This is a genomic window from Pseudomonas sp. PDM26, from assembly GCF_019219185.1.
Classification (GTDB): domain Bacteria; phylum Pseudomonadota; class Gammaproteobacteria; order Pseudomonadales; family Pseudomonadaceae; genus Aquipseudomonas.
This window is the reverse complement of record NZ_JAHUWC010000011.1, coordinates 228,597-274,053: the sequence shown is the minus strand read 5'-3', so window position 1 is coordinate 274,053 and position 45,457 is coordinate 228,597. Positions and strand designations below refer to the sequence as shown.

Genomic DNA, 45,457 nt, shown 5'->3' with positions numbered 1-45,457 from the left:
AAACAGTGTTTGCCGAGATCGATACCGATCAACGCTGACTCGCTCATGATGATGGCCTCCGAAAACAAAACACCCTGCGAAAGCGTAGCCCTCGCAGGGTGTGGGGGTGACCATCTCATTAATGCCCCGCACATGGCGGGGCATTTTTTGTTCAACGGTTAAGCCTTACAGCCCGTCGAGCATCGCCTTGTTACGCACCGCACCCTTGTCGGCACTGGTCGCCAGCAGGGCGTAGGCTTTCAGTGCAGTGGTCACTTTACGCGGACGCACTTCCACCGGTTTCCAGCCTTTCTTGTCCTGCTCGACCCGGCGCGCAGCCAGTTCTGCGTCGCTGACCAACAGGTTGATCGAGCGGTTCGGAATGTCGATCAGCACCTTGTCGCCGTCCTGCACCAGGCCAATCGCGCCACCGGCAGCGGCTTCAGGCGAAGCGTGGCCGATGGACAGGCCCGAGGTGCCGCCGGAGAAACGGCCGTCGGTGAGCAGGGCGCAGGCTTTGCCCAGGCCTTTGGATTTCAGGTACGAAGTCGGGTAGAGCATTTCCTGCATGCCCGGGCCGCCTTTCGGGCCTTCGTAGCGAATGATGACGATGTCGCCTTCTTTCACTTCGTCAGCAAGGATGCCGCGCACGGCGCTGTCCTGGCTCTCGAAGATCTTGGCGTTGCCTTCGAACACATGGATCGACTCGTCGACGCCAGCGGTTTTCACCACGCAGCCATCCAGGGCGATGTTGCCGTAGAGCACGGCCAGGCCGCCTTCTTGCGAGTACGCGTGCTCGACACTGCGGATGCAGCCGTTTTCACGGTCGTCGTCCAGGGTTTCCCAGCGGGTCGACTGGCTGAACGCGGTTTGCGTCGGGATGCCTGCCGGACCGGCCTTGAAGAAGTGGTGCACCGCTTCGTCGGTGGTCTGGGTGATGTCCCACTTGGCGATGGCTTCTTCCATGCTGCGGCTGTGCACGGTCGGCAGCTGGGTGTGCAGCAAACCGCCACGGGCCAGCGAGCCGAGGATGCTGAAGATCCCGCCGGCGCGGTGCACGTCTTCCATGTGGTACTTCTGGATGTTCGGCGCGACCTTGCACAGTTGCGGCACCTGACGGGACAGACGGTCGATGTCGCGCAGGTCGAAATCGATCTCGGCTTCCTGGGCAGCGGCCAGCAAGTGCAGGATGGTGTTGGTGGAACCGCCCATGGCGATGTCCAGGGTCATGGCGTTCTCGAACGCCTGGAAGTTGGCGATGTTGCGCGGCAACACCGACTCATCGTTCTCGCCATAGTAACGCTTGCACAGCTCGACGATGGTGCGGCCGGCCTGCAGGAACAGCTGTTCGCGGTCGCTGTGGGTGGCCAGGGTCGAACCGTTGCCCGGCAATGCCAGGCCCAGGGCCTCGACCAGGCAGTTCATCGAGTTGGCGGTGAACATGCCGGAGCACGAACCGCAAGTCGGGCAGGCGCTGCGCTCGTACTCGGCGACTTTCTCGTCAGAAGCGCTGGAGTCGGCGGCGATCACCATGGCGTCGACCAGGTCGAGGCCGTGGGAGGCGAGTTTGGTCTTGCCGGCTTCCATCGGGCCGCCGGAGACGAAGATCACCGGGATGTTCAGGCGCAGGGACGCCATCAGCATGCCAGGGGTGATCTTGTCGCAGTTGGAAATGCACACGATCGCGTCGGCGCAGTGGGCGTTGACCATGTACTCGACGGAGTCGGCGATGATCTCGCGGCTCGGCAGCGAATAGAGCATGCCGTCATGGCCCATGGCGATGCCGTCATCGACAGCGATGGTGTTGAATTCCTTGGCCACGCCGCCAGCGCGTTCGATCTCGCGGGCGACCAGTTGCCCCAGGTCTTTGAGGTGCACGTGGCCCGGTACGAACTGGGTGAACGAGTTGGCAATGGCGATGATCGGCTTCTTGAAGTCGTCATCTTTCATCCCCGTGGCGCGCCACAGTGCGCGGGCACCGGCCATGTTGCGGCCGTGGGTGGATGTTTTCGAGCGGTAATCAGGCATGAAGCACTCCGGGCGGCTAATCAGGTATCAAAAGGGAAGTGAGCTTCTATTGACGTCTGGAACACTCAGAAATGGCCGCGTGTCCGGAAGTTGCCGATAACTTTGCGGGATCGCCGCGCGCTTCAGCTTGAGCTCATAAACCCGCCGGGGATGACTGGCGATGAATGTTCGCGATTCTACACGGCTGGCGGCTGGAGGGAATGGCTGCAAGCGTGGAGGCAGCATTCACAAGACGTGCGGACAGGCCTGCGGAACTTCATGGAACGATTTTCTGTAGGAGCGAGCTTGCTCGCGATGAACCTGAGGGGAACGCGTTCATCCAGGGTGAACGCGTTATCGTTGACGACCATCGCGAGCGAGCTCGCTCCTACAGGGAGATGTGTTCGATACATCCAGATCCACTGTCATGGCGACAAACCCGTTCGCCCCGCCTACCGTTTATCTTCCATTCGCCAAGGAGGACAACGGAATGTCCAACCCGAGCCATGGTCATCGCTTACGCACGGGTCGACAGTCAGAGTCTGGTCGTATCTATCTGCTGACTGCTGTCACACACGGACGGCAACAATTCTTTAAGGATTGGAGGATGGGTCGTTTGGTGGTGCACGAATTCAAAAGAGCTCAGGAGTCTGGCAATGCCACTTCGATAGCCTGGGTGGTCATGCCGGATCATTTTCACTGACTGGTTGAGTTGCACAACGGTGATTTACCGAAGTTGATGCAAACGACGAAGTCTCGAAGTGCTCGTGCCATTAACAAGGAGAGAGGTTGCCACGAGACGCTATGGCAAAAAGGCTATTTCGACCGGGCGCTACGCCGAGAGGAAGATCTGAAAGCCGCTGCCCGATACATTATTGCCAACCCATTGCGAGCCGGACTTGTTACCAGTGTTCGTGACTACTCACTATGGGATGCCATTTGGCTCTGATCTGTAGGAGCGAGCTTGCTCGCGATGAACCCGAGGGCAACGCATTCATACAGAATGAACGCGTTATCGTTGACGACCATCGCGAGCAAGCTCGCTCCTACAGTCAGCTTTCTGGTTAGCTATTCGGCAACAACCGGCAAGTAATGCTCTTGATATACCGCGTCTCTGCAATGGCCGGATGCACCGGGTGATCCGGGCCCTGGCCACCGCGTTCGAGCATCTGGATGTTACGATCCAGGTGACGGGCGCTGGTCAGCAGGATGTTCTGCAGGTCGTCTTCCGGCAGGTGCATCGAGCACGATGCGCTGACCAGGATGCCGTCCTTGGTGAGCAGGCGCATGGCTTGCTCGTTCAGGCGGCGGTAGGCGCCTTCGCCGTTTTTCATGTCTTTCTTGCGTTTGATGAACGCCGGCGGGTCGGCCACGATCACGTCGAAGCGCTCTTCGCTGGCTTTCAGTTCTTTGAGGGCTTCGAACACGTCGCCTTCGATGCAGGTCATTTTTTCGGCGAAGCCGTTCAGTGCGGCGTTGCGCTCGACACCGTCGAGGGCGAAGGCGGACGCATCGACGCAGAACACTTCACTGGCGCCGAACGCGGCAGCCTGTACGCCCCAGCCGCCGATGTAGCTGTAGAGGTCGAGCACGCGCTTGCCCTTGGCGTATGGCGCAAGGCGGGCGCGGTTCATACGGTGGTCGTAGAACCAGCCGGTTTTCTGACCCTGGATGACCGGCGCTTCGAACTTCACGCCGTTCTCTTCGAGGGCAACCCACTCCGGCACCAGGCCGAACACGGTTTCGACGTAGCGGGTGAGGCCTTCGGCGTCACGGGCAGCGGAGTCGTTCTTGAACAGGATGCCGCTTGGCTTGAGCACTTGGGTCAGCGCCGCGATCACGTCGTCTTTATGGGCTTCCATGGTCGCCGAAGCGATCTGCACCACCAGGATGTCGCCGAAACGGTCGACCACCAGGCCCGGCAGCAGGTCGGAGTCGCCGTAGACCAGGCGATAGAACGGCTTGTCGAACAGGCGATCGCGCAGGGACAGGGCCACGTTCAGGCGATGCACCAGCAGCGATTTGTCCAGCGGCAACTTGATGTCGCGCGACAGCACACGGGCGCAGATCAGGTTGTTCGGGCTCATGGCAACGATGCCCAGCGGCTTGCCGCCGGCGGCTTCGAGGATCGCCTGGTCGCCGGCCTTGAAACCGTGCAAAGGCGTAGCGGCTACATCAATTTCGTTGCTGTAGACCCACAAGTGACCGTTGCGCAGACGACGGTCGGCGTTGGCTTTGAGGCGCAGGCTAGGCAGGGACATGTCGTCGCTCCGGAAAAAAGAGCGGGAGTATAGCGTGTTGAGCCCCCGGATTGGCCTGCGAATGGACATGTGGCGAGGGTTGTCTTGCGATTTGGTATGTCGGATCCAACTTCATAAAGGTTAGAATCGGCGTCTGACACCAGAGTGTGCACAAATGTCCCAAGAGCTGACTTGCGAACAGATCCAACAAGCCCTGCAGGGCATCAGCGTACCGGCCCAACCGCAAATCATGGTGGATTTGCAGATGGAGCAGTACATGCCCGACCCGGATCTGGAAGTCATCGCCAAACTGATTTCCCAGGACCCGGGTCTTTCCGGTTCCCTGCTGAAGATCGTCAATTCGCCGTATTACGGCCTGAGCAACAAGATTGCCTCGATCCAGCGCGCGGTAAATCTGCTGGGCAGCCGCTCGGTCATCAACCTGATCAACGCGCAGTCGATCAAGGGCGAGATGAATGACGACACCATTGTCACCCTGAACCGTTTCTGGGACACCGCCCAGGACGTGGCGATGACCTGCCTGACCCTGGCCAAGCGCATCGGCGTTGAAAATGGCGACGAAGCATATGCCCTGGGCTTGTTCCACGACTGCGGAGTACCCTTGATGCTCCAGCGTTTTCCCGACTACATGGGCGTTCTGGAGCAGGCCTATGCCAGCGCCAGTGCCGAATGCCGGGTGGTGGATACGGAGAATCAGGTGTTCAATACCAACCACTCGGTGGTCGGGTATTACACGGCCAAGTCGTGGCGCCTGCCGGAGCACGTGAGCGCGGCGATCGCCAATCACCACAATGCCCTGGCGATCTTCAGCGATGAGTCGTCGCGCAATAGTTCGTTGAAGAACCTGCTGGCGATCCTGAAGATGGCCGAGCATATTTGTGCTTCTTATCGGGTGCTGGGCAACCAGACCGATGATCACGAGTGGAACAGCATCGCGCCGCTGGTGCTCGATTATGTCGGCCTCTCGGACTACGACTTCGAGACCCTCAAGCAGACGATCCGCGACCTCGGCACTCATCGCTGAGTGTCGGAACCTTCCAGGCCATGCGCCTGATCCGAGAGCATCATGCCTGAATTGCCAGAAGTCGAAACCACCCGTCGCGGCATCGCTCCGTACCTGGAAGGCCAGCGTGTCAGCCGGGTGATCGTGCGTGATCGTCGCTTGCGCTGGCCGATTCCCGAGGACCTCGATGTGCGCCTGTCCGGGCAGCGCATCGTTTTGGTGGAGCGGCGCGCCAAGTACCTGCTGATCAACGCCGAAGTCGGTACCTTGATCAGTCATTTGGGCATGTCAGGCAATTTGCGCCTGGTGGAGGCCGGGCTGCCGGCGGCCAAGCATGAGCATGTGGATATCGAACTGGAGTCGGGCCTGGCCCTGCGTTACACCGACCCGCGGCGCTTCGGCGCGATGCTCTGGAGCCTCGACCCGCTCAATCACCAATTGCTGATTCGCCTGGGGCCGGAACCGCTGACCGACCTGTTCGACGGCGAGCGCCTGTTCCAGCTGTCCCGTGGACGTTCGATGGCGGTCAAGCCATTCATCATGGATAACGCGGTGGTGGTGGGCGTCGGCAATATCTACGCGACCGAAGCGTTGTTCGCTGCCGGGATCGACCCTCGCCGCGAAGCCAGGAGCATTTCCCGTGCGCGTTACTTGAAGCTGGCCATCGAGATCAAGCGCATCCTGGCGGCTGCCATTGAGTGTGGCGGTACGACGCTGCGGGACTTTATCGGTGGCGACGGTCAGCCCGGCTATTTCCAGCAGGAACTGTTCGTGTACGGCCGTGGCGGTGAACATTGCAAGGTCTGTGGCACGGGCCTGCGGGAAGTGAAGCTCGGGCAGCGCGCCAGCGTTTTTTGCCCGCGTTGTCAGAGCTGATACGTCAAGCAAGATCAAAAGATCGTCCGAACGCGGCCCGAACCTTCGGCAGCTCCTACCGGGTTTTTGTGTACACCCGTAGGAGCTGCCGAAGGCTGCGATCTTTTAAGCTGATCAGGCCTTGCCGGTAATTTTCCGGTACTTCTCCATCAACTGCTCTTCAGTCTCCGGATGAGCTTCGTCCAGTGGAATGCAATCCACCGGGCAGACCTGCTGGCACTGCGGTTCATCGTAGTGGCCGACGCACTGGGTGCACAGGTTCGGGTCGATCACGTAGATCTCTTCGCCTTGGGAAATGGCGGCGTTCGGGCACTCGGGTTCGCAGACGTCGCAGTTGATGCAATCGTCGGTGATGATCAGGGACATGCTAACTCCAGCCAGGGCGGCAAGCCCGGGCGCAATAAACCAATGCGCATAATTGTGCCGCATTGGCGCCTGCGTTGCACGCAGGTGCGACGTACTGTAGGAGCCAGCCTGCTGGCGAAGAACCCGAGAACGCCGCGAGGTGTCAGGTTTCCCGCGTTATTGTTGACGTCCATCGTCGGAACGCCGCCCGGAGCCGGCTCGCTCCTACAGTTTGCGGGGGTTATTTCTTCTTGAAGCGCTCGGTCAGGGCGTCCGCCACCACAGGGTGGACGAACTTGGTGATATCGCCGCCCAGGGCTGCGATTTCACGGACCAGCGTCGAGGAAATGAACGAGTAACGCTCGGAAGGGGTCAGGAACAGGCTTTCCACGTCCGGCGCCAACTGGCGATTCATGTTGGCCAGCTGGAACTCGTATTCGAAGTCTGACACCGCGCGTAAACCACGCAGGAACACGTTGGCATTCTGCTCTTTGGCGAAGTGCGCGAGCAGCGTCGAGAAGCCGACGACTTCAACGTTCGGCAGATGTTTGGTGACCTCGCGCGCCAGTTCCACGCGCTGTTCCATTGGAAACAGCGGGTTTTTCTTGGGGCTCGCGGCAACGGCAATGATCACGTGGTCGAACAGGCGCGAGGCGCGTTCGACCAGATCGCCATGGCCCTTGGTAATAGGGTCGAAGGTACCTGGGTACAACACTCGGTTCATCGCGTCGTCCTGGCGGGAATCCGTTGGGGAGTCGGATGGTATCGCAGCCTTCCCGGTCGGCCAAGTCGCCTGTTGGGTAAGAAAGCACTATAGACGATGGGAATAATCGTCATTTTCATGGATTTTTTAAACGTTCGGCCAGGGATGTCGCCAGTTGCGCCGTCAGTCCGTAGACCGACAGCTGCGGATTGGCGCCAATGCTGGTGGGGAACAGCGAACCGTCGTGGATCGACAGATTGCCCAGTTGATGATGCCGGCCGAGGCTGTCGGTCACCGCGTTTGTCGGGTCTTCACCCATGGCGCAACCACCCATCACATGGGCACTGCCCAGGCGTGTGCGATACAACTCCAGGCTCAGGCCATCGATCAGCGTACGGGCTTGGGCGAGTGTCTTCACGTAACTGGCATCGGCGTGCATCGGCATAACGGCCTTGGCGCCACCGGCAAACTGAATTTCGGCCATGGTATGGAACGCCCGGCGCAATCCATCCCAGGCGTAAGGCGAAAGCTGATAATCCAGCACCGGTGTGTCATCGCTGCGCAATTCGACGCTGCCACCGGGGCTGTCCGGGTGAAAACCGTCTCGCAGTAACGCCAGCATGGCGTGGGTATGCGGCAGATTGGCCATGTGCTGCGAGTTTTCCTGGCCGAAACCACCGAGCAACGTCGTGGCCAGCGCCGGGTGCAGGGGCGGGACTTCCAGTTTGAAGGACATCTTGCCGGTGGTGCCGTCCTGCCATTGGAAATGGTCGGAGTAAATCGACTGCGGCGCGCCGTAGAACGGGTTGACCACTTCGTCGAACAGCGCGGCGGACATGTTCACCGGGTGCAGGAAGGTGCGTTTGCCCAGGCGTTTGTGCGGGTCGGGTGCCCCGGAGCGCATCAGCAAGGCCGGGCTGTTGATGCCGCCACCGGACAGCACGAAATGCCGCGCCTTGACCGTGATGGTGCGCCCGGTCGGTGCGACGCAGCGTTCATCCATCGCCGAACATTGCAGGCCGGTGACTTTGTCACCGCTGATGTTAAGTTTTTCGGCGCGGGCCAGGTAAAGCAGCTCGCCACCTTTTTCCAGGGTCGCCGGAATGGTCGTAACCATCATCGATTGCTTGGCGTTGGTCGGGCAGCCCATGCCGCAGTAGCCGAGGTTCCAGCAGCCGCGAACGTTGCGCGGGATGACATGCCATGAGTAATTCAGTGCTTCGCAGCCCTTGCGGATCACATCATTGTTGGCGTTGGGTGGCACCATCCACGGCGCGACGCCCAGGCGTTGCTCCATTTTTTCGAACCATGGCGCCATTTCCGCCGGGCTATGGCCCTTGACGTTGTGCTCTTTGGCCCAGTGTTCCAGGGTCGGTTCCGGAGTGCGGAAACTGGAGGTCCAGTTGATCAGCGTGGTGCCGCCCACCGCCCGGCCCTGGAGGATGGTGATCGCGCCGTCCTTGCTCATGCGGCCGATGCCTTCCTGATAAAGGCTGCTGTAGGCCTGGTCTTCGAGCAGCTTGAAGTCGCTGCTGGTCTTGAGTGGGCCTTCTTCGATCAGCAGCACTTTGTAGCCGGCCGCGCTGAGGATTTCGGCGGTGGTGCCGCCGCCGGCTCCGCTGCCGATGATCGCCACGTCCGCTTCGAGTGTCAGGTCCTGGGTCAGTTGCGAGCCGTTGTAGGTTTTCCAGCCTCGGGCCATGCCTTCGCGGAACGGATCGGGTACGGGCATCTTCGGGTTCTCTTTTTATTGTTGGAGTAGGCGGTGAAGCGGCTGACGCTATCGTCGGAACGCCGCCCGGAGCGAGCTCGCTCCCACAGGGTCGAGTCGTTCGCAAAAGGTGCGGTCACCTCAAACCTGTGGGGGGCGCCACGGTTTCAGACAGTTGGCGGCCCGGGATACCCGCAATGCGCCCACGATTCCTTGCGGCCGTACCAGGCCATCATCACCAGTTGCAGCAAAGAACTGTGTCCCATGCGCAACAGGCTCAACGAGCTGTTTTCCCAGCGATCGAGAAAGGCTCGGATGTCGTTGGCGCTGGCGTTTTCCCAGTTGCCCCAGACCCCGGTTAGCGGTCCACGGGTCACGGCCATGCCCAGCACATCGAACAGTTGCCGGGTCAACTTGAGCATTTCCGGTGACAAGTGAGCGAGGTTGTAATCAAGGCTTTTGAGTGTGTCCTCGACAGCCTCGGGCATTCGTTCGGAGGTTACGGCTCCCTCGAGCATGACTGGAATCAACGCCCGCAAAAACAGCAGGTCGCCGCTGCGTAACGTGACGAAGCCACTGGCTGGAACACTCGACGAGCAGCCGCTGAGGCTGGCGCCCAATCCGGCAGTGACGAGAAAGGCGCTGGCGCCGAGGCTGAATTTAAGTAGCCCGCGCCGTGACAGCGCGGGTGTATTGGAAAGGCTGGGGCTCATTATTGTTATTACCCGACGGTGAGATCGTTAGCGGATGAACAGCCTTTGGATCAGCTTCTGGATCGATTTGCCATACGGCGGGTAAATCAGTTTCGCCGCGTTGAAGCGCTGCTTGATCAGCACGCCCTTGGCCTTGCTGAAGGTCAGGAACCCTTCATGTCCATGATAATGACCCATGCCCGAGGCACCGATACCGCCGAACGGCATGTCGTCCTGGGCGACGTGCAGCAGCGTGTCGTTCAGGCACACGCCACCGGAATGGGTTTCGTGCAGAACGCGCTGTTGTTCGCGCTTGTCGTAACCAAAGTAATACAGCGCCAGTGGGCGAGGGCGCTGGTTGATGTAGGCAAATGCCTGGTCCAGATCCTTGTACGGCACGATCGGCAGCAGCGGTCCGAAAATCTCGTCCTGCATCACCGTCATCTCGTCAGTGACATTGAGCAGCAGGCTATGGCTCATGCGGCGGCCCTGGCCCTGGTCGAACAGCGGCATCAGCAACGCACCCTTGCTGGTGGCATCGCTGACGTAGCCGTTTAGGCGCGCCAGTTGTCGCCCATTGATGATTGCGGTGTAGTCCGGGTTGTCGGCCAGCGTCGGATAAAACCCGCGGACGGCTGTGCGATAGGCTTCGATGAAACCTCCGACGCGATCCTCCGGCACCAGTACGTAGTCAGGGGCCACGCAGGTCTGGCCGGCGTTCAGGGTCTTGCCGAAGGCGATGCGCTCGGCGGCGTCCTTGAGCGGCACGTCGCGGGAAACAATGGCCGGGGACTTGCCGCCCAGTTCCAGGGTTACCGGGGTCAGGTTTTCCGCGGCGGCGCGCATGACGTGTTTGCCGATGCTGGTGGCGCCGGTGAACAGCAGGTGATCGAACGGCAGGCGTGAAAACGCCACGCCCATATCAGCCTCGCCCAAGACCACGCAAACCAGGTCTTCGGGGAAGATTCGCGCCAGCAGTTGTTTCATCAGCAGGCCTGTCGCGGGGGTCGACTCACTGAGCTTGAGCATCACCCGATTGCCGGCCGACAGCGCGCCGACCAGCGGGCCGATGGCCAGGTACAGCGGGTAGTTCCACGGCACGATGACTCCGACCACGCCCAGCGGTTGGTAAACCACTTTGGCCGAAGCCGGCTGGAAAGCGGCGCCAACCTTGCGCCGCGACGCTTTCATCCAGCCCTTGAGGTGTTTGCTGGCGTAATGGATGCCGTGCAGGCTGGGCATCAGTTCGGCGAGCAGGGTTTCATCGGCGCTACGATGGCTGAAGTCCTGGCTGATCGCATCGATCAGGGCCTGGCGTTCATTGTTCAACAAATCCTTCAGCGCCTTGAGCCATTGTTGGCGCTGCGCGGCGGGTGGCATCGGGTTGGCGGCGTAGGCAGCACGCTGGGCGTCGAACAGGGCCTGAAGCTCTTCCAGCGGCTGCTGTAGTTTCTGCAGGTAGGAAATTTCAGCAGTCATGGTCGGCTCCGGATTTATTGTAATGAGGAACTTTTTAGAGTCTATGCTCTAAAAAGTCAAATAGCATCCTGTAACAGCTTTGTTTTATCCACTCGCGGATAGATCTAAGATGCCCCTCAACGCACTCTGAATTAAAGCTCAAGCCATGGCCCCACGGATCAAAACCAGCGAGCGCATCGTGCAGAACAGCCTGGAGCTGTTCAATCAACAGGGCGAGCGCAGCATCAGTACCAACCACATTGCTGCCCATATGGAAATTTCCCCGGGCAACCTGTACTACCACTTCCCTAACAAGCAGGCGATCATCGCTGTGCTGTTCAGCGAGTACGAAAGCCTGGTGGACAGCTTCCTGCACCCGCCCCAGGGCCGTGCTGCCACGGTGGAAGACAAACGCTTCTACCTCAAGGAGCTGCTGGCGGCGATGTGGCGTTACCGGTTTCTGCATCGCGATCTCGAACATTTGCTCGACAGCGATCCGGACCTGGCCGACCGCTATCGACGCTTTTCCCAGCGCTGCCTGATCCAGGGGGCGGCGATCTACGAAGGCTTCGTCGCCGCCGGCATTCTGAAGATGGACAAGGTGCAGATCGAATCCCTGACCCTCAATGCCTGGATTATCCTCACGTCCTGGGTGCGCTTCCTGTGCACCACGCGAGAGAATTCCAGCCACCTCAGCGAGCAGGCCATTAAACGCGGGGTGTATCAGGTGCTGGTGCTGGAGGCCGGGTTCGTCACGGATGAGGCCCGCGATGCGGTCAACGCCTTGTTCGAAGAGTTTTACGTGCCCCTGGCCCAGGCGCTTGAGGAAGTGTCGTAGGATCGAAGTCCGATAAAAATCACAGGAGCCCGTTATGCCTATTGCGCAACTGATCAGCCCGCAAGCACTGGACCTGAAAAAGGACCAGCCGGGGCTGGTGATTCTGGATTGTCGTTTTGCCCTCGAAGACCCGGATTACGGTCAGCGCAGCTATGCCGAAGGGCACATTGCCGGTTCAAGCTATGCCGACCTTGAGCGTGACCTGAGTGGCGCCGTGGTCAAGGGCGTGACCGGACGTCATCCGTTACCCGAACCCGCGCAACTGATCGAGCGCCTGCAAGCCTGGGGCATCAATGCCGATAGCGAAGTGGTTTTGTACGACGACGGCACGGGTGCCTATGCGGCGCGGGCCTGGTGGTTGCTGGCCTGGCTGGGCAAGCGCGATGGCGTATTCATCCTCGATGGCGGGCTCAAGGCCTGGCATGCGGCGGGGTTGCCGTTGAGCCTGGATACGCCGGCGATCACCCGTGGTTCCTTCACCGGCAGTCCTGACGTGGCGTTGCTGATCAGTGCCGAGCAGTTGCAAAAGCGCCTCGCCCGGCCGGAACTGACCCTGCTCGATGCCCGAGCACTGCCGCGTTTCAAGGGTGAAGTGGAGCCGATCGATCCGATTGCCGGGCATATTCCTGGCGCCCAGTGTGCGGCGTTTACCGACAACCTGGGCAGTGACGGGCGCTTCCTGCCGGCCGATCAGCTCAAGCAGCGTTTCGCCGCGAAACTGGGTGATCGCTCGCCGACCGATCTGGTGGCGTACTGCGGTTCCGGCGTGACGGCGTGCCACAACCTGTTTGCGTTGTGCCTGGCCGGTTATCCGTTGGGTTCGTTGTATGCCGGGTCATGGAGCGAATGGATCAACGAGCCTGCGCGGGGCATTGCCACTGGCGAATGAGCACTACACAACCTTGTGGGAGCAAGCCCGCTCCCACATTGAACACCGTCTTCATCAAAATCCGGGTAACTGCCGGGCTGTGCGATACGCCCCCGGCCCAACCCCATACACTTGCTTGAACTGCCGGCTCAGATGGCTCTGGTCGGCAAACCCCAGTTGCATCGCGACTTCCAGCGGCAGACAACCACTTTGCAGCAACGTCCGCGCCCGGGCGATGCGCTGTTGCATCAGCCAGGTGTGCGGCGGCATGCCGGTGGCACGGCGGAACACTCGGGCGAAATGGAATGGCGAGAGATTGACCGCCGCTGCCAGCGCCTCCAGTGAGGGCGGTGCTGCCAGTTGCGCCTGCAGCAATTCCTTGGCCAGGCTCACGGCCCGGTGTTCCTTGCCAGGTTTGCCGGCATCGGGCACCGCCGCATGACGCTGCAACAGCGACAGCACCAGTTCGCGCCAGACCGTTTGTTGCTGCAATGCCGTGGCGGGGCTTTCCAGCAGACGGTGGAGTTGGCAGAAGCCGTTCACCAGATCCTGATCGCGATACAGCGTGGCACCGAAGGCCGGCAAGTGGCGGGTCGGCAATTCGAGTTCGGCCAGCAGCGAGGTTATCTGTCCGCTGTCCGGATAAAACGCCCGGTAAAGCCAGCCATCCTCGGTACCTTTATGACCGGTGTGCAATTCATCGGGATTGATCAGCACCAGTGTGCCGCTGCCCGCCAAGTGTTCGGCACCGCGATAGCGATAACGCTGGGCACCGGCCATGATCATGCCGATCACATAGCCGTCATGCACATGGGGCGCGAAACGATGATCGATGTAGCGGGCGGACAATAACTCGACCCCGGCCAGTGGTGCGGTTTGCCAGAAATGAATCGACTCGCCCTGATCGCTGACCATGGCTTTACTCGCGAGCCACGGCGACCAGCCACTCGGGGATGCGCCGTTCCAGGTAATAACCCGGTTGCCTGAGCGTGCCGTCTACGAAACCGACGTGCCCGCCCTTGGCTTGCAGTTCAAGTTGCGTACAGGCGGACAATTCATCGACGTGCGGCAGGCTGTGGGGAAATACGAAGGGGTCGTCGGCCGCCTGAATCATCAGGGTCGGCGTGCGAATTTCGCCGAGGAAGTAGCGGCTCGATGCGCGACGATAGTAATCCTCGGCATCGACAAAGCCGTTCAGCGGTGCGGTAACCCGGCCATCGAAATCCCAGAACGTGCGCATGTTTTCCAGCGAGCCAAGCGCGGCCAATGCGGCCAGGCCATCCTCGCGTCCGTCATGCTGGAACTGCCGCTGTTTGTTCTTGATGTAGGCGAGCATCTCGCGCATGAAATGCGCCTGATAGACCTTTGAGAAACCCTGGTCGATACGGTCGGCGCACTGGTCCAGGCGGAACGGCACCGACACCGCCACGGCGCCCATCAAGTCGCTGTCGCTGCCGGTTTCGCCCAAATGCTTGAGCAGGATATTACCGCCCAGGGAGTACCCCACCGCATACAGTGGCGCGAGAGGCCGTTTGGCCCGCAAGTGCCTGATGGTTTCGGCCAGGTCTTCGCTGGCGCCGGAATGGTAGCTGCGCGGCAACAGGTTGGGTTCGCCCGAACAACCGCGCCAATTCAGCGCAACGCTGGCCCAGCCTCGGTCGCCCAAGGCTTTTTGCATGCCGGCGACATAAGGCGAATTCGAGGAGCCGGTGAGCCCGTGCAGCACGAGCACCAAGGGTGCGTCGGCGCTGTGCGGGCCATGCCAGTCGAGATCGAGAAAATCGCCGTCTTCAAGCCAAAGACGTTCGCGTTCGCGGTCGATGTGCACGGTTTTACGCCACAGAGGCCCCCACAAGGTTTGCAAGTGCGGATTGCCGATGCCAAAGGCGGGGGTAAAGGACAGCGGTGAGGCCGGTGCGGGGTGCGATTGCACAGTCATTCTCGGTGGAAGTGTTCATGAGTCTGCCCGAAGACGCGGCGCGGCAGCGCCGCGACCGCGTCATCATGGCTGTCTAACTTGCCACAATCTTGTCAGGTACGCGACACATGCTATTGGTCGCGCTTTCACTCGGAGCCGGCAGCGGTTGTTGATCTGTCTTCGGCCCCAGGATGACAACGCGCCATTGGTCGGCGAGGTAATGCCGGTTGAGTGCGCTTTTGATTGATACAAGGTTCAGCTTCAAGGCGGCTTGCGTGGCAAAGTCGAGGTCTAGCGGCAGATTGTGGGCGCCGATAGCGTGCAACTGTCTCAGGATCTGCGCATTGGTAGCGCTGTTCAACGGCGCGCTACCGGTCAGTTGCTGTTGGGTGTCTGCGAGTTCCTGTCGGGTCGGCCCTTGGGCGAGAAAGTCGGTGAACATCGTCTTGATATGGGCCAGCACGGCATCGGTCTGCTCTGGTCGGGTCTGCAATTCAATGGTCAACGATCCTTGTGCCTGAAGGGCTGAAAGGTCGGCTTCAACGTGGTAGGTCAGGCCTCGGCGTTCACGCAGTTCATTGCTCAGTCGGTGGGTGAAAATCCGCATGGCCATCTGTAGCGCGACGTAGTCCGGACTGTTTCGCAGGACACTTGGCTGGGCAAGGCGCAGGTAAGCCTGGGTCGATGGTCGCTCAACGCGCAGCAGACCTGGAGCGGCTGGACTTGTCACTGGCTGGATCGCGGCAGTGGCCGGCCCCAGGGGCAAGGCCGCGGATATCTGCGCACCAATGCGCTGGGCTTCTTCCTCGGTGAGGTCACCGACCAGTGTGATCTGGGCATTGCCCGCGGAATAAGCCTTGCGATGAAAGTCTTGCGCCTGGGTGCGGGTGATGGAGGCAAGCCCGGCCCGGGTTCCGTAGAAGGACTGAGCATAACCGTGGTCGGGAAACAGCTGGCCGAGATTGGCTTCTCGGGCTTGAGCGGCATGGGACTGATCTTCAAGGTCCAGAAAGTACTGCAGTTGGGATTTCAACTTAGGCAGGGACCCTTGCGGCAACAGCGGTTTGCCGAGTACTTGGGCAAACAGTTCCAGGGCTGGAGTGCGCCGCGATTCGTCACTCAGGCTTCGCAGGGAAAATAAGGTCCGGTCCTGGCTGATATCCATACCCATCCGGGCACCCAGATTATCGAACGTCGCCTGTATGGCATTGATGTCCTTGCCAGCCACACCCTCATTCAAAAGGCTGAAGGTCACCGCTGCCAGGCCGGGTTGATGCGGGGTGTGGGCGCTGCCGGCGGCAAAACTCACCAGGGCATCGAACATCGGCAGGCCAGGGGTGCGGATGAACAGGATCTTCGTTCCGCTGAGCGTTTTGTAGCCCTTGATCGACAGCGCGCGATGGATCGTCGGAGGCTGTGGTTCGTTGAGCGATTGCAGCACTGGTTTCTGGGGCGCCGTGGTTGCAACGGCAGGGGTCTGTGCACTCAACAGCATGCCGGCCAGGATCAATCCATTGATGAGGCCTTTGAGCTTATCCATTGTTTTTCTCCGGCAGGATTGTCGCGGTACTCAAGCGCTCACGCGTCAGGTACGTCTTTGCGACTTGTTGAATATCCAGGGGAGTGACCTTGTTCAGCTCATCCGTATCCTGATCGGCCAGCCGCCAGTCCAGGCCGATGGTTTCCAGCAGGCCCAAGGTGTTGGCCTGCCCTTCCAGATCATCCTGCGCATAAACCGAGTTTGCGATCAGGAGGTTTTTCGCGCGCGCCAGTTCTGCCGGTTCCGGTGCCTTGCTCTTCAGTGATTCGATCACTTGCCACAGACGGGCGCGGGCTTCGTCAGCGTCATTGAGCTTGTCCGGGTTGAGCTGGGTGCTGATGGTCAGCAACGAATCGCCGCGATTGAAGGCGTCGTACTCTGAGTCGGCCTCGGTGAATATCGTCTCGCTCAGTTGCAGTTGCTGTTTGATCCGTGCGCTATTAGACCCGGCCAGTAACCTATCGAGCAGGCGCAGGGCATGGGCGGTCCGACGATCCGGTGCCGTGGTCAGGCTGGGCGCATTGAAACTCATGATCAGGCGCGGGGACGCTATTGGTGCATACAGGGTCAGTGACCGTTCTCCGGCAGAAGCCAGCTCGATGGGTGTAGGCGCCACAGGTGTCGCTCGCCGCTCAAGGTGGCCGAAGTGCTGCTGTGCCAGGGCCTTGATCCGCTCAGGTGCAACATCGCCAACGACCACCAGCGTCGCATTGTCCGGCGAATACCAGGCCTGATACCACTGCTGCAATTGCACGGCGTTCATGCGTTGCAGATCGTGCATCCAGCCAATCGTCGGGGTGCGGTAGCCGCTGGCCGGGTGGGCGATGCTGTTCAGTCGTTCGTGAGCCAGCACGGTGACGTCATCGTCAACACGCATCCGACGCTCCTCCTGAATGACCTTAAGCTCCGGTGTGAAGTCCTGTGCATCCAGCTCGGCCGTACTCATCAGGTCGGCCAGTATTTCGAACGCGACGCCAGTGTGGCCGGAAGACAGGGTCTGGTAAAAAACCGTGAAGTCAGTGCCGGTGAATGCGTTTTGCCTGGCGCCAAGCTTATCCAGTATCGCCTCGAACTCTGCGGCGCAGGCCTTGCTGCTGCCTTTGTAGACCATATGTTCGAGGGCATGGGACAGGCCCGACTGGCCGGGTGGTTCATAGCTTGAGCCGACCTTGATCCAGAGTTGGGCGGTGACGATGGGGGAGCGATGGTCCTCGCGCACGACAACCTTGAGGCCGTTATCCAGTACGAAGTCTTGCGTCGCGGGGGGTGTCGCCGCGCTGGCCATGAGCGGCAGACAGGCGATAAAGGGCAGCACAAACGTGCTGCGGGAGATGTTCATCCGTGTTCATCCTCAGTGGTTTGCAGGTAATTGCGCAAGCCACTGTGGATGATCCGTAAGGATGTCAGGCGGTAACTATGTAATGCACCTCACAACCAGATCGGGGGCAGTCGTCTCGCCGAAACGTCAGGCGCTGCGCTGCCACAACGAGTAATACACGCGCCCGGATTTCTGCTCCCGGTGCAGGCGCCAGTTCTCCGGCAGGCCCAGGGTCGACGGCGCCGACTCGCTTTCGGTGTACACCCAAGCGTCTTCGGCCAGCCATTGGCGTTCTTCGAGCAACTTGCAAACGGCGGGCAGCAGGTTCTGGTTGAACGGCGGGTCGAGGAACACCAGGTCGTAGGCCGTCGCGGTCTGGGTTTCCAGGTAGCGCAGGGCATCGGCGGTCTGGACCTGGCCGTTGGTGCACCGCAATGTGCCCAGGTGCTCTTTCAGGCTGGACACCGCGATGCTGCTGGCGTCCAGCGCCTGACCCATGGCTGCGCCACGGGACAGGGCTTCGAGGAACAGCGCGCCACTGCCGGTGAACGGGTCGAGCACCTTGGCGCCCGGCACGTAAGGCGCGAGCCAGTTGAACAGGGTTTCACGCACGCGATCCGGCGTCGGGCGCAAGCCCGGGGCGTCGGGGAAGCTCAGCTTGCGGCTGCGCCATTCGCCGCCAATGATGCGCAGCTGGTTCACGCCGTTGTGGACGTTTTTGGCGGGTTTTTTTGGACTTGCCATTAATGCTCCGGAACCCCGAGCGGTTGCTCGGAAGGTTTGTCAGTAGGGGCCGGTAACGGCTTTTGCGGCACGGTCGGGCCAACGCTGACGATGACCATTTTGTCCGTGCCCAGGTGTTTGTTCATGGCGGCTTTGACCTGCTCGATGGTCAAGGCCTGGGACTGTTGCATGAAGTCTTCCAGGTGACTCAACGGCAGGTTGTAGAAGCCGATCGCGCCCAGTTGGCCGACGATATCGGCGTTGCTCGCGGTGGACAGCGGGAAACTGCCGGCCAGCTCGCGCTTGGCGTCGTCGAGCTCTTTTTCGGTCGGGCCGGTTTCAAGGTAGTCGGCCAGTACATCCTGCACCAGTTTCAGGGTGCCTTCGCTCATCTCGGCGCGGGTCTGCAGGTTGATCATGAACGGACCACGCGCCTGCATCGGCGTGAAGCCCGAATACACGCCGTAAGTCAGGCCACGCTTCTCGCGCACTTCGCTCATCAAGCGGGTGCCGAAGCCGCCGCCACCAAGAATCTGGTTGCCCATGGACAATGCCGCGTAGTCCGGGTCATCACGGTCGATGCCCAGTTGCGCGAGCATCAGGTTGGTCTGCTTGGACGGGAACTCGATATGGCCGACGCTGGCCTTGGGCTCGATCGGTTGCGCGATTTTCGGCAAGGCCGGGCCTTTGGGCAGGGCGCTGGACACCTGGGCGGCAATCGCTTCGGCTTGCGCGCGGGACAGGTCGCCGACCAGCGCGATCACCACGTTACCGGCCGCGTAGGCTTTCTCGTGAAAAGCACGCAGTTGGGCCACGGTGATCGCCGGGACGGTTTTCGCCGTGCCGTCGCTGGCGTGTGCGTACGGGTGATCACCGTACAAGCGGTTCATCAGTTCCAGGCTCGCCAGTTTGCCCGGGTTCTGTTTCTGGTATTCAAAACCGGCGAGCATCTGGTTCTTGATGCGGGCAAACGAGTCGGCGGGGAAGGTCGGTTTGCCGACGACTTCGGCGAACAGCTTCAGGGCCGACTCGCGCTTGTCCTTGTCACTGAGGCTGCGCAACGACGCGATGGCCATGTCCTTATAAGCGCCGTTGCCGAAATCGGCGCCCAGGCCTTCGAAGCCCTGGGCAATGGCACCGACGTCTTTGCCGGCCACGCCTTCGTTGAGCATGGCGTTGGTCAACACCGCCACACCCGGCGTATCGCCGTCCTGGCTACTGCCGGCGGCGAAGATCAGGCGCATATCGAACATCGGCAACTCATGGGCTTCGACGAACAGCACTTTCGCACCTTCGGCAGTGCTCCAGGTTTGTACGTCCAGCTTGCGGTGGTCCGGTGCCTTGCCGTTGAGCTCGGTCAGCGACTGCAGTTTCTGGCTGGCCTTGGCCTTGTCCAGGGCTTCGCTGGCATTGGTTTCGCCAGGGCGCGACAAATAGAACACGGTGGAGCCGATAACGGCGACGGCGACCAGGCCGATCAGGGCCAGGCGGGAGGGTTTACGCTCACTCATGAGTCGTCTCCAGAGGCAATACATGGGCGATGCTGAGACGTTCGCGGGTGAAATACAGCTTGGCGGCTTTCTGGATATCTTCCGGCGTGACGCTTTCCAGGTCGGCCAGTTCGGTGTCCATCAGTTTCCATGACAGGCCGACGGTTTCCAGTTGGCCGATGGCGGTGGCTTGACTGGTGATCGAGTCGCGCTCGAAGACCAGGCCGGCGATGACTTGTGCGCGTACGCGTTCCAGCTCTTCAGCGGTTGGCGCCGTGGTTTTAAGCTGGTCGAGCAGCTTCCACAATCCGGCTTGCGCCTGGGCGATGGTCTTGTGTTTCTGTGAGTTTGGCGATGCCGACAGGGTGAAGAGGCTGTCGCCTCGGGTGTAGGCGTCGTAACTCGACGAGCCGCCGGACACCAGTTCTTCTCCGCGCTCCAGTTGCGTCGGGATGCGTCCGCTGTAGCCGCCGTCGAGCAGTGCCGAGATCAGGCGCAGGGCATTGACCAGGCGCTTGTCTTCGGCGGTGGCGATGCTCGGCACGTTGAAGGCCAGCATCAGGCTAGGCAGTTGGGTCTGCACGTGCAGGGTGATCTGGCGCTCGCCCGGCTCGGCCAGTTCCAGCGGTTTTTTCGCCGCGGGCACTTCACGCTTGGCGATCGGGCCGAAGTAGCGTTGGGCCAGGGTTTTGACTTCGTCCGGGGTGACATCGCCAACCACCACAAGCGTGGCGTTGTTGGGCACGTACCAGGTTTCGTACCACTGGCGCAGTTCTTCGACTTTCATCCGTTCAAGGTCAGCCATCCAGCCGATGGTCGGCGTGTGGTAGCCGCTGGCCGGGTAGGCCATGGCCTTGAAGCGCTCGTAGGCCTTGGACATCGGCTTGTCGTCGGTGCGCAGGCGACGCTCTTCCTTGATGACCTCGATTTCCTTGGCAAACTCGTCGGGCGGCAGGCGCAGGCTGGCCATGCGGTCGGCTTCCAGCTCGAAGGCTACGCCCAGGCGATCCCGGGCCAGCACCTGGTAGTACGCGGTGAAGTCGTCGCTGGTGAATGCATTCTCTTCGGCACCGAGGTCGCGCAGGATCAGCGAGGCTTCGCCGGGGCCAACCTTCTCGCTACCCTTGAACATCATGTGTTCCAGAGCGTGGGACAGGCCGGTATTGCCCGGCGTCTCGTAGCTGGAACCGACCTTGTACCAGATCTGGGAAACCACAACAGGCGCACGATGGTCTTCTCGCACGACCACCTTCAGGCCATTATCGAGAGTGAATTCGTGGGTGGGTTGCGGGTCGGCGGCCAAGGCCGAGAGAGGCAGGCAAACTGTGCTGAGCAGCAGGCCTGCGGCGCGGCGGGCAAGAGCATTCATTCGTTTTTAAACCTTTGGGGCTGCCCGCTTGTTCTTAGCGTCAGCGGGCGAGAGGGTGCTAGGATACTGATCCGTTTTAGCGGCGGCCACGCCTATCAGGCCTTTATACTTGATCAGGTTGTATGGGTTTGCGACGGAAGGTGGATATTTATCAACCGAGTTCCGCTTTTTCGCCGATTTTGCTGCTTTAGTCCTATGAGAAATCGATTGCTTGAGGTGCCGTTGAGCACTTCAACAAAATGTTGCGCGTGAACAAGCTGGGTCAATCGCAGTCTGTTCTGCATCGAATATTTATTTGCCGGGGCGCCATTGGCGCGTCGCTACCGTGAGATAGCCGTCCTCCATGTTTGGTTCCAACGACGACAAGAAGACCCCAGCTGCGGCTGGCGAGAAAAAAAGCCTGTTCGGATGGCTGCGCAAAAAGCCGCAGGAACCCGTCGTCGAACAGCCACAAACCATTCCTGAACCAGCGCCGACGCCGGTCCCGGTAATAGAAGAAGCGCCTGCACCGGTTGCTCTGCCGATTGCCGAGCCAGTGCTGCAGACGCAGGACGAAGTCGTCGCCGAACCTGCCCGTGAAATCATCGAGCAACCGCTGACCACCGCTGCCGAGCCGTGGCTGACATTGCCCGTCGCGGAAGAGCCGGTGGCACTGGTCGAGAATGACCAGGCCCCCCACATGACACCGCCGATTCCGGCCCCGGCTGAGTTCGCGCCGGCCCCGGTTCATGCGCCTGTGATCGAGCCGGTGGTGGAGCCAGTCGTTGTGGCTGAGCCTGCACCTGCACCTGCACCGGTTGTAATCGAACCGGCAGCCCCGATTGTTGCAGCACCTGCTCCCGCCCCCGCTCCCGTCGAAACCCCGGTCCAGCCAGTGCGCACCGAAGAAACCAAAGCCGGTTTCTTCGCCCGCCTCAAGCAGGGCCTGTCCAAGACCAGCGCCAGTATCGGCGAAGGCATGGCCAGTCTGTTTCTGGGCAAGAAGGTCATCGATGACGAATTGCTGGAAGACCTCGAAACCCGCTTGCTGACCGCCGACGTCGGTGTCGAAGCCACTTCGGTGATCATCCAGCGCCTGACGCAGAAGGTCGCACGCAAAGAGCTGGCCGACGCCGATGCCCTGTACAAATCCCTGCAGGCTGAGCTGGCGGCCATGCTCAAGCCTGTAGAGCAACCGCTGAAAGTCACCTCGCAGAACAAGCCGTTCGTGATTCTGGTCGTTGGCGTCAACGGTGCCGGCAAGACCACCACCATCGGCAAGCTGGCGAAGAAACTGCAGCTGGAAGGCAAGAAAGTCATGCTCGCCGCCGGCGACACCTTCCGCGCCGCGGCGGTGGAGCAGTTGCAGGTCTGGGGCGAGCGCAACAAGATCCCGGTAATCGCGCAGCACACTGGCGCCGACTCGGCTTCGGTGATCTTCGACGCCGTGCAGGCCGCCAAGGCCCGTGGTATCGATGTGTTGATCGCCGACACCGCCGGCCGCCTGCACACCAAAGACAACCTGATGGAAGAGCTGAAAAAGGTTCGCCGGGTGATCGGCAAGCTCGACGCCGACGCACCTCACGAAGTGCTGTTGGTGCTTGATGCCGGCACCGGCCAGAACGCCATCAACCAGGCCAAGCAATTCAACCAGACCGTCGAGCTGACTGGCCTGGCGCTGACCAAGCTCGACGGCACCGCCAAGGGCGGGGTGATTTTCGCCCTGGCCAAGCAATTCGGCCTGCCGATCCGCTACATTGGCGTCGGCGAAGGCATCGACGATTTGCGTACCTTTGAAGCAGAACCCTTTGTCCAGGCATTGTTTGCCGAGCGGGAGCGTTCATGATTCGTTTCGAACAGGTCGGTAAGCGCTACCCGAACGGTCACGTCGGCTTGCATGAGCTGAGCTTTCGAGTTCGTCGTGGCGAGTTTCTGTTTGTCACAGGCCATTCCGGCGCCGGTAAATCCACGCTGTTGCGCCTGTTGCTGGCGATGGAGCGCCCGACCAGCGGCAAGCTGCTGCTCGCCGGGCAAGACCTGAGCACCATCAGCAACGCGCAGATTCCTTTCTTGCGCCGGCAGATCGGAGTGGTGTTCCAGAATCACCAGTTGCTGTTCGATCGCACGGTGTTCAACAACGTTGCGCTGCCATTGCAGATCCTGGGTCTGTCCAAGGCCGAGATTGCCAAGCGCGTGGACTCGGCGCTGGAGCGCGTGGCGCTGTCGGATAAAACCGATCTGTACCCGGGTGATCTATCCACCGGTCAGCAGCAGCGCGTCGGCATCGCCCGCGCTATCGTCCACCGTCCGGCCTTGCTGCTGGCGGACGAGCCGACCGGCAACCTCGACCCGCGTCTGGCCGCCGAGATCATGGGTGTGTTCGAAGACATCAATCGCCTGGGTACCAGCGTGCTGATCGCCAGTCACGACCTGGCCCTGATCGCCCGCATGCGCCATCGCATGCTGACGCTGCAACGCGGTCGATTGATCGGTGACGGGGAGGCGGCAGTATGAGTGCAACACGTAGCCCCAAGGTTTCCGAGCGCGTGGCCCCGAAGGCCGCCGATCCGCAGCCGCAAAAGAAAAAACGCGACGATGACGACGGGCCAGACTTCGCCACGTTGTTCCGTGCCTGGATCGAAAGCCATCGCGCCAGCCTGGTGGACAGCCTGCGCCGCCTGGGCAAGCAGCCCATCGGCAGTTTTTTCACCTGCATGGTGATGGCGGTGGCCCTGAGTTTGCCCATGGGGCTGTCACTTTTGCTAAGTAATGTCGAGCGTCTGGGCGGTTCCTGGCAGCGCGCGGCGCAGATTTCCCTGTATCTGGACCTTGAGGCCAAGCCGGCGGAAGGTGAATCGCTGCGCGATCAGATCAAGGGCATGCCTGGCGTCGCCGATGCCGAATATGTTGGCCGGGAGCAGGCGCTGGAAGAATTCCAGCAGCAGTCCGGTCTGGGCGAGGCGCTCAAGGAGTTGCCGGAGAACCCGCTGCCGGGCGTGGTACTGGTGACGCCGACCGAAGTCGACAAGCCGGCCCTTGAAGCATTAAGACAAAAACTATCCGAGCTGCCGAAGGTACAACAGGCGCAACTTGATTTAGTCTGGGTCGAGCGTCTGGCAGCCATCCTCAAGCTGGGTGATCGATTTGTCTTCGGTCTGACCGTGCTTCTGGTTTCTGCATTACTTTTGGTGATAGGCAATACCATTCGTCTTCATATTGAAAACCGCCGAACAGAGATAGAAGTGATTAAACTGGTCGGCGGCACTGACAGCTATGTACGCAGGCCCTTTCTATATATGGGCGCGCTGTATGGCTTTGGTGCGGGGGTTCTGTCCTGGGGTGTGCTCGCGTTCGGCCTTGACTGGCTGAATGACGCGGTGGTGGGGCTGGCCGGCTTGTACGGCAGTGATTTTGCGCTGGCTGGAGTGCCAGTTGCCGACGGTCTGTCTCTCTTGCTTGGCGCGGTGCTGTTGGGGTATATCGGTGCATGGATTGCAGTCGCACGCCACCTGAGGGAGCTTGCGCCTAAGTAGTATCATTTTGCTCGTATTGACCTTTCGGCGTTTTTGGGTTTTGGGAACTTGTCTTTCTGTTTCCGGTCAATTTTCGCAGTGCTGAACTGCACGAGTTTGTAAGTCGGAGGTTTTTTCGTATGACCAATTCTTTGCAACCTGCATATGCTCTGGTCCCGGGTGCGAACCTGGAGGCCTATGTGCACACCGTCAACAGCATTCCATTGCTGTCGCCGGAGCGGGAGCGTGAACTGGCCGAGAGTCTCTATTATGAGCAGGATTTGGGGGCGGCTCGGCAGATGGTGCTCGCCCACCTGCGTTTTGTCGTACATATCGCCCGTAGCTATTCCGGCTACGGCCTGGCTCAGGCTGACCTGATCCAGGAAGGCAACGTCGGCCTGATGAAGGCCGTGAAGCGCTTCAACCCGGAAATGGGCGTGCGCCTGGTGTCCTTTGCCGTGCACTGGATCAAGGCGGAAATCCACGAATTCATCCTGCGTAACTGGCGCATCGTGAAGGTTGCGACCACCAAGGCCCAGCGCAAGCTGTTCTTCAACCTGCGCAGCCAGAAGAAACGTCTGGCCTGGTTGAATAACGAGGAAGTCCACCGCGTGGCGGAAAGCCTCGGCGTTGAGCCTCGGGAAGTGCGCGAGATGGAAAGTCGCCTGACCGGCCATGACATGGCCTTCGACCCGGCTGCCGAAGCGGACGACGACAGTGCTTTCCAGTCGCCAGCCAATTATCTGGAAGACCACCGGTACGACCCGGCCCGTCAACTGGAAGACGCTGACTGGAGCGACAACTCCAACCACAACCTGCACGAAGCGCTGGAAGTGCTGGACGACCGCAGCCGTGACATCCTCTACCAGCGCTGGCTGGCGGAAGAAAAGGCCACGCTGCACGACCTGGCGCAGAAGTACAACGTGTCGGCCGAGCGTATTCGTCAGCTTGAGAAGAGCGCGATGAACAAACTCAAATTGTCGATCGCTGCTTAACTGACGACCTGGCAATAAAAAACGCCCCGATCATTGATCGGGGCGTTTTGTTTTCAGTATCAAAAGATCGCAGCCTTCGGCAGCTCCTACAGGGGTACGCGATCCTATGTAGGAGCTGCCGAAGGCTGCGATCTTTTGATTTTTTCAGTTACTGCGCCCAAGGCGCCCGGCGCGAATCATTGAGCCCCACCAGATAGCTGTCGCCACCGAGTTGGCTCATCTGTCGCCGAATCCAGCCTGCACGTCGCGCCACGTAAGCGGTCGGATGGCTCGCACTCCACACACGAGGATTGGGCAGTACCGCAGCCAACAAGCTCGATTGCTGACGGCTGAGGTTCTTGGCGCTCAAGCCAAAATGATGCCGGGCCGCCGCTTCAGCGCCAAACACACCGTCATCCCATTCGACGCTGTTGAGGTACACCTCAAGAATCCGCTGCTTGGGCCAGAGCACTTCGATCAGTCCGGTGAACCAGGCTTCCAGGCCTTTGCGCAGCCAGCTGCGGCCGGACCACAAGAACAGGTTTTTCGAGACTTGCTGGCTCAGGGTGCTGGCGCCACGGATCGAACCGCCGCGCTCGTTATGGGCAAACGCTGCCTGAATCGCGCCGATATCGAAGCCCCAGTGCTCCGGAAATTTCTGGTCTTCGCCGGCAATCACCGCGACTTTCAGGTCATCGGAGATCTCGTCCCAGGGTTTCCAGGTCCGTTGCAGGTCGATGGGTTCACCGTCAAACCAGGATTCGATCTTGCGCTCGACCATCAGCGCCGTTCCCGGTGGCGGCACCACGCGAAAGATCAGCACCAGCAATACGCTGCCACCCATGAACCAGAGCACGGCCTTGGAGAAATGACGGAAATAGATACGCAGCATAGAGATGGCTTGGCCGAACCCGTTGAGCGGGCCATTATACAGACCCTTTGGATCGAAACTGACTGGAGTTCTGCATGCTGCGTGGCTTTCTGATGCTGGCCGCTTTTTTCGGCTTCACCGGTGTCGGCCTCGGCGCCTTTGCCGCCCATGGCCTGAAGAGCCGCCTGAGTGCCGAGTACATGGCGATTTTCCACACAGGCGTCACCTATCAACTGGTGCATGCCCTGGCGTTGCTGGGTGTCGCATTCCTGGCCACGCAGATTCCCGGCCGCCTGATCACCTGGGCTGGCGCATCGTTTGCCATCGGTATCCTGCTGTTCTCCGGCAGTTTGTACGTGCTCACGCTGACGGGTGTCAGCAATCTTGGCATCATCACACCATTTGGCGGTCTTGCGTTTCTGGTGGGCTGGTTCTGCCTGGGGCTCGCCGCCTGGCGGTTGAGCTGACCCTGTAGGAGCTGCCGCAGGCTGCGATCTTTTGACTTTGATTTTTTCAAATCAAAAGATCGCAGCCTGCGGCAGCTCCTACGGGATCGAGTTTCAAGACGAATGGCTTGGGTCGGCCTGACTGATCGGGCTAGAATGCCAGCCCCTAAAAATGATGGCGGCATCCGGCATGCGCATTCAGTTGAACGGCGAATCCTTTGAACTGCCCGACGGTGAAACCGTTGCGGCCCTGCTGACCCGTCTGGACCTGACCGGACGCCGGGTGGCGGTCGAACTCAATCTGGATATCGTCCCGCGCAGTCAGCACGCAGACACCACGTTGAACGACGGCGACAACGTCGAAGTGGTGCACGCCATCGGCGGCGGCTAGTAGTCTCGGCCGGGTGGCCACAGAATTCTGCAAGAACCTCACCCCTACAGAGGATTTCCCATGAGCATCGTTCGTAGCGACAAGCCCTTCGTCCTGGCCGGTCGTACTTACCAGTCGCGTTTGCTGGTCGGTACCGGCAAGTACCGTGACATGGAAGAAACCCGCCAGGCCATCGAAGCCTCGGGTGCTGAAATCGTCACTTTCGCTGTGCGCCGCACCAACCTCGGGCAGATCGAGGGTGAGCCGAACCTGCTCGAAGTGCTGTCGCCGGATCGCTACACCTTCCTGCCGAACACCGCCGGTTGCTACGACGCCATCGAGGCCGTGCGCACTTGCCGCCTGGCCCGTGAGCTGCTCGACGGTCACAACCTGGTGAAGCTGGAAGTGCTGGCCGATCAGAAAACCCTGTTCCCCAACGTGATCGAAACCCTCAAGGCCGCCGAAACGCTGGTCAAGGAAGGCTTCGACGTGATGGTCTACACCAGTGATGACCCGATTATCGCCCGTCAATTGGCGGAAATCGGCTGCATCGCCGTCATGCCGCTCGCTGGTTTGATTGGTTCCGGTCTGGGGATCTGCAATCCGTACAACCTGCAGATCATCCTTGAAGAAGCCAAGATCCCGGTGCTGGTGGATGCCGGTGTCGGTACCGCGTCCGACGCCACTATTGCCATGGAGCTGGGGTGTGATGCGGTGCTGATGAACTCGGCCATTGCCCATGCCCAACAGCCGGTGATGATGGCTCAAGCCATGCAACACGCTATCGTCGCAGGCCGCCTGGCCTACCTCGCCGGCCGTATGCCGAAAAAACTCTATGCCAGCGCCTCTTCGCCGCTGGATGGTCTGATCAAGTAAGAGCCATTGATGACTGAATCGAACGACACGCCTATCCAGACGGAAGAAGGCGACGAGCGCCAACACCGCCGTATCAAGAGTTTCGTGATGCGTGCCGGGCGCATGACCGAAGGCCAGCAAAAGGGCTTGGAGCAGGGCACGGCGCTGTTCGTGCTGCCGCTGGCCGACGCGCCGGTGGATTTCGACCAGGTGTTCGGTCGCGCAGCAAAGCGCTCGCTGGAAATCGGTTTCGGCATGGGCCATTCGCTGCTGGAAATGGCAGCGGCTGCGCCGGATCAGGATTTCATCGGCGTCGAGGTTCACCGTCCGGGTGTCGGTGCGCTGCTCAATGGCGTGCTGACGCAAGGCTTGACCAACCTGCGGGTCTACGATTGCGATGCCATCGAAGTGCTCAACCGCTGCGTGGCGGACAACAGCCTTGATCGCCTGATGCTGTTTTTCCCGGACCCGTGGCACAAGAGCCGTCACCACAAGCGTCGTATCGTTCAGGCGTCCTTCGCTGAGCTGGTGCGCAGCAAGTTGAAGGTCGGCGGCATTCTGCACATGGCCACTGATTGGGAACCATACGCCGAATACATGCTGGAAGTGATGAGCGTGGCGCCGGGTTATCGCAACCTGGCCGAAGACGGCAAGTGTGTGCCGCGTCCGGCCGAACGGCCGATCACCAAGTTCGAACGCCGTGGCGAACGTCTTGGGCATGGCGTGTGGGATTTGAAGTTCGAGAAGCAGTCGTAGGAGCAGCCGGTCGACGCTCGATTGCTCGCGAAAAACTACAGAACAACGCGGGGCTTCAGATGCCCCGCGTTTTCGTTAACGATCATCGCGAGCAAGCTCGCTCCTACAGTGGTCTTGTGGGTATTTGAGATTAGCGGCGGTCGGCTACTACGCCAATCAACACCAACACCACCAGCAACACCGGCGCCAGGCTGTAGTTGTTGAACTGGCTCAAGCCGCGCACGACCCATGGCGTGGCGTAGATCAGCGCCGCGCCGCTGCCAATCATGCACAGCAGGGACATCAGCGGTACGCGCAAGGCGCCGGCGATGCTGCCCAGGCGCTGCTCGACCCAGCCTTTGAAATCCGCACCGAACAGCACCAGCAGGCAACCCACCAGGGCCAGGGCGATTTCCGAGAGGTTGCTGCGGCTCCAGCGAGACACGGTGGCAAGCAGGTCGAGTACCAAATCCATTCGTTTTCCCTTAAGGCTGAAATCAGCTCAGAAATTTCTGCAGCAAGTCGTTGAGGAAGAGTTGTCCGCGCGTCGTGGCTACCAGACGTGACGGTTCGACCTGCAACAGGCCGCTTTGTTCGGCTTCACGGCGGCCTTCAGCAAGGCTTTCCAGCGTCATGCCGGTGCGTTCCGGGTACAGCCGCGATTCGACGCCTTCAGTCAGGCGCAGCGCGTTCATCAGGAACTCGAACGGCATTTCATCATTGGTCAGCGCTTTCTCGCCAGCCTGGAAGCTTTTCGCCGGATTCAGGTAGTCCTTCGGCAGGCGGGTCTTCCAGGTGCGAATGATGCGCCCGTCCGGATGGCTGAGCTTGCCATGGGCGCCCGCGCCAATGCCGATGAAATCGCCAAAACTCCAGTAATTGAGGTTGTGGCGTGCCGGGCGATCGGGCAGGGCGTAGGCCGAGACTTCGTATTGCACGTAACCGTGTTCGGCCAGCAGCGCTTGCCCGGCTTCCTGAATGTCCCACAGCGTGTCGTCTTCCGGCAGCGTCGGCGGCTGATTCCAGAACACCGTGTTCGGTTCCAGGGTCAGTTGATACCACGACAGGTGCGTCGGTTTCAGAGCGATGGCTGTGCGCAGGTCGGCCAAGGCATCGTCCAGGGACTGATTCGGCAAGCCATGCATCAAGTCCAGGTTGAAGTTGTCGAACCCGGCCTGCCGCGCCATGCCGGCGGCGCGTACGGCTTCGTCACCGTTGTGAATCCGCCCAAGGGCTTCGAGCTTTTCTTGCTGAAAACTCTGGATGCCGATCGACAGGCGGTTGATGCCCAGTTTCCGGTACGCCACGAACTTGTCTTGCTCGAACGTCCCCGGATTGGCTTCCAGCGTGATTTCGATATCGCTGGCAAACGGGATGCGCTGTTCGACGCCTTTGAGCAAGCGACCCAGGGAATCAGCGCTGAACAGGCTTGGCGTGCCGCCACCAAAGAAAATCGAGCTCAGCTCACGACCATAAACGGCGTGCAGGTCCTGATCGAGATCGGCCAGCAATGCGTCGACGTACTCTTCTTCCGGCAGCACAGGGCTGGCAGTGTGGGAATTGAAGTCGCAATAAGGGCATTTGCGCACGCACCACGGGATGTGGATATACAGCGCCAGCGGCGGCAGCACAGGCAGGGCAGCCCGAGGCGATTGTGCGTCGCCGCCGAAGATCAGCGGCGACGCGGATGATTCACGGGTCATTTCAAGCCCAGACGCTGGCGCAGCAGTTCCATTGCACGGGCGCGGTGGCTGATCCGGTTCTTGTCGCTGGGCTTAAGTTCGGCACTGGAGCACTCGCGCTCCGGCACCCAAAATAGCGGGTCATAGCCAAAGCCGTGTTCGCCGCTGGCCTGGGTCAGGATTCGCCCGTGCCACAAACCTTCGCAGAGGATCGGCAGCGGATCATCGGCATGACGAACCAGTGCCAGCACGCAGACGAACTGCGCACCGCGTTCGGCTTCAGGCACATCTTTCAACACGTCGAGCAGTTTGGCGTTGTTCGCCGCATCGCCCTTGCCATCGGCATAACGCGCCGAGTAGATGCCTGGCGCGCCGCCCAGGAAATCCACCGCCAGCCCGGAATCGTCGGCCAGCGCCGGCAGGCCGGAAATGCGCGCGGCATTGCGGGCTTTCAGGATGGCGTTCTCGACGAACGACAGGCCGGTTTCTTCAGGCTCCACACTGCTGAACTCGCCGATCGAGCGCAGATGCACCGACTCGCCGAGCATGGCCTGGAGTTCCTTGAGTTTGCCGGCGTTATGGCTGGCCAATACGAGTTGCGTGAAGTTGATCATTGGCCGGGGAAGAGCTCTTGGTTGAAATTGATGGTGTTGATTTTGTCACCGGTCTGCACCTTGATGTCGAAGGTGCGGGTTTCCTGCTGCGGTACCGGGAATTGGGCGATGTAGTAGATCGCACCTTGTTCAGTGATCTGGCGGAACTTCAGGTCCACACTTTGGCTGGTCAGGTCTTTGACCGTACCGCTGACCTGTGCCATCTGCGGTTTGCCGTCCTTGAGCACCGCAATGTTGATCACACCCTGGTTCTTACTGCGGGTGAGTTCGGCGGACTTGGCTATGTCCGGGGTCAGGTAGGTGGAGTTGAAGGTGTTGTAGTGCACCGTCACGTCGCCAAAGGTTTCCTTGCGTTCGCCCTTGATGGCGTCGGCGGCCATGGCGGTGACGCTCAGGCAGGCAGTGAGTAGAAACAACGCTAGACGACCCATGATCGTTCTCCTTGAAATAGGGTGGATCAGACTGCGACCTTGTGGTCGGAAAGTCCCGGGCTGGTGACCCGGTAGATGCCGATCTCACCTAACAGATTAGGCCATAGCTTGCTGGCCCACCCGTGCCGATGCTGTTGATCCACGGCAAGTCGATCAATGACCTTTGCCTCACGTTCGCGACACAAGGCTTCAAAGTCCGCGAAGGTGCAGAAGTGAATGTTCGGCGTGTTGTACCAGGTGTACGGCAGGAACTCGGAAACCGGCATCCGGCCCTTGCTCGCCAGGTACCAGCGGCAGCGCCAGTGACCGAAGTTGGGGAAGGTGATGATGCACTGCCGGCCCACGCGCAGCATTTCCTCGAGGATCCTGTCCGGGTAGTGCACCGCTTGCAGCGCCTGGGTCATGACCACGACATCGAAACTGTTGCTGGCAAAGTTGCCTAGGCCCTTGTCCAGGTCCTGTTCGATGACGTTGATGCCCTTGGCCACGCATTCGGCGATGTTGTCGGCATCGTTTTCCAGGCCATAACCGGTGACTTGCTTGTTATCGCGCAGCCAGGTCAGCAGCTCGCCATCGCCGCACCCGAGGTCGAGCACACGGCTGCCGGCGGGGATCCATTCCTGGATGATTTCCAGATCAGCTCTCATGGCTTTCTCACAACGTAATGCGGTTCATGTAATTGCCGAAAGCCTGCAGATAGCGCGGGATCGGAATCAGGAAGGCGTCGTGGCCTTGCGGTGCGTCGATCTCGAGGTAGCAGACGTCCTTGCGCGCGGCCATCAGCGCATCCACCAGTTCCCGCGAGCGGGCAGGGGAGAAGCGCCAGTCGGTGGTGAACGACATCACGCAGAACCTGGCCTTGGCGCCTTCAAAGGTTCTCGCCAGGTTATCGCCGAAGTCCGCCGCCGGATCGAAGTAATCGAGCGCTTTGGTCATCAACAGATACGTATTGGCATCGAAGCGCCCGGAGAACTCCTCGCCCTGATAGCGCAGGTAGCTTTCGACCTGGAACTCGACGCTGTGGAAGTCGTAGTTGAGCTTTTCGCTCTTGAGCCCTCGGCCGAATTTCTCGCCCATGGAGTCGTCGGACAGGTAAGTGATGTGCCCGACCATCCGCGCCAGCATCAGGCCGCGCTTGGGGATCACGCCGTGTTCCTGAAAAGAACCGCCGTGGAATTCCGGGTCGGTGAGGATCGCCTGACGTGCCACTTCGTTGAACGCGATGTTCTGTGCCGACAGCTTGGGCGCCGAGGCGATGGCCAGGCAATGACGGATGCGCTCAGGGTAGGTGATGCTCCATTGCATCGCCTGCATGCCGCCGAGGCTGCCGCCGATCACGGCCGCGAACTGGGCGATACCGAGGCGATCGGCCAGGCGCGCTTGACTGTGCACCCAATCCTCGACGGTCAACACCGGGAAGTCGGCGCCGAACGGCTTGCCGGTGTCCGGGTTGATGCTGCTCGGGCCGGTGGAACCGTTGCAGCCGCCGAGGTTGTTCAGGCTGACCACGAAGAACTTGCTGGTGTCGATCGGCTTGCCGGGGCCGATGCAGCTGTCCCACCAACCGGGTTTGCGGTCGTCGACGCTGTGGTAGCCGGCGGCGTGGTGGTGGCCGGACAAGGCGTGGCAGATCAGCACGGCGTTGCTCGCCATGGCGTTGAGCGTGCCGTAGGTTTCGTAAATCAGGTCATAGGCCGGGAGCGAACGTCCGCAGGCCAACGCCAGGGGTTCGCTGAAGTGCGCCACTTGCGGCGTCACCAGACCAACAGAATCGGGGGGAAAGGCAGCTGGCATCGACCCTGCTCTCGTTGAAATGAGGCGTAAGTCTAAAGACCGCTGGGGTTAGCGGCAAGCAAAGGCCGGGCCTGATTTTTCCCCGATGTACCTGTGGCGAGGGAGCTTGCTCCCGTTGGGGCGCGAAGCGGCCCTGAAAGCTGATGCCCGGGGCTGTCAGGGATCTTGCGGCGACTCGTCTGGGGCCGCTTCGCGGCCCAGCGGGAGCAAGCTCCCTCGCCACATTGAGGTCAGGTCGGACGCACCAGATCTGGCAAATCCGGCAGTTTTTTCGGCGAACAGATCCGCACCCGCTTCTGCCTGTTCAACTCGCCACTGATCAAACTGACCTGGCTCTTGGACACGCCAAAGGCCTTGGCCAGAAACGCCATCAGATACGCGTTGGCCTTGCCCTCGACCGGCGGCGCGGTCAGGCGGATCTTCAGGCGATCGCCGTGCAGCCCGCAGAAGTCATCGCTACGGGCTGCCGGTTGCAGGTGACACTCCAGAATCAGGTCGTCGCCGTCCCAGCGGAAATAACTCATCAGATCAGGCCGAGCAGCCCCTGCGGCATGAAGGCAAAGTACGCAAGGCGCGGGATCAGCCAGCTTTGCAGCAACTGGATCACGATAAACGCGAAGATCGGCGAAATATCGAGACCGCCAAGGCTCGGTATGATCCGGCGGAACGGTGCGAGCACAGGTTCAGTGATTTGAGCAACCAGCTCTGCGCCCGGATTGTGGCTCCCCGGGGCGACCCAGGACAGAATCACGCTGATGATCATCGCGTAGAACAGGACATTCAAAAACAGGGAGAAGAGGGCGATCAGAGCCCAGGGCACCAACAGCAGTAAGTCAACCTGGAAGCCTTTGAGTAGCAGAATGACCGCCATCAACACTACCTGCACGACCAGCGCCAGTACCAGTGACGACATGTCCAGCCCGAACATGCTAGGGATGACCCGACGCAGAGGCTTGAGCAGCGGTTGAGTGGCTTTCACGATGAACTGGCAGAGCGGGTTGTAAAAATTTGCCCGGACCAATTGCAGGATGAAGCGCAACAGCACGATCAGCAGGTACAGGTTGCCCAAGGTTTTAATAATGAAAATGGCAGCGTCATTGAGTCCGAGCATTATTGATTCCTTTGTAAGAGCTGATTAGCGACCCAGTTGTTCAGCCATCTCGGCCGAGCGATGCGCGGCAGCGCCGAGTGCTTTTTCGACCAGGGCTTCGAAGCCATTGGCCTGGAACGACTTGATTGCAGCTTCTGTGGTGCCCGCGGGCGAGGTGACACGGCGGCGCAGCTCGGCCGCGTCGACATCGCTGGAGACGGCCATGTGGGCGGCGCCCAGTGCGGTTTGCAAGGTCAGTTGCGCGGCGATGTCCGCCGGCAGGCCGAGTTTCACGCCGGCGGCGGTCATGGCTTCGATCAGCAGGAAGAAATACGCCGGGCCCGAGCCTGAAACGGCGGTGACGGCATCCAGTTGCTGCTCTTCATCCAGCCATAAGGCGATGCCGACTGCGGACAGCAGTTCCTGGGCCTGCTGACGCTGTTCGGCGGTCACTTCGGCTGTCGCGAACAGGCCGCTCGCGCCCTGACGCACCAGCGCCGGGGTGTTGGGCATGCAACGCACGATCGGCTGGGCGCCGAGCCAGTTGTTCATGCTGGCGCAGGTGATGCCCGCGGCAATCGAAACCACCAGTTGATTGGGCTTGAGGCTTGGGCGAAGAGCTTCGCACACGGCTTTCATAGCCTGGGGCTTGACCGCCAGGACAACGACGTCGGCGCCATCAATGGCTTGGGCGTTGTCGGCGAAGGTTTCGATGCCATGCTCGGTACTCACGCGGGCGCGGGTTTCTTCGCCCGGATCGCTGGCGCGAATCTGTGCGGCTTCCAGACCCTTGGCCCGCAGGCCGCCAATCAAACTGGCGGCCATGTTGCCGGCACCGATAAAGGCAATACACGTCTTGCTCATGTCAGGTCCTTATAAAGAGGGGTCATGGTTGACCATGCATTTGTGAAGAGCCGCGGGCACCAAACAGGGCCGTACCGATGCGGACCCAAGTGGCGCCTTGGGCAATGGCCGACTCGAGGTCGTGGCTCATGCCCATGGAAAGTGTGTCGAGTGGCAGGTTCAGGCTGGCTTGCAGGCTTTGCACAGCAGCGAAAGCGGCGTCCTGGGCGGCGCGATCTTCAGTCGGTTCAGGGATAGCCATCAACCCGCGCAATTTCAAGCGCGGGAGGGCACTGATGGCGTTGGCCAGGGCCGGCAGGTCGGCCGGGGTGCAGCCGGATTTGCTGGCTTCACCGCTGACGTTGACCTGGATGCAGATATTCAGTGGCGGCAGATCAGCAGGACGTTGTTCGGACAGGCGTTGTGCGATTTTCAGGCGATCCACGGAATGCACCCAGTCGAAGTGCTCGGCGATAGCACGAGTCTTGTTCGATTGAATGGGGCCGATGAAGTGCCAGATCAAGGGCAGGTCGGCCAGTTCGAGCTGCTTGCCCAGTGCTTCCTGCAGGTAGTTCTCGCCAAAGTCGCGCAGGCCGGCGGCGTAGGCCTCACGCAGGTCTTGTGCGGGTTTGGTCTTGCTCACGGCCAGCAGCTGGACGCTGTTCTCGGCGCGGTTGGCGGCGAGTGTTGCGGCATGGATGCGCGAACTAACTTCGAGAATGTTGTCTGCTATGGTGGACATCAAGAGGCGCCAGCGGTCTGAAGGTTCGCGGCATTCTACTGGAATTGAGGGACGCTATGGATATCACCGAACTGCTGGCATTCAGCGCCAAACAGGGGGCGTCCGACCTGCACTTGTCTGCTGGCCTGCCGCCGATGATCCGGGTGGATGGCGATGTGCGGCGCATCAACCTGCCGGCCCTGGATCACCAGCGGGTGCAGGCGCTGATCCATGCCATCATGAATGACACCCAGCGGGCGGACTTCGAGAAACACCTGGAAACCGATTTTTCCTTTGAGGTGCCCGGTGTGGCGCGCTTTCGGGTCAATGTGTTCAATCAGAACCGTGGCGCGGGCGCTGTATTTCGTACCATCCCGTCGAAAGTACAGGGCATGGACGAACTGGGCATGGGGGACGTGTTTCGCAAAATGACCGACGCGCCCCGTGGCCTGGTGCTGGTGACTGGCCCGACCGGTTCCGGCAAGTCCACCACGCTGGCGGCGATGATCGATTACCTCAATACCCATCGCCATCACCACATCCTCACCATCGAAGACCCTATCGAGTTTGTCCACGAGCCGCGCAAGTGCCTGATCAACCAGCGTGAAGTCCACCGCGATACACGCAGCTTCGCCACCGCCTTGCGATCGGCACTGCGGGAAGACCCGGATGTGATTCTGGTGGGCGAGATGCGCGATCTGGAGACCATTCGCCTGGCATTGACCGCCGCCGAAACCGGCCATCTGGTGTTCGGAACGCTGCACACCACGTCGGCGGCGAAAACCATCGACCGTGTGGTGGACGTGTTTCCGGGAGACGAGAAGTCGATGGTGCGTTCGATGCTCTCCGAATCGCTGCTGGCGGTAGTGTCCCAGACTCTGGTGAAGAAGATCGGCGGCGGACGCATCGCGGCCCACGAGATCATGCTGGGGACATCGGCGATCCGGAACCTGATCCGCGAGGACAAGGTGGCGCAGATGTATTCGGCGATTCAGTCGGGAGGGTCGTTAGGGATGCAGACGCTGGATATGAGCTTGAAGGACCTTGTGACCAAGGGTTTGGTCAGTCGTGATCATGCGCGGGAGAAGGCGCGGTCACCGGATGGGTTTTGATAGCCCTGAAAGCAAAAGATCGTCCGAACGCGGCCCGAGCCTTCGGCAACTCCTACACAGGAATATGCGATTCCATGTAGGAGCTGCCGAAGGCTGCGATCTTTTGATCTTGCTTCAATCAGCGCTGAACAACCCGCAACTGATTCGGCTCTTTCGGCAGAACCCGCTTGGCAACCACATAGTGGTTTTCCCAGTACGGTTTATTCAGGGTGTCGATGGACACCGACTTGCCGCGACGTGGCGCGTGGATGAAGCGATCGTTGCCCAGGTAAATGGCGACGTGATTGACCCGACGGCTCTTGATGTTGAAGAAAATCAGGTCGCCCGGCTTCAGGTCATTGCGATCGACTTTCTCCCCATGACCGCTGGCCATGGCGTTGGAGGTGCGTGGCAGGTCGAACGTGGCGTCGTTGAACGCGTACTTCACCAGGCCGCTGCAATCGAAGCCTTTGCTTGGGCTGCTGCCGCCCCAACGATAGGGAGTGCCAAGGACGTTCACGGCGCGGCTCAGCACGTCGCTGCTTTCCTTGGTGCCCATCGGTGGAACCAGGCCGCTTTTGCTGCTGGCCAGGCTTGGAGCATATCTGGCGGATTTTTTGTCTTTGCTCGAAGGAGCAGAGGCATGGGATTTTGGGGTGTAACCATTAACGTTAGGAAGACGTTGCTCACGATTGGTGGCGTGGGCGGCCAGTGGCATCAGAAGGCAAATGGTTAGCCATGTCTTGAAAAATGAACGCATTAGGCAAGGCTCTTAATAGGTCAGCGCGCAACTTTATAACAGCTTTTTTGCCGCTTCCGAGGCCGTTGGTCGATTCAATCTGGAGGGCAATGGTGGCAAAAAAGCGGCAAAATGATGCAATTGTCGGACAGAAGTCCGGTGTTACAAGGCTTTGACGGGGGTGAAGGTAGCATTTGCCATACGTCGGATGCCTGTAAAAAAGTCACAAAGAATTAAAGAATATTTATCTATCGTATGAATCGAGGTCATTCATGAACCCCTATCAACAGGCTGTCCAGCAGCAAGACACGCACAGTAAAGTGATCGGTTATCTGCTGTGGATTTTCGGTTTTACCGGCGCTCACCGCTTCTATTACGGCAAGCCGGTGACCGGGACGATCTGGTTCTTCACCTTTGGCTTGCTGGGGATCGGTTGGCTGATCGACCTTTTCCTGATCCCGTCCATGGACCGTGAAGCGGACCTGAGGTTCACCGCCGGGCCGATCGAATACAACGTGGCGTGGATTCTGCTGACGTTTCTCGGGGTGTTTGGCGTGCACCGGATGTATCAGGGGAAATGGATCAGTGGGTTGCTGTACCTGCTGACGGGCGGGTTGTTCTTTATTGGCGTGCTGTATGACTTCTGGACGTTGAATGACCAGGTTTCCGTGCGTAACGCACAGAGTCGCTGATGTCTGCGGCGAGGGGCAGGCCCCCTCGCCGCAGGCTTTTACTTCTGGTGACTGATCCAGCTATCTTCCTGCTTGAGTTACAGCCTATGAGCGGTTACTGAAATGCTTTCAGTAATTGAAGTTGAAGCGTTAAAAATGCCATTGTGCTGAAGCTGTAGAAGATTGAAATGATGAAGTGGTTTGGGGTGGCCCAGTAATTTATGTTGTCGGCGAAAATCGCAAGCGATGCAATTGCAATTATTAATGCTGATATTTTTATCAAGGTTGAATTGGTGTGGCGGGCTTTTCTGTATAAAAATATTTGCATTAGGTGAAATATGAATAGCACTAAGCCCGCAATCAGGATTGCACCTATTGGTATTCCGATTGAGTCTCGATCTATGTCGTAAATGCCTGTGCTCAAATTTTTTTCTATGGTAAATATTGCTACGCTGGAAGTGATCGCTAAAAGCACTGGGTAGATGTAGTTCAGGTGTTTGTAGAGGGGCTTCATGTTGGCTCTTCCTGAATGCAGAAGCTCATAAATAAAGGCTTTTATACCGTTTTTCATTCTAGCCAATCTGCAATCCCATATGCCCCCCAGCTGAATCCAGGGTTAACAGTAAAGCCGCCTGAATTTCCCGTTGTTCCTTTCGTTACGATAGGAGGTAGGGTAAGTCCATTTTTCATGTCTTGCTCCTTGTTTGTACTTTGTATTCATGGTGTTTGTAGTGATGTTTCCTTGTGCTGTTTTTATGCTAGATGATAGGCGTTGAATCTGCATTCAATAACTTTGTAGGATGTTTCTGTGTGTTGCGCAGTTCTTTTCGCACAAATGATGATGAGTCAGAAATCTCTGTTCATTGGATAGGTTTATTCGCCATCGCTTGTAGAAAAGCTCTTGATGCGGATGTGCTGTTAGGGGAGAGGCAGTGGATGACGGTGTAGGGGGAGGAGGGCTGTATGACTTCTGGACGTTGAATGACCAGGTTTCTGGGCGTAACGCACAGAGTCGATAAGCGAAGATCAAAAAATCGCAGCCTGCGGCAGCTCCTACACAGGAATATGCATTTCCCCGTAGGCGCTGCCGCAGGCTGCGATCTTTTGTTTTTAAGCCTGGTGGCTGATCCGCCCATCCACCAGGGTGTAACGCACCACACCCGGCAGGCTGTGGCCAATGAACGGGCAATTTTCGCCTTTGGACAACCAGGTTTCACCGGCGACGGTGGAGGCCGCCGGGTCGAACAGCACGATGTCCGCCGCGCCACCCACCGCCAGTTTGCCTGCCGGCAGGCGCAGGGCCTCGGCAGGGCCAGCGCTCAGGCGCGCCAGCAACGTCGGCAGGTCCAGCAAACCGTCTTCGACCAGGGTCATCGCCAGCGGCAACAGCAGTTCGACGCTGCTGATGCCCGGCTCGGTTGCGCCGAATGGTGCCAGTTTGGCGTCACGCTCATGGGGTTGGTGATGGCTGGAGATGGCCGAGATCACCCCCGATTTCACCGCTGCGCGCAGGCCTTCGCGGTCGGCGCGGGTGCGTAGCGGCGGCTGGACGTGATACAGGCTGCTGAAGTCGATCAGCGCTTCGTCGGTCAGGATCAACTGGTACAGGGCGACATCCGCGGTCACCTTCAGGCCCCGGGCCTGAGCCTGGGCGATCAGCTCCACACCGCGTGCGCTGGTGAGCTGGCTGAAGTGCGCGCGCACGCCGGTCTGTTCAACCAGCAGCAGATCCCGGGCCAGGGCGACGGTCTCGGCGCTTTCCGGGATGCCCGGCAAGCCCAGGAAGCTGGCGGTCGGGCCTTCGTGAGCCAGGCCACCCTCGGCCAGGTCGTGATCCTGGGAGTTGAAAATCACCGTCAGGTCGAAAGTCGCTGCGTAGTCCAGTGCCCGGCACAGGGTACGGGTGTTGCGGAAACTCTCCAGGCCATTGCCGAAGGCCACGCAACCGGCATCGCGCAGTGCCACGAGCTCTGCCAGCTGTTCACCGTCCAGGCCTTTGCTCAGGGCGCCAATCGGGAAGACTTTGGTGTTGCCGGCCTCACGGGCGCGGTCGAGGATCAATTCGGCCACCGCCGAGGTGTCCAGCACCGGTTTGGTTTTTGGCGGGCAGCACAGGCTGGTCACGCCGCCAGCCGCCGCCGCGCGGGTTTCGCTGACAATCGAGCCTTTGCGGCTGTAACCCGGCTCGCGCAGGGCAACGTTGAGGTCGACCAGGCCGGGAGCGGCTACCAGGCCTTTGGCGTCGATCGTGTCGACGGCGACAAAGCCGGCTGGCGCTGCGCCAAGGGCGACGACTTTGCAGGCTTCAATGTGGATATCGGTCACTTGATCCAGGCCACTGGCCGGATCGATCACGCGGGCACCGAGAATGCTGAGCTTCACTGGGCGTTCTCCTGCTCGAATTGGCGCTGGGCTGTTTGCCCGCTCATGGCCATGGACAACACGGCCATACGAATCGCGATGCCATAGGTCACCTGGTTGAGGATCACCGAGTGCGGGCCGTCGGCCACCGCCGACTCGATTTCCACGCCACGGTTGATCGGCCCCGGGTGCATCACGATGGCATCGGGCTTGGCCCCCGCCAGGCGCGCGGTGGTCAGGCCGAACAGGCGGTAGAACTCGCCTTCGCTCGGCAGCAGGCCGCCGGTCATGCGTTCACGCTGCAGGCGCAACATGATCACTACGTCGACATCTTTCAGGCCTTCGGTCATGTCGGTGTAGACCTTCACGCCGTATTGCTCGATGCCGATCGGCAGCAGGGTTTTCGGCGCGATCACGCGGATGTCCGGGCAACCGAGGGTTTTCAGCGCCAGCATGTTCGAGCGTGCTACCCGCGAGTGCAGGATGTCGCCGACGATGGCCACCGAAAGGTTTTCGAACCCGCCCTTGTGCCGGCGGATGGTCAGCATGTCGAGCATGCCCTGGGTCGGGTGCGCGTGCCGGCCGTCACCGCCGTTGATGATCGCCACTTGTGGGCAAACATGTTCGGCGATGAAGTGAGCGGCACCGGAATCACCGTGGCGCACGACGAACATGTCGGCGGCCATGGCTTCCAGGTTGCGCAGGGTGTCGAGCAGGGTTTCGCCCTTGCTCGCCGACGACGTGGACACGTTGAGGGTGATCACGTCCGCCGAGAGCCGCTGGGCCGCCAGTTCGAAGGTGGTGCGGGTACGGGTCGAGTTCTCGAAGAACACGTTGCACACGGTCTTGCCGCGCAGCAACGGGACTTTCTTCACGGCCCGGGCGCCGACTTCGAGGAAGGAGTCGGCGGTGTCGAGGATTTCCGTCAACAGCTCGCGGCGCAAACCGTCGAGCGAGAGGAAATGGCGCAGCTGGCCCTGATCATTGAGCTGCAGCGGGCGCTTGGTTTCTAGAGGCGTCATCGCGAGGGGGACTCTCAATAGGGCGAATTAAAGGGCGAGGTCTTGCAGTTCGAGCGCGAGCTCCGGGCCAGACAGCTTCACCCGTTCGTGGGCCGCCAGGGACAGGGTCGCGCCCACCACGTTCGGGCGGATTGGCAGCTCGCCGGCGTCCAGGTCCAGCAGGCACACCAGCGTCACGCTGGCCGGGCGGCCGTAGTCGAACAGTTCGTTCATGGCGGCGCGGATGGTCCGACCGCTCATCAGCACGTCGTCGATCAGCACCAGGTGCTGGCCTTCGATCTCGAACGGCAGCGCCGAAGGGCGGACCTGCGGGTGCAGGCCGCTCTGGCTGAAATCGTCGCGGTAGAAGGACACGTCGAGAGTGCCGAGGGGCTCATGGCTGCCCAGTTCCTTGAGCAGGGCCTGGGCCACCCAGACGCCGCCGGTACGGATGCCAATGAAACGCGGGTCGCTGATGCCTCGTTTGGCCAGATAAGCGTCAAGTCGGGTTGCCATCTGGCTGACCAGTTCGGCGGGATTGGGCAGGCTCATGGTTGCTCCTTCTTGGGTTCGAGCCAGCTTGTGCGCAAAATGGCTCGGGTTGTAGCTAATGGAGGCGCACAACGGCTCTTCAGGACTCGAACAGTGCGCCATTTTCGTCGAGCCAGCCTTGCAGCAACAGGGCGGCGGCGATGGCATCGACCGGGTTGTCGCGGTAACTGCCTTTCTGGCCGCCCCGGGCCAGGCGTTCGCCCTTGGCCTCAAAAGTGGTCAGGCGTTCATCGTGGGTATAAAAGGGCAGGTTGAAGCGACCGTTCAGGCGCCGGGCGAACTTTTCCGCGCGGGCGCACATGTCACTGGGCGTGCCGTCCATGTTCAACGGCAGGCCGACCACCACGGCATCGGGTTTCCACTCTTTGATGAGGGCTTCGACCTGGTTCCAGTCAGGAATGCCGTTCTGCGCTTTCAGGGTGCACAGCTCGCGGGCCTGGCCGGTCACCACCTGGCCGACCGCAACGCCGATCTGTTTGGTGCCGTAGTCGAATCCGAGAATCAGCCGCAGGGCCATCAGGCGTGCCCCGCCTGGCTGGTCAGCAGGCTGAGGTTGATGCCCAGGTGCTTGGCTGCCGCCTCCAGGCGCAGTTCGCTGCTGGTGTTGAACAGGATGTCGGCGTCAAACGGGCAGGTCAGCCAGGCGTTCTGCGCCAGTTCGGCCTCCAGCTGCCCGGCTTCCCAGCCGGCATAGCCGAGGGCAATCAGGCTTTTTGCCGGGCCGACGCCGTCAGCGATGGCGAACAGTATGTCCTGGGTGGTCGACAGGGATAATTCGTCTTCCAGATCAACGGTTGCCTGGAAGCTCAGCCCCTTGGGGTGAAGGACGAAGCCGCGATCTGTCTGCACCGGGCCGCCGATAAAGATCGGCACATGCTGGCAGAGCGTCGGCGGTTCGATATCCGGGCGCAATTGCTCAAGGATATCGGCCAGGCTCAACTCTTGCGGACGGTTGACCACCAGCCCCATGGCACCATTGGCCGTGTGCTCGACGATGTAGGTCAAGGTGTGCGCAAAGTTCGGGTCGGCCATGTGCGGCATGGCGATCAGGAATTGATGCTTGAGGTAGCTGGGGCTGACGTTTTTCATGAACGCTAGTGTGGCGTTCGAGGGGCGAACTGACAAGCTGGGGATGCACAGGAAATAGCGCAAATCTGTAGGAGCGAGCTTGCTCGCGATGGTCGTCAAGGATAACGCTGCCAGGTTGACACCCCGCGGTGCTCTCAGGTTTATCGTCGGAACACCGCCCGGAGCAAGCTCGCTCCTACAGGTGGGGCGTGTGGTCAATTACTGGAGAGTCTGTCCCCGCGGGCAAACTTCCAGGTGCGGATGATCTCCAGCCGGTCAACATCCGACAGATCCCCGGTAAACGGTGCAAATGGTGCCGCCAGCCGCACGATCCGCTGCGCCGCCTGGTCCAGCAGCGGCTGGCCGGAAGACTCCAGCACCAGCACTTCATACAGCGAACCGTCGCGATTGATCGACACCATCAAGCGCAAGTTGCCGTAGATCTGTTTGCGCCGCGCTTCGTCGGGGTAATTGAGGTTGCCGATGCGCTCGACTTTCTTGCGCCATTCGTCCTTGTACCAGGCGCCCTTGTCGCGCATGGTCGAGGCCGCGCTCAAGCGGTGAATGCGCGGGCGCTTGGCGTACAGCTGTTGCTCGGCGGCCAGTTCCGCTTCCAGGCTGGCGATGTCGCTGGACAGCTGCTCGCTGTCGAACGTCGGTGCCTGGACCTGGGATTTGACCTCGGTCTTGGGCTCCTCGGTCTTGGCGGGGGCTTTTTTCGGTTTCGGTGCCACGGTGGTCACGGCAGCCTTGGGCGGGGCTTCCTGCGTTTCAGGTTTGGCGGCCGGCGGTGGCGTGACCTTTTGCACCTTGTTGTCCTGGAACGGCGCGACCTCGGTGGTCTTGGGAATCGCCTTTTTATCCAGGGTGCCGCTGCCTTGCTGATTCTCCTGGGCGAGGAAGTCGGCTTTTTCAGGCTTCTTTTCGCTTTTGAAGGTGGCGAGGGTGATTTCCAGGGTTTTACTGATCTGCTTGGGTTCGACCACTGCAAACCCGACACCCAACAGCAAGGCAAGGTGGATCAGCGCCGCCAGAAACAGGGTAAAACCGAGGCGATCGGCCGGGCGCACGCCACGGTGGGCGAGTTCGACAGGCAGATCGGACGGGAGGGTCATGACAAGGAAACCAACATCGCGTTTTCACAGGCCGCGCATGATAACGCAATGTTGGTTTGGCTAATCAACGTGCCTTGAGCTTCTGATCGATGGCATCCATCAGCAGGCCGCCGATGTCGGTACCAAACGCATTATCAATCTCGCGAATGCAGGTAGGGCTGGTGACGTTGATCTCGGTCAGGTGCTCGCCGATCACGTCCAGGCCAACAAACAACAGGCCTTTTTCACGCAGGGTCGGGCCGACTTGCGCGGCGATCCAGCGGTCTTTGTCGGTCAGCGGGCGGGCTTCGCCACGGCCGCCGGCGGCGAGGTTGCCACGGGTTTCGCCCAGGGCCGGAATCCGCGCCAGGCAATAATCCACCGGCTCGCCATCGATCATCAGGATGCGCTTGTCGCCATCCTTGATCGCCGGCAGGTAGCCCTGGATCATGATTTGCTGCTGGCCATGCAAGGTCAGGGTTTCGAGGATCACCGAGAGGTTCGGGTGGCCGGCGGTGTGGCGGAAAATCGAGGAGCCACCCATGCCGTCCAGCGGCTTTAGGATCACATCGCCATGATGGTCGGCGAATTCGCGCAGGACGTCCGGGCGACGGCTGACGATGGTCGGCGGCGTGCATTGCGGGAACAGTGTGGCGAACAGCTTTTCGTTGCAGTCGCGCAGGCTTTGCGGCTTGTTGACCACCAGCACGCCGGCGCGCTCGGCCTGTTCCAGTAGGTAAGTGGAGTAGACGAACTCCATGTCGAACGGCGGATCCTTGCGCATCAGGATCACGTCCAGGTCGCTCAGCAGCGCGTCGCTTTCAGCGCCCAGTTCGAACCATTTTTCCGGGTTGGCGAACACCT

Annotated in this window: 48 protein-coding genes and 1 pseudogene (1 of these 49 running past the window's edge); 15 read left to right on the top strand and 34 right to left on the bottom strand. The window is 60.3% G+C overall.

Features of this window, described 5'->3' with window-relative positions; genetic code table 11:
- Positions 1–165: 165 nt before the first annotated feature.
- Positions 166–2,007, bottom strand: a complete 1,842-nt coding sequence (ilvD, locus tag KW849_RS21970) for a dihydroxy-acid dehydratase (RefSeq protein WP_218431238.1) — start codon at positions 2,005–2,007, stop codon at positions 166–168.
- Between the two features lie 469 nt (positions 2,008–2,476).
- Between ilvD and KW849_RS21965 the strand changes: the two are divergent.
- Positions 2,477–2,935 (top strand): annotated as a pseudogene (locus tag KW849_RS21965) (transposase).
- Between the two features lie 115 nt (positions 2,936–3,050).
- Here KW849_RS21965 and KW849_RS21960 read toward each other — a convergent pair.
- Complete coding sequence (locus KW849_RS21960) at positions 3,051–4,247, bottom strand: class I SAM-dependent rRNA methyltransferase (RefSeq protein WP_103395796.1); 1,197 nt, start codon at positions 4,245–4,247, stop codon at positions 3,051–3,053.
- Between the two features lie 154 nt (positions 4,248–4,401).
- Between KW849_RS21960 and KW849_RS21955 the strand changes: the two genes are divergently transcribed.
- A complete protein-coding gene (locus tag KW849_RS21955) occupies positions 4,402–5,271 on the top strand; it encodes an HDOD domain-containing protein (RefSeq protein ID WP_218431237.1) in 870 nt (289 codons plus the stop codon).
- Positions 5,272–5,313: 42 nt separating this feature from the next.
- The gene (gene mutM, locus KW849_RS21950) at positions 5,314–6,126 is read left to right on the top strand and encodes a bifunctional DNA-formamidopyrimidine glycosylase/DNA-(apurinic or apyrimidinic site) lyase (RefSeq protein ID WP_218431236.1); all 813 of its coding nucleotides are present in this window, start codon (positions 5,314–5,316) and stop codon (positions 6,124–6,126) included.
- Positions 6,127–6,240: 114 nt separating this feature from the next.
- Here the strand turns inward: mutM and KW849_RS21945 are convergent, their stop codons facing one another.
- The 5 genes from KW849_RS21945 to KW849_RS21925 form a co-directional block, all read right to left on the bottom strand.
- Positions 6,241–6,492, bottom strand: coding sequence for a YfhL family 4Fe-4S dicluster ferredoxin (locus KW849_RS21945; protein WP_003195146.1), 252 nt, complete (start codon positions 6,490–6,492; stop codon positions 6,241–6,243).
- Positions 6,493–6,712: 220 nt separating this feature from the next.
- Positions 6,713–7,195 (bottom strand): pantetheine-phosphate adenylyltransferase, encoded by a 483-nt coding sequence (gene coaD / locus KW849_RS21940; protein ID WP_108217078.1) that lies wholly within the window; start codon positions 7,193–7,195, stop codon positions 6,713–6,715.
- Positions 7,196–7,310: 115 nt separating this feature from the next.
- Positions 7,311–8,906, bottom strand: coding sequence for a GMC family oxidoreductase (locus KW849_RS21935; RefSeq protein ID WP_108217077.1), 1,596 nt, complete (start codon positions 8,904–8,906; stop codon positions 7,311–7,313).
- A gap of 146 nt (positions 8,907–9,052) precedes the next feature.
- Positions 9,053–9,598, bottom strand: a complete 546-nt coding sequence (locus KW849_RS21930) for a twin-arginine translocation pathway signal protein (protein ID WP_218431235.1) — start codon at positions 9,596–9,598, stop codon at positions 9,053–9,055.
- Between the two features lie 27 nt (positions 9,599–9,625).
- Positions 9,626–11,056, bottom strand: a complete 1,431-nt coding sequence (locus tag KW849_RS21925) for a coniferyl aldehyde dehydrogenase (protein ID WP_218431234.1) — start codon at positions 11,054–11,056, stop codon at positions 9,626–9,628.
- Between the two features lie 145 nt (positions 11,057–11,201).
- On the opposite strand from KW849_RS21925, the gene KW849_RS21920 reads away from it, so the two are divergent.
- Both KW849_RS21920 and KW849_RS21915 read left to right on the top strand, forming a co-directional pair.
- The gene (locus tag KW849_RS21920) at positions 11,202–11,873 is read left to right on the top strand and encodes a TetR/AcrR family transcriptional regulator (RefSeq protein ID WP_218431233.1); all 672 of its coding nucleotides are present in this window, start codon (positions 11,202–11,204) and stop codon (positions 11,871–11,873) included.
- A gap of 34 nt (positions 11,874–11,907) precedes the next feature.
- Entirely contained in the window at positions 11,908–12,762 is an 855-nt protein-coding gene (locus tag KW849_RS21915) for a sulfurtransferase (RefSeq protein WP_218431232.1), read from the top strand.
- A gap of 54 nt (positions 12,763–12,816) precedes the next feature.
- On the opposite strand, the gene KW849_RS21910 is transcribed toward KW849_RS21915, so the two are convergent.
- The 7 genes from KW849_RS21910 to KW849_RS21880 all read right to left on the bottom strand — a co-directional run bounded on the left by KW849_RS21910 (position 12,817) and on the right by KW849_RS21880 (position 21,099).
- Positions 12,817–13,656 (bottom strand): AraC family transcriptional regulator, encoded by an 840-nt coding sequence (locus KW849_RS21910; protein WP_218431231.1) that lies wholly within the window; start codon positions 13,654–13,656, stop codon positions 12,817–12,819.
- Between the two features lie 4 nt (positions 13,657–13,660).
- Positions 13,661–14,680 (bottom strand): hydrolase, encoded by a 1,020-nt coding sequence (locus KW849_RS21905; RefSeq protein WP_218431230.1) that lies wholly within the window; start codon positions 14,678–14,680, stop codon positions 13,661–13,663.
- Positions 14,681–14,753: 73 nt separating this feature from the next.
- On the bottom strand, positions 14,754–16,199 hold the full coding sequence (locus KW849_RS21900; RefSeq protein WP_218431229.1) for a pitrilysin family protein: 1,446 nt from the start codon (positions 16,197–16,199) through the stop codon (positions 14,754–14,756).
- Positions 16,192–17,538, bottom strand: a complete 1,347-nt coding sequence (locus KW849_RS21895) for a pitrilysin family protein (RefSeq protein WP_218431228.1) — start codon at positions 17,536–17,538, stop codon at positions 16,192–16,194. The genes KW849_RS21900 and KW849_RS21895 overlap by 8 nt, the downstream gene beginning before the upstream one ends.
- A gap of 126 nt (positions 17,539–17,664) precedes the next feature.
- On the bottom strand, positions 17,665–18,261 hold the full coding sequence (gene rsmD / locus KW849_RS21890) for a 16S rRNA (guanine(966)-N(2))-methyltransferase RsmD (RefSeq protein WP_104450149.1): 597 nt from the start codon (positions 18,259–18,261) through the stop codon (positions 17,665–17,667).
- Positions 18,261–19,751 carry a pitrilysin family protein gene (locus KW849_RS21885; protein WP_218431227.1) on the bottom strand — a complete coding sequence of 497 codons (1,491 nt, stop codon included), beginning with the start codon at positions 19,749–19,751 and terminating at the stop codon, positions 18,261–18,263. The genes rsmD and KW849_RS21885 overlap by 1 nt, the downstream gene beginning before the upstream one ends.
- Positions 19,744–21,099: a pitrilysin family protein gene (locus KW849_RS21880; protein WP_218431226.1), complete on the bottom strand. Its 1,356-nt coding sequence runs from the start codon at positions 21,097–21,099 to the stop codon at positions 19,744–19,746. Before KW849_RS21880 ends, KW849_RS21885 begins: the two co-directional genes overlap by 8 nt.
- A gap of 343 nt (positions 21,100–21,442) precedes the next feature.
- Here KW849_RS21880 and ftsY point away from each other — a divergent pair, with 343 nt between their 5' ends.
- The 4 genes from ftsY to rpoH all read left to right on the top strand — a co-directional run bounded on the left by ftsY (position 21,443) and on the right by rpoH (position 25,585).
- Complete coding sequence (ftsY, locus tag KW849_RS21875; RefSeq protein ID WP_218431225.1) at positions 21,443–22,924, top strand: signal recognition particle-docking protein FtsY; 1,482 nt, start codon at positions 21,443–21,445, stop codon at positions 22,922–22,924.
- Entirely contained in the window at positions 22,921–23,592 is a 672-nt protein-coding gene (gene ftsE / locus KW849_RS21870) for a cell division ATP-binding protein FtsE (protein WP_007975383.1), read from the top strand. The genes ftsY and ftsE overlap by 4 nt, the downstream gene beginning before the upstream one ends.
- The gene (ftsX, locus tag KW849_RS21865; RefSeq protein WP_218431224.1) at positions 23,589–24,611 is read left to right on the top strand and encodes a permease-like cell division protein FtsX; all 1,023 of its coding nucleotides are present in this window, start codon (positions 23,589–23,591) and stop codon (positions 24,609–24,611) included. The genes ftsE and ftsX overlap by 4 nt, the downstream gene beginning before the upstream one ends.
- A 119-nt stretch (positions 24,612–24,730) precedes the next feature.
- The gene (rpoH, locus tag KW849_RS21860; RefSeq protein ID WP_108217063.1) at positions 24,731–25,585 is read left to right on the top strand and encodes an RNA polymerase sigma factor RpoH; all 855 of its coding nucleotides are present in this window, start codon (positions 24,731–24,733) and stop codon (positions 25,583–25,585) included.
- Positions 25,586–25,733: 148 nt separating this feature from the next.
- Here rpoH and mtgA read toward each other — a convergent pair whose 3' ends face one another.
- A complete protein-coding gene (mtgA, locus tag KW849_RS21855; RefSeq protein WP_218431223.1) occupies positions 25,734–26,456 on the bottom strand; it encodes a monofunctional biosynthetic peptidoglycan transglycosylase in 723 nt (240 codons plus the stop codon).
- 74 nt (positions 26,457–26,530) lie between these two features.
- On the opposite strand from mtgA, the gene KW849_RS21850 reads away from it, so the two are divergent.
- The 4 genes from KW849_RS21850 (at position 26,531) to trmB (ending at position 28,862) form a co-directional block, all read left to right on the top strand.
- Positions 26,531–26,902 (top strand): DUF423 domain-containing protein, encoded by a 372-nt coding sequence (locus KW849_RS21850; RefSeq protein WP_218431222.1) that lies wholly within the window; start codon positions 26,531–26,533, stop codon positions 26,900–26,902.
- 169 nt (positions 26,903–27,071) lie between these two features.
- Complete coding sequence (gene thiS / locus KW849_RS21845; protein WP_007953386.1) at positions 27,072–27,272, top strand: sulfur carrier protein ThiS; 201 nt, start codon at positions 27,072–27,074, stop codon at positions 27,270–27,272.
- A 60-nt stretch (positions 27,273–27,332) separates the two neighbouring features.
- Positions 27,333–28,127, top strand: coding sequence for a thiazole synthase (locus KW849_RS21840; protein WP_007964131.1), 795 nt, complete (start codon positions 27,333–27,335; stop codon positions 28,125–28,127).
- Positions 28,128–28,136: 9 nt separating this feature from the next.
- On the top strand, positions 28,137–28,862 hold the full coding sequence (gene trmB / locus KW849_RS21835) for a tRNA (guanosine(46)-N7)-methyltransferase TrmB (RefSeq protein ID WP_218431221.1): 726 nt from the start codon (positions 28,137–28,139) through the stop codon (positions 28,860–28,862).
- A 130-nt stretch (positions 28,863–28,992) separates the two neighbouring features.
- Here trmB and KW849_RS21830 read toward each other — a convergent pair whose 3' ends face one another.
- From KW849_RS21830 to KW849_RS21785, 10 genes are all read right to left on the bottom strand, one after another.
- Positions 28,993–29,316 carry a DUF3392 domain-containing protein gene (locus tag KW849_RS21830; RefSeq protein ID WP_007987827.1) on the bottom strand — a complete coding sequence of 108 codons (324 nt, stop codon included), beginning with the start codon at positions 29,314–29,316 and terminating at the stop codon, positions 28,993–28,995.
- A 22-nt stretch (positions 29,317–29,338) separates the two neighbouring features.
- A complete protein-coding gene (gene hemW, locus KW849_RS21825) occupies positions 29,339–30,544 on the bottom strand; it encodes a radical SAM family heme chaperone HemW (RefSeq protein ID WP_256357316.1) in 1,206 nt (401 codons plus the stop codon).
- On the bottom strand, positions 30,541–31,137 hold the full coding sequence (gene rdgB / locus KW849_RS21820) for an RdgB/HAM1 family non-canonical purine NTP pyrophosphatase (RefSeq protein WP_218431220.1): 597 nt from the start codon (positions 31,135–31,137) through the stop codon (positions 30,541–30,543). The genes hemW and rdgB overlap by 4 nt, the downstream gene beginning before the upstream one ends.
- The gene (locus KW849_RS21815; protein WP_108217056.1) at positions 31,134–31,568 is read right to left on the bottom strand and encodes a DUF4426 domain-containing protein; all 435 of its coding nucleotides are present in this window, start codon (positions 31,566–31,568) and stop codon (positions 31,134–31,136) included. Before KW849_RS21815 ends, rdgB begins: the two co-directional genes overlap by 4 nt.
- Before the next feature lie 26 nt (positions 31,569–31,594).
- Positions 31,595–32,215: a methionine biosynthesis protein MetW gene (gene metW, locus KW849_RS21810; RefSeq protein ID WP_218431219.1), complete on the bottom strand. Its 621-nt coding sequence runs from the start codon at positions 32,213–32,215 to the stop codon at positions 31,595–31,597.
- Between the two features lie 7 nt (positions 32,216–32,222).
- A complete protein-coding gene (locus KW849_RS21805) occupies positions 32,223–33,362 on the bottom strand; it encodes a homoserine O-acetyltransferase (RefSeq protein WP_218431218.1) in 1,140 nt (379 codons plus the stop codon).
- A gap of 230 nt (positions 33,363–33,592) precedes the next feature.
- Entirely contained in the window at positions 33,593–33,886 is a 294-nt protein-coding gene (locus KW849_RS21800; protein ID WP_218431217.1) for a DUF167 domain-containing protein, read from the bottom strand.
- A complete protein-coding gene (locus KW849_RS21795; protein WP_218431216.1) occupies positions 33,886–34,473 on the bottom strand; it encodes a YggT family protein in 588 nt (195 codons plus the stop codon). Before KW849_RS21795 ends, KW849_RS21800 begins: the two co-directional genes overlap by 1 nt.
- 24 nt (positions 34,474–34,497) lie before the next feature.
- Positions 34,498–35,316, bottom strand: a complete 819-nt coding sequence (proC, locus tag KW849_RS21790; RefSeq protein ID WP_218431215.1) for a pyrroline-5-carboxylate reductase — start codon at positions 35,314–35,316, stop codon at positions 34,498–34,500.
- Positions 35,317–35,338: 22 nt separating this feature from the next.
- On the bottom strand, positions 35,339–36,037 hold the full coding sequence (locus KW849_RS21785) for a YggS family pyridoxal phosphate-dependent enzyme (protein ID WP_218431214.1): 699 nt from the start codon (positions 36,035–36,037) through the stop codon (positions 35,339–35,341).
- A 56-nt stretch (positions 36,038–36,093) separates the two neighbouring features.
- Between KW849_RS21785 and KW849_RS21780 the strand changes: the two genes are divergently transcribed.
- Positions 36,094–37,128 (top strand): type IV pilus twitching motility protein PilT, encoded by a 1,035-nt coding sequence (locus KW849_RS21780; RefSeq protein WP_218431213.1) that lies wholly within the window; start codon positions 36,094–36,096, stop codon positions 37,126–37,128.
- 118 nt (positions 37,129–37,246) lie between these two features.
- Here the strand turns inward: KW849_RS21780 and KW849_RS21775 are convergent, their stop codons facing one another.
- Positions 37,247–37,867, bottom strand: coding sequence for a C40 family peptidase (locus tag KW849_RS21775; RefSeq protein WP_115947974.1), 621 nt, complete (start codon positions 37,865–37,867; stop codon positions 37,247–37,249).
- A gap of 251 nt (positions 37,868–38,118) precedes the next feature.
- Here KW849_RS21775 and KW849_RS21770 point away from each other — a divergent pair, with 251 nt between their 5' ends.
- The gene (locus KW849_RS21770; protein WP_218431212.1) at positions 38,119–38,538 is read left to right on the top strand and encodes an NINE protein; all 420 of its coding nucleotides are present in this window, start codon (positions 38,119–38,121) and stop codon (positions 38,536–38,538) included.
- Positions 38,539–38,632: 94 nt separating this feature from the next.
- Here KW849_RS21770 and KW849_RS21765 read toward each other — a convergent pair whose 3' ends face one another.
- The 8 genes from KW849_RS21765 to gshB all read right to left on the bottom strand — a co-directional run.
- Positions 38,633–39,031 (bottom strand): hypothetical protein, encoded by a 399-nt coding sequence (locus KW849_RS21765; RefSeq protein WP_218431211.1) that lies wholly within the window; start codon positions 39,029–39,031, stop codon positions 38,633–38,635.
- A gap of 596 nt (positions 39,032–39,627) precedes the next feature.
- Positions 39,628–40,899 (bottom strand): dihydroorotase, encoded by a 1,272-nt coding sequence (locus tag KW849_RS21760; RefSeq protein ID WP_218431210.1) that lies wholly within the window; start codon positions 40,897–40,899, stop codon positions 39,628–39,630.
- Complete coding sequence (locus tag KW849_RS21755) at positions 40,896–41,900, bottom strand: aspartate carbamoyltransferase catalytic subunit (protein ID WP_007939362.1); 1,005 nt, start codon at positions 41,898–41,900, stop codon at positions 40,896–40,898. Before KW849_RS21755 ends, KW849_RS21760 begins: the two co-directional genes overlap by 4 nt.
- A gap of 27 nt (positions 41,901–41,927) precedes the next feature.
- Complete coding sequence (pyrR, locus tag KW849_RS21750) at positions 41,928–42,431, bottom strand: bifunctional pyr operon transcriptional regulator/uracil phosphoribosyltransferase PyrR (RefSeq protein WP_108217047.1); 504 nt, start codon at positions 42,429–42,431, stop codon at positions 41,928–41,930.
- Positions 42,432–42,510: 79 nt separating this feature from the next.
- Positions 42,511–42,948, bottom strand: a complete 438-nt coding sequence (gene ruvX, locus KW849_RS21745) for a Holliday junction resolvase RuvX (RefSeq protein ID WP_057398155.1) — start codon at positions 42,946–42,948, stop codon at positions 42,511–42,513.
- Complete coding sequence (locus KW849_RS21740) at positions 42,948–43,520, bottom strand: YqgE/AlgH family protein (protein ID WP_218431209.1); 573 nt, start codon at positions 43,518–43,520, stop codon at positions 42,948–42,950. Before KW849_RS21740 ends, ruvX begins: the two co-directional genes overlap by 1 nt.
- A 194-nt stretch (positions 43,521–43,714) precedes the next feature.
- On the bottom strand, positions 43,715–44,614 hold the full coding sequence (locus KW849_RS21735) for an energy transducer TonB (protein WP_218431208.1): 900 nt from the start codon (positions 44,612–44,614) through the stop codon (positions 43,715–43,717).
- A 64-nt stretch (positions 44,615–44,678) separates the two neighbouring features.
- Positions 44,679–45,457 carry the 3' portion of a glutathione synthase gene (gshB, locus tag KW849_RS21730; protein WP_218431207.1) on the bottom strand. The gene runs 175 nt beyond the window's last position, so only the last 779 of its 954 coding nucleotides appear in the window; its start codon lies beyond the right edge, outside the window; its stop codon occupies positions 44,679–44,681.

Coding starts and splice junctions, on each gene's coding strand:
- ilvD (WP_218431238.1), bottom strand. CDS start 2,007: ATGCCTGATTACCGCTCGAAAACATCCACCCACGGCCGCAACATGGCC.
- KW849_RS21960 (WP_103395796.1), bottom strand. CDS start 4,247: ATGTCCCTGCCTAGCCTGCGCCTCAAAGCCAACGCCGACCGTCGTCTG.
- KW849_RS21955 (WP_218431237.1), top strand. CDS start 4,402: ATGTCCCAAGAGCTGACTTGCGAACAGATCCAACAAGCCCTGCAGGGC.
- mutM (WP_218431236.1), top strand. CDS start 5,314: ATGCCTGAATTGCCAGAAGTCGAAACCACCCGTCGCGGCATCGCTCCG.
- KW849_RS21945 (WP_003195146.1), bottom strand. CDS start 6,492: ATGTCCCTGATCATCACCGACGATTGCATCAACTGCGACGTCTGCGAA.
- coaD (WP_108217078.1), bottom strand. CDS start 7,195: ATGAACCGAGTGTTGTACCCAGGTACCTTCGACCCTATTACCAAGGGC.
- KW849_RS21935 (WP_108217077.1), bottom strand. CDS start 8,906: ATGCCCGTACCCGATCCGTTCCGCGAAGGCATGGCCCGAGGCTGGAAA.
- KW849_RS21930 (WP_218431235.1), bottom strand. CDS start 9,598: ATGAGCCCCAGCCTTTCCAATACACCCGCGCTGTCACGGCGCGGGCTA.
- KW849_RS21925 (WP_218431234.1), bottom strand. CDS start 11,056: ATGACTGCTGAAATTTCCTACCTGCAGAAACTACAGCAGCCGCTGGAA.
- KW849_RS21920 (WP_218431233.1), top strand. CDS start 11,202: ATGGCCCCACGGATCAAAACCAGCGAGCGCATCGTGCAGAACAGCCTG.
- KW849_RS21915 (WP_218431232.1), top strand. CDS start 11,908: ATGCCTATTGCGCAACTGATCAGCCCGCAAGCACTGGACCTGAAAAAG.
- KW849_RS21910 (WP_218431231.1), bottom strand. CDS start 13,656: ATGGTCAGCGATCAGGGCGAGTCGATTCATTTCTGGCAAACCGCACCA.
- KW849_RS21905 (WP_218431230.1), bottom strand. CDS start 14,680: ATGACTGTGCAATCGCACCCCGCACCGGCCTCACCGCTGTCCTTTACC.
- KW849_RS21900 (WP_218431229.1), bottom strand. CDS start 16,199: ATGGATAAGCTCAAAGGCCTCATCAATGGATTGATCCTGGCCGGCATG.
- KW849_RS21895 (WP_218431228.1), bottom strand. CDS start 17,538: ATGAACATCTCCCGCAGCACGTTTGTGCTGCCCTTTATCGCCTGTCTG.
- rsmD (WP_104450149.1), bottom strand. CDS start 18,261: ATGGCAAGTCCAAAAAAACCCGCCAAAAACGTCCACAACGGCGTGAAC.
- KW849_RS21885 (WP_218431227.1), bottom strand. CDS start 19,751: ATGAGTGAGCGTAAACCCTCCCGCCTGGCCCTGATCGGCCTGGTCGCC.
- KW849_RS21880 (WP_218431226.1), bottom strand. CDS start 21,099: ATGAATGCTCTTGCCCGCCGCGCCGCAGGCCTGCTGCTCAGCACAGTT.
- ftsY (WP_218431225.1), top strand. CDS start 21,443: ATGTTTGGTTCCAACGACGACAAGAAGACCCCAGCTGCGGCTGGCGAG.
- ftsE (WP_007975383.1), top strand. CDS start 22,921: ATGATTCGTTTCGAACAGGTCGGTAAGCGCTACCCGAACGGTCACGTC.
- ftsX (WP_218431224.1), top strand. CDS start 23,589: ATGAGTGCAACACGTAGCCCCAAGGTTTCCGAGCGCGTGGCCCCGAAG.
- rpoH (WP_108217063.1), top strand. CDS start 24,731: ATGACCAATTCTTTGCAACCTGCATATGCTCTGGTCCCGGGTGCGAAC.
- mtgA (WP_218431223.1), bottom strand. CDS start 26,456: ATGCTGCGTATCTATTTCCGTCATTTCTCCAAGGCCGTGCTCTGGTTC.
- KW849_RS21850 (WP_218431222.1), top strand. CDS start 26,531: ATGCTGCGTGGCTTTCTGATGCTGGCCGCTTTTTTCGGCTTCACCGGT.
- thiS (WP_007953386.1), top strand. CDS start 27,072: ATGCGCATTCAGTTGAACGGCGAATCCTTTGAACTGCCCGACGGTGAA.
- KW849_RS21840 (WP_007964131.1), top strand. CDS start 27,333: ATGAGCATCGTTCGTAGCGACAAGCCCTTCGTCCTGGCCGGTCGTACT.
- trmB (WP_218431221.1), top strand. CDS start 28,137: ATGACTGAATCGAACGACACGCCTATCCAGACGGAAGAAGGCGACGAG.
- KW849_RS21830 (WP_007987827.1), bottom strand. CDS start 29,316: ATGGATTTGGTACTCGACCTGCTTGCCACCGTGTCTCGCTGGAGCCGC.
- hemW (WP_256357316.1), bottom strand. CDS start 30,544: ATGACCCGTGAATCATCCGCGTCGCCGCTGATCTTCGGCGGCGACGCA.
- rdgB (WP_218431220.1), bottom strand. CDS start 31,137: ATGATCAACTTCACGCAACTCGTATTGGCCAGCCATAACGCCGGCAAA.
- KW849_RS21815 (WP_108217056.1), bottom strand. CDS start 31,568: ATGGGTCGTCTAGCGTTGTTTCTACTCACTGCCTGCCTGAGCGTCACC.
- metW (WP_218431219.1), bottom strand. CDS start 32,215: ATGAGAGCTGATCTGGAAATCATCCAGGAATGGATCCCCGCCGGCAGC.
- KW849_RS21805 (WP_218431218.1), bottom strand. CDS start 33,362: ATGCCAGCTGCCTTTCCCCCCGATTCTGTTGGTCTGGTGACGCCGCAA.
- KW849_RS21800 (WP_218431217.1), bottom strand. CDS start 33,886: ATGAGTTATTTCCGCTGGGACGGCGACGACCTGATTCTGGAGTGTCAC.
- KW849_RS21795 (WP_218431216.1), bottom strand. CDS start 34,473: ATGCTCGGACTCAATGACGCTGCCATTTTCATTATTAAAACCTTGGGC.
- proC (WP_218431215.1), bottom strand. CDS start 35,316: ATGAGCAAGACGTGTATTGCCTTTATCGGTGCCGGCAACATGGCCGCC.
- KW849_RS21785 (WP_218431214.1), bottom strand. CDS start 36,037: ATGTCCACCATAGCAGACAACATTCTCGAAGTTAGTTCGCGCATCCAT.
- KW849_RS21780 (WP_218431213.1), top strand. CDS start 36,094: ATGGATATCACCGAACTGCTGGCATTCAGCGCCAAACAGGGGGCGTCC.
- KW849_RS21775 (WP_115947974.1), bottom strand. CDS start 37,867: ATGCGTTCATTTTTCAAGACATGGCTAACCATTTGCCTTCTGATGCCA.
- KW849_RS21770 (WP_218431212.1), top strand. CDS start 38,119: ATGAACCCCTATCAACAGGCTGTCCAGCAGCAAGACACGCACAGTAAA.
- KW849_RS21765 (WP_218431211.1), bottom strand. CDS start 39,031: ATGAAGCCCCTCTACAAACACCTGAACTACATCTACCCAGTGCTTTTA.
- KW849_RS21755 (WP_007939362.1), bottom strand. CDS start 41,900: ATGACGCCTCTAGAAACCAAGCGCCCGCTGCAGCTCAATGATCAGGGC.
- pyrR (WP_108217047.1), bottom strand. CDS start 42,431: ATGAGCCTGCCCAATCCCGCCGAACTGGTCAGCCAGATGGCAACCCGA.
- ruvX (WP_057398155.1), bottom strand. CDS start 42,948: ATGGCCCTGCGGCTGATTCTCGGATTCGACTACGGCACCAAACAGATC.
- KW849_RS21740 (WP_218431209.1), bottom strand. CDS start 43,520: ATGAAAAACGTCAGCCCCAGCTACCTCAAGCATCAATTCCTGATCGCC.
- KW849_RS21735 (WP_218431208.1), bottom strand. CDS start 44,614: ATGACCCTCCCGTCCGATCTGCCTGTCGAACTCGCCCACCGTGGCGTG.